Annotated in this window: 50 protein-coding genes and 3 tRNA genes; 29 read left to right on the top strand and 24 right to left on the bottom strand. The window is 57.1% G+C overall.

Features of this window, described 5'->3' with window-relative positions; translation table 11 throughout:
* Window positions 1-133: 133 nt before the first annotated feature.
* The 24 genes from Q1J43_RS12740 to Q1J43_RS12625 all read left to right on the top strand — a co-directional run bounded on the left by Q1J43_RS12740 (window position 134) and on the right by Q1J43_RS12625 (window position 23,529).
* The gene (locus Q1J43_RS12740; protein WP_301102868.1) at window positions 134-1,651 is read left to right on the top strand and encodes a CYTH and CHAD domain-containing protein; all 1,518 of its coding nucleotides are present in this window, start codon (window positions 134-136) and stop codon (window positions 1,649-1,651) included.
* Between the two features lie 87 nt (window positions 1,652-1,738).
* On the top strand, window positions 1,739-3,106 hold the full coding sequence (glmM, locus tag Q1J43_RS12735) for a phosphoglucosamine mutase (RefSeq protein ID WP_301102867.1): 1,368 nt from the start codon (window positions 1,739-1,741) through the stop codon (window positions 3,104-3,106).
* Window positions 3,107-3,187: 81 nt separating this feature from the next.
* Window positions 3,188-4,189: a PstS family phosphate ABC transporter substrate-binding protein gene (locus tag Q1J43_RS12730; protein WP_301102866.1), complete on the top strand. Its 1,002-nt coding sequence runs from the start codon at window positions 3,188-3,190 to the stop codon at window positions 4,187-4,189.
* A gap of 62 nt (window positions 4,190-4,251) precedes the next feature.
* The gene (gene pstC, locus Q1J43_RS12725) at window positions 4,252-5,163 is read left to right on the top strand and encodes a phosphate ABC transporter permease subunit PstC (protein WP_301102865.1); all 912 of its coding nucleotides are present in this window, start codon (window positions 4,252-4,254) and stop codon (window positions 5,161-5,163) included.
* A 1-nt stretch (window position 5,164) separates the two neighbouring features.
* Window positions 5,165-6,088, top strand: a complete 924-nt coding sequence (gene pstA, locus Q1J43_RS12720) for a phosphate ABC transporter permease PstA (RefSeq protein WP_301102864.1) — start codon at window positions 5,165-5,167, stop codon at window positions 6,086-6,088.
* Window positions 6,089-6,107: 19 nt separating this feature from the next.
* Entirely contained in the window at window positions 6,108-6,902 is a 795-nt protein-coding gene (pstB, locus tag Q1J43_RS12715; RefSeq protein WP_301102863.1) for a phosphate ABC transporter ATP-binding protein PstB, read from the top strand.
* A gap of 116 nt (window positions 6,903-7,018) precedes the next feature.
* Window positions 7,019-7,774 (top strand): triose-phosphate isomerase, encoded by a 756-nt coding sequence (tpiA, locus tag Q1J43_RS12710; protein ID WP_301102862.1) that lies wholly within the window; start codon window positions 7,019-7,021, stop codon window positions 7,772-7,774.
* Between the two features lie 9 nt (window positions 7,775-7,783).
* The gene (gene secG, locus Q1J43_RS12705) at window positions 7,784-8,155 is read left to right on the top strand and encodes a preprotein translocase subunit SecG (RefSeq protein ID WP_301102861.1); all 372 of its coding nucleotides are present in this window, start codon (window positions 7,784-7,786) and stop codon (window positions 8,153-8,155) included.
* Between the two features lie 69 nt (window positions 8,156-8,224).
* Window positions 8,225-8,309: transfer RNA gene (locus Q1J43_RS12700), tRNA-Leu, on the top strand.
* A gap of 59 nt (window positions 8,310-8,368) precedes the next feature.
* On the top strand, window positions 8,369-8,743 hold the full coding sequence (locus Q1J43_RS12695; protein ID WP_301102860.1) for an NADH-quinone oxidoreductase subunit A: 375 nt from the start codon (window positions 8,369-8,371) through the stop codon (window positions 8,741-8,743).
* A 3-nt stretch (window positions 8,744-8,746) separates the two neighbouring features.
* Window positions 8,747-9,223: an NADH-quinone oxidoreductase subunit B gene (locus Q1J43_RS12690; protein WP_301102859.1), complete on the top strand. Its 477-nt coding sequence runs from the start codon at window positions 8,747-8,749 to the stop codon at window positions 9,221-9,223.
* Window positions 9,224-9,249: 26 nt separating this feature from the next.
* Window positions 9,250-9,855, top strand: coding sequence for an NADH-quinone oxidoreductase subunit C (locus tag Q1J43_RS12685; RefSeq protein WP_301102858.1), 606 nt, complete (start codon window positions 9,250-9,252; stop codon window positions 9,853-9,855).
* Complete coding sequence (locus tag Q1J43_RS12680; protein WP_301102857.1) at window positions 9,848-11,101, top strand: NADH-quinone oxidoreductase subunit D; 1,254 nt, start codon at window positions 9,848-9,850, stop codon at window positions 11,099-11,101. Before Q1J43_RS12685 ends, Q1J43_RS12680 begins: the two co-directional genes overlap by 8 nt.
* On the top strand, window positions 11,101-11,574 hold the full coding sequence (gene nuoE / locus Q1J43_RS12675; RefSeq protein WP_301102856.1) for an NADH-quinone oxidoreductase subunit NuoE: 474 nt from the start codon (window positions 11,101-11,103) through the stop codon (window positions 11,572-11,574). Before Q1J43_RS12680 ends, nuoE begins: the two co-directional genes overlap by 1 nt.
* A gap of 26 nt (window positions 11,575-11,600) precedes the next feature.
* Complete coding sequence (gene nuoF / locus Q1J43_RS12670) at window positions 11,601-12,902, top strand: NADH-quinone oxidoreductase subunit NuoF (RefSeq protein ID WP_301102874.1); 1,302 nt, start codon at window positions 11,601-11,603, stop codon at window positions 12,900-12,902.
* 9 nt (window positions 12,903-12,911) lie between these two features.
* The gene (nuoG, locus tag Q1J43_RS12665) at window positions 12,912-15,242 is read left to right on the top strand and encodes an NADH-quinone oxidoreductase subunit NuoG (protein ID WP_301102855.1); all 2,331 of its coding nucleotides are present in this window, start codon (window positions 12,912-12,914) and stop codon (window positions 15,240-15,242) included.
* Between the two features lie 59 nt (window positions 15,243-15,301).
* Window positions 15,302-16,348 (top strand): NADH-quinone oxidoreductase subunit NuoH, encoded by a 1,047-nt coding sequence (gene nuoH, locus Q1J43_RS12660; protein ID WP_301102873.1) that lies wholly within the window; start codon window positions 15,302-15,304, stop codon window positions 16,346-16,348.
* A gap of 10 nt (window positions 16,349-16,358) precedes the next feature.
* Window positions 16,359-16,847 carry an NADH-quinone oxidoreductase subunit NuoI gene (gene nuoI, locus Q1J43_RS12655; RefSeq protein ID WP_301102854.1) on the top strand — a complete coding sequence of 163 codons (489 nt, stop codon included), beginning with the start codon at window positions 16,359-16,361 and terminating at the stop codon, window positions 16,845-16,847.
* Window positions 16,848-16,861: 14 nt separating this feature from the next.
* Window positions 16,862-17,464 carry an NADH-quinone oxidoreductase subunit J gene (locus tag Q1J43_RS12650; RefSeq protein WP_301102853.1) on the top strand — a complete coding sequence of 201 codons (603 nt, stop codon included), beginning with the start codon at window positions 16,862-16,864 and terminating at the stop codon, window positions 17,462-17,464.
* A 76-nt stretch (window positions 17,465-17,540) separates the two neighbouring features.
* Complete coding sequence (gene nuoK, locus Q1J43_RS12645) at window positions 17,541-17,849, top strand: NADH-quinone oxidoreductase subunit NuoK (protein WP_301102872.1); 309 nt, start codon at window positions 17,541-17,543, stop codon at window positions 17,847-17,849.
* 2 nt (window positions 17,850-17,851) lie between these two features.
* Entirely contained in the window at window positions 17,852-19,888 is a 2,037-nt protein-coding gene (gene nuoL / locus Q1J43_RS12640; protein ID WP_301102852.1) for an NADH-quinone oxidoreductase subunit L, read from the top strand.
* A gap of 25 nt (window positions 19,889-19,913) precedes the next feature.
* Window positions 19,914-21,398, top strand: coding sequence for an NADH-quinone oxidoreductase subunit M (locus Q1J43_RS12635; protein ID WP_301102851.1), 1,485 nt, complete (start codon window positions 19,914-19,916; stop codon window positions 21,396-21,398).
* 27 nt (window positions 21,399-21,425) lie between these two features.
* Window positions 21,426-22,901 (top strand): NADH-quinone oxidoreductase subunit NuoN, encoded by a 1,476-nt coding sequence (nuoN, locus tag Q1J43_RS12630; protein ID WP_301102871.1) that lies wholly within the window; start codon window positions 21,426-21,428, stop codon window positions 22,899-22,901.
* A gap of 61 nt (window positions 22,902-22,962) precedes the next feature.
* Window positions 22,963-23,529 (top strand): NUDIX hydrolase, encoded by a 567-nt coding sequence (locus tag Q1J43_RS12625; RefSeq protein WP_301102850.1) that lies wholly within the window; start codon window positions 22,963-22,965, stop codon window positions 23,527-23,529.
* Window positions 23,530-23,539: 10 nt separating this feature from the next.
* Here the strand turns inward: Q1J43_RS12625 and Q1J43_RS12620 are convergent, their stop codons facing one another.
* The 22 genes from Q1J43_RS12620 to glgA (Q1J43_RS12515) all read right to left on the bottom strand — a co-directional run bounded on the left by Q1J43_RS12620 (window position 23,540) and on the right by glgA (Q1J43_RS12515) (window position 44,889).
* A complete protein-coding gene (locus Q1J43_RS12620) occupies window positions 23,540-24,898 on the bottom strand; it encodes an APC family permease (RefSeq protein ID WP_301102849.1) in 1,359 nt (452 codons plus the stop codon).
* Window positions 24,899-25,071: 173 nt separating this feature from the next.
* Entirely contained in the window at window positions 25,072-25,281 is a 210-nt protein-coding gene (locus tag Q1J43_RS12615; protein ID WP_301102848.1) for a hypothetical protein, read from the bottom strand.
* Between the two features lie 273 nt (window positions 25,282-25,554).
* A tRNA-Pro gene (locus Q1J43_RS12610) sits at window positions 25,555-25,631 on the bottom strand.
* 38 nt (window positions 25,632-25,669) lie between these two features.
* Window positions 25,670-26,029 carry a MerR family transcriptional regulator gene (locus Q1J43_RS12605; RefSeq protein ID WP_301102847.1) on the bottom strand — a complete coding sequence of 120 codons (360 nt, stop codon included), beginning with the start codon at window positions 26,027-26,029 and terminating at the stop codon, window positions 25,670-25,672.
* Entirely contained in the window at window positions 26,013-26,315 is a 303-nt protein-coding gene (locus Q1J43_RS12600; RefSeq protein ID WP_301102846.1) for an integration host factor subunit alpha, read from the bottom strand. The genes Q1J43_RS12605 and Q1J43_RS12600 overlap by 17 nt, the downstream gene beginning before the upstream one ends.
* 12 nt (window positions 26,316-26,327) lie before the next feature.
* Entirely contained in the window at window positions 26,328-28,703 is a 2,376-nt protein-coding gene (gene pheT, locus Q1J43_RS12595) for a phenylalanine--tRNA ligase subunit beta (RefSeq protein ID WP_301102845.1), read from the bottom strand.
* Between the two features lie 10 nt (window positions 28,704-28,713).
* Window positions 28,714-29,760 carry a phenylalanine--tRNA ligase subunit alpha gene (pheS, locus tag Q1J43_RS12590; RefSeq protein WP_301102844.1) on the bottom strand — a complete coding sequence of 349 codons (1,047 nt, stop codon included), beginning with the start codon at window positions 29,758-29,760 and terminating at the stop codon, window positions 28,714-28,716.
* 64 nt (window positions 29,761-29,824) lie between these two features.
* The gene (gene rplT / locus Q1J43_RS12585) at window positions 29,825-30,184 is read right to left on the bottom strand and encodes a 50S ribosomal protein L20 (protein ID WP_301102843.1); all 360 of its coding nucleotides are present in this window, start codon (window positions 30,182-30,184) and stop codon (window positions 29,825-29,827) included.
* Window positions 30,185-30,195: 11 nt separating this feature from the next.
* The gene (gene rpmI, locus Q1J43_RS12580) at window positions 30,196-30,393 is read right to left on the bottom strand and encodes a 50S ribosomal protein L35 (protein ID WP_294248717.1); all 198 of its coding nucleotides are present in this window, start codon (window positions 30,391-30,393) and stop codon (window positions 30,196-30,198) included.
* A 90-nt stretch (window positions 30,394-30,483) separates the two neighbouring features.
* Window positions 30,484-31,005, bottom strand: a complete 522-nt coding sequence (infC, locus tag Q1J43_RS12575; protein ID WP_301102870.1) for a translation initiation factor IF-3 — start codon at window positions 31,003-31,005, stop codon at window positions 30,484-30,486.
* 26 nt (window positions 31,006-31,031) lie between these two features.
* The gene (thrS, locus tag Q1J43_RS12570; RefSeq protein ID WP_301102842.1) at window positions 31,032-32,948 is read right to left on the bottom strand and encodes a threonine--tRNA ligase; all 1,917 of its coding nucleotides are present in this window, start codon (window positions 32,946-32,948) and stop codon (window positions 31,032-31,034) included.
* A 56-nt stretch (window positions 32,949-33,004) separates the two neighbouring features.
* A tRNA-Val gene (locus Q1J43_RS12565) sits at window positions 33,005-33,081 on the bottom strand.
* Between the two features lie 206 nt (window positions 33,082-33,287).
* Window positions 33,288-34,070: a hypothetical protein gene (locus Q1J43_RS12560; protein ID WP_301102841.1), complete on the bottom strand. Its 783-nt coding sequence runs from the start codon at window positions 34,068-34,070 to the stop codon at window positions 33,288-33,290.
* Between the two features lie 125 nt (window positions 34,071-34,195).
* Window positions 34,196-35,401 carry a sodium ion-translocating decarboxylase subunit beta gene (locus Q1J43_RS12555; protein ID WP_301102840.1) on the bottom strand — a complete coding sequence of 402 codons (1,206 nt, stop codon included), beginning with the start codon at window positions 35,399-35,401 and terminating at the stop codon, window positions 34,196-34,198.
* A 69-nt stretch (window positions 35,402-35,470) separates the two neighbouring features.
* Window positions 35,471-35,839, bottom strand: coding sequence for a biotin/lipoyl-containing protein (locus Q1J43_RS12550; RefSeq protein ID WP_301102839.1), 369 nt, complete (start codon window positions 35,837-35,839; stop codon window positions 35,471-35,473).
* Window positions 35,840-35,855: 16 nt separating this feature from the next.
* Window positions 35,856-36,158 (bottom strand): hypothetical protein, encoded by a 303-nt coding sequence (locus Q1J43_RS12545; protein ID WP_301102838.1) that lies wholly within the window; start codon window positions 36,156-36,158, stop codon window positions 35,856-35,858.
* Window positions 36,159-36,173: 15 nt separating this feature from the next.
* Entirely contained in the window at window positions 36,174-37,727 is a 1,554-nt protein-coding gene (locus Q1J43_RS12540) for an acyl-CoA carboxylase subunit beta (protein WP_301102837.1), read from the bottom strand.
* An 86-nt stretch (window positions 37,728-37,813) separates the two neighbouring features.
* Entirely contained in the window at window positions 37,814-38,983 is a 1,170-nt protein-coding gene (locus Q1J43_RS12535) for a phosphoglycerate kinase (protein ID WP_301102836.1), read from the bottom strand.
* 67 nt (window positions 38,984-39,050) lie between these two features.
* Window positions 39,051-40,049: a type I glyceraldehyde-3-phosphate dehydrogenase gene (gene gap / locus Q1J43_RS12530; protein ID WP_301102835.1), complete on the bottom strand. Its 999-nt coding sequence runs from the start codon at window positions 40,047-40,049 to the stop codon at window positions 39,051-39,053.
* A 185-nt stretch (window positions 40,050-40,234) separates the two neighbouring features.
* The gene (locus tag Q1J43_RS12525; protein WP_301102834.1) at window positions 40,235-42,292 is read right to left on the bottom strand and encodes an alpha-1,4-glucan--maltose-1-phosphate maltosyltransferase; all 2,058 of its coding nucleotides are present in this window, start codon (window positions 42,290-42,292) and stop codon (window positions 40,235-40,237) included.
* Between the two features lie 13 nt (window positions 42,293-42,305).
* Complete coding sequence (locus Q1J43_RS12520; protein ID WP_301102833.1) at window positions 42,306-43,601, bottom strand: alpha-amylase family glycosyl hydrolase; 1,296 nt, start codon at window positions 43,599-43,601, stop codon at window positions 42,306-42,308.
* 28 nt (window positions 43,602-43,629) lie between these two features.
* Complete coding sequence (gene glgA / locus Q1J43_RS12515; protein WP_301102832.1) at window positions 43,630-44,889, bottom strand: glycogen synthase; 1,260 nt, start codon at window positions 44,887-44,889, stop codon at window positions 43,630-43,632.
* Window positions 44,890-45,173: 284 nt separating this feature from the next.
* On the opposite strand from glgA (Q1J43_RS12515), the gene pgi reads away from it, so the two are divergent.
* The 4 genes from pgi to glgA (Q1J43_RS12495) all read left to right on the top strand — a co-directional run bounded on the left by pgi (window position 45,174) and on the right by glgA (Q1J43_RS12495) (window position 51,370).
* Window positions 45,174-46,811 (top strand): glucose-6-phosphate isomerase, encoded by a 1,638-nt coding sequence (gene pgi, locus Q1J43_RS12510; RefSeq protein ID WP_301102831.1) that lies wholly within the window; start codon window positions 45,174-45,176, stop codon window positions 46,809-46,811.
* Window positions 46,812-46,847: 36 nt separating this feature from the next.
* Window positions 46,848-48,485, top strand: a complete 1,638-nt coding sequence (locus Q1J43_RS12505; RefSeq protein WP_301102830.1) for an alpha-D-glucose phosphate-specific phosphoglucomutase — start codon at window positions 46,848-46,850, stop codon at window positions 48,483-48,485.
* Between the two features lie 62 nt (window positions 48,486-48,547).
* Window positions 48,548-49,819 (top strand): glucose-1-phosphate adenylyltransferase, encoded by a 1,272-nt coding sequence (gene glgC, locus Q1J43_RS12500; RefSeq protein ID WP_301102829.1) that lies wholly within the window; start codon window positions 48,548-48,550, stop codon window positions 49,817-49,819.
* Window positions 49,820-49,930: 111 nt separating this feature from the next.
* Window positions 49,931-51,370 (top strand): glycogen synthase GlgA, encoded by a 1,440-nt coding sequence (gene glgA / locus Q1J43_RS12495; protein WP_301102828.1) that lies wholly within the window; start codon window positions 49,931-49,933, stop codon window positions 51,368-51,370.
* Window positions 51,371-51,434: 64 nt separating this feature from the next.
* Here the strand turns inward: glgA (Q1J43_RS12495) and Q1J43_RS12490 are convergent, their stop codons facing one another.
* On the bottom strand, window positions 51,435-51,791 hold the full coding sequence (locus Q1J43_RS12490; RefSeq protein ID WP_301102827.1) for a DUF2934 domain-containing protein: 357 nt from the start codon (window positions 51,789-51,791) through the stop codon (window positions 51,435-51,437).
* Window positions 51,792-51,916: 125 nt separating this feature from the next.
* Here Q1J43_RS12490 and Q1J43_RS12485 point away from each other — a divergent pair, with 125 nt between their 5' ends.
* Window positions 51,917-52,147: a hypothetical protein gene (locus Q1J43_RS12485; RefSeq protein ID WP_301102826.1), complete on the top strand. Its 231-nt coding sequence runs from the start codon at window positions 51,917-51,919 to the stop codon at window positions 52,145-52,147.
* Window positions 52,148-52,362: 215 nt separating this feature from the next.
* Here the strand turns inward: Q1J43_RS12485 and Q1J43_RS12480 are convergent, their stop codons facing one another.
* Window positions 52,363-52,971, bottom strand: coding sequence for a DUF4158 domain-containing protein (locus Q1J43_RS12480; RefSeq protein WP_301102869.1), 609 nt, complete (start codon window positions 52,969-52,971; stop codon window positions 52,363-52,365).
* Window positions 52,972-53,138: the final 167 nt, after the last annotated feature.

The raw sequence follows: 53,138 nt of genomic DNA, 5'->3' as shown, positions 1-53,138 counted from the left end.
TAAAGGGAATTTGATGCAATTGCCCTGCAGGCAGTTTTTCGAACATGACAAGCAGCTGACTTCTCTGCTACGCTTGATGGGTGCTTGTCGAGTGACCAGGGGCTCACGCGTACAGCAAGGGAATGAAAAGCGAATGTCCAAGGAAATCGAGCTCAAATTACGTTTGTCACCGGCACAAGCGCGTCGCCTGCAGAGTTGCAAGGTGTTGTCCGGACTTCAGCCGCAAAAATATCGGCTGCTCAACACCTACTACGACACTCCGGATTTTGATCTGCGCCAGCGCGGCGTCGCCGTCCGTTTTCGGCGCAAGGGCTGGGCGGTCTGGCTGATGACGGTCAAGGCTGGTGCCCCCAGTGCGGGAGGTCTGGCGCAGCGCAGCGAATGGGAGGCGCCAACGCAGGCCGGGGTCTTTGATTTTTCCATCGTCACTGACGCTAAGTTGCGGGCGTTTCTGGCGTCACATCAGGCGCAGTTGCAAGCCGTCTTTTCGACCGATTTTACACGCACAACATGGATGCTGAATCAGGCCGGCGCGATCGTCGAACTTGCGCTTGACCGTGGCCGGATCAATGTGCCTGGCGTTGGCAAGGCGCCGCGGAGCGAGGCGCTGTGCGAGTTGGAACTGGAATTGCTCGAAGGCGAGTCGCCTGATCCTCTCTTCAATCTAGCAATCGCCTTGGCGGCTGACTTGCAGTTGCACCCCGAGATCGTCAGCAAGGCCGAGCGCGGCTATGCGCTGGCCGACGACGCCGCGGCCAATCCGGTCAAAGCCCTGGCCTCGTCTGTTGAAAAGAGCATGACACCGGTCGAGGCTTTCCGCTCCATTGCGCTGTCCTGCCTGATGCAGTTGCAGGGTAATGAAGCGGGGGCCATCGCCGGAGACAATCCGGAGTACGTCCATCAAGCCCGAGTCGCCATCCGCCGTCTGCGTTCGGCATTTAATCTCTTTACGCCGGTATTGAACCAGCGCTTTGTCGAGATTTATTCGTCACGCTGGAAGCAACTGGCCGGGGGGCTCGGGAGCGCGCGCGACTGGGACGTGTTTCTGACCGAGACCCTGGCGCCGCTCGAAGAGGCTTTCCCCGGGGATGCCGATCTGGCGGTGTTGCGAGCCCGCGGCGAGGCGACCAAGGCCAAGGCCCAGGCGTCGGCCGGTGTGGCCTTGAAGCAAAAGGCGTACAGCCAGCTTCTGCTAGCTTTTTCCGCGGCACTATTCCGGGTTGAACCGCCAACGATTGATGCGCAGTGCAAGTCGTCGGCTTTGAGTCTACGCAAGTTTGCCGTGCGTCGCCTGTATAAACGGGCGCAGATGATTGAACGGCTGGTGAGCGAACACGGCAAGATGAATGCCGAGCGGCGGCATGATCTACGCATTGCCTTCAAAAAGTTGCGCTATGCACTCGAGTTTTTTGCGCCGATCCTGCCGCGCAAGCGTCTTGCCGCCTGTCAGGCTTCCCTGGCAATGATTCAGAACCTGCTCGGTACGCTCAACGATCAGGTCACGGCCTCGCGCCTGATCAAGCAAATGCATCCCAAGAGCGATCCGGATCCGCTGAGCCGGGGTTGGATTGCCGGTCGAACCCAGCTTCTGGTTGCGGCCCTGAATGACGAACTGCGTGGCTTCACGGCCAGCAGGAAACCCTGGCCTTGAGCGGGCACGACCGCAGTAGACTACATTTCCTTTCAGTACAATGACGAGCTATAGCGTCCTGCCATTTCTGCAGGGCGGGGAGAAAAAATGACAAAAAAATATTTCGGCACTGATGGTATTCGTGGCCGCGTCGGGCAGACCCCAATAACTCCGGATTTCGTGATGCGTTTGGGCTATTCGGCGGGCAAGGTACTCGTCGCCGACGAGTTGGCACGGGGTAATCACAAGGCCGGCGAGCGCCCGGCGGTGCTGATCGGCAAGGACACGCGAATCTCCGGCTATATGTTGGAGGCGGCTTTGGAAGCGGGCTTCTCGGCAGCCGGGGTGGATGTCTGCCTGGTCGGTCCGATGCCAACGCCCGCCGTGGCTTATCTGACCCGTGCCTTGCGCTTGCAGGCTGGAATTGTCATTTCGGCCTCGCACAATCCATTCTACGATAATGGCATCAAATTCTTTTCGGCGCATGGCACCAAGCTGGAGGATGCGCTGGAAGCCCGGATCGAGGCCGGAATCGATTTGCCACTGGCTTGCGTCCAATCGGCCGATCTTGGCCGTGCGCGTCGTATTGACGATGCGGCTGGACGCTACATTGAGTTCTGCAAGAGCACGTTTCCGAATGATCTGGACCTGCGCGGGCTGAGAATCGTCGTCGACTGCGCCCATGGCGCGGCCTACCATATTGCGCCGCACGTTTTTCACGAACTTGGTGCCGAGGTGATCGCCATTGGCGCCGAACCCAATGGACTTAACATCAACAAGGAGGTCGGCGCGACGGCGCCTGCCGCCTTGAGCCAGGCCGTCCTGGCACAACAGGCCGATCTTGGCATCGCGCTCGATGGCGACGCCGACCGGGTGATGATGGTCGATGCCAGCGGCCAGATTTATGACGGCGATCAACTGCTCCTGGCGGTCGTGCGCAGTCGTTTGCGACAAGCGCCGGTGGCCGGTGTGGTGGGAACGCTGATGACCAACCTGGCTTTTGAACACGCCCTGACGCAGTTGAAGATACCGTTTGCGCGGGCCGACGTCGGTGATCGCTATGTGCTGGAAATGTTGCGCGACAAGGGCTGGCTGTTCGGCGGCGAAAACTCGGGCCACATTCTCTGCCTCGACCGGCACACCACGGGTGATGGCATCGTCTCGGCCTTGCAGGTGCTTTCGGCACTGCGCGAAGCAGGTGGCGATCTGTCGTCACTGCTTGGTCAGATGGTGCTGTATCCGCAGCTATTGATCAATGTGCCGCTGGTCAAGGGCTTTGCCTGGAAAGATCATCCGCTGATTGCCTCCGTTCTGCAGCAGGTTGAAGTGGCATTGGCGGGTGAGGGCAGGGTGCTGTTACGCGCTTCGGGAACCGAGCCGCTGCTGCGCGTCATGGTCGAGGGATGTGATGCAAAAAAGGTTCGGGCGGCGGCAGAAAAACTCGCTTCGGCTGTGCGCGAAGCGGTTTCATCGTGATGTAACAGAGCCGTAACGTACGCTCGCTATACTCGCCTTGTTGCACCTATTGTGGTGAGACTATCTAAGGAGAGAATATTCATGAAAATCACGAAATTTTCCGCCGTTTCAGCGCTGATGCTGAGCGCTGTTGCTGCCTCCGGGCTAGTTTATGCCGATGTCGCACTGGTCAAGGTTGACGGCTCGTCGACGGTTTATCCGATTACCGAGGCGGTTGCCGAAGACTTCCAGAAGTCCAAGAAGAACAGCATTCGCGTAACGGTTGGAATTTCCGGTACTGGTGGCGGTTTCAAGAAGTTCTGCCGTGGCGAGACCGACGTTTCCGATGCCTCGCGCCCCATCCTCAAGAAGGAAATGGATGATTGCAAGGCTGCGGGAGTTGAATACATGGAGTTCCCGATTGCCTATGATGCGCTGACCGTCGTCATCAACCCAAAAAACGACTGGATCAAGTCGCTGACCGTCGCCGAACTCAAGACCATCTGGGAACCGGGCGCGCAAGGCAAGATCACTAACTGGAAGCAGGTCAACCCGGCGTGGCCCGATCGTCCGCTCAAGTTGTTCGGCGCCGGAGCTGACTCGGGAACTTTTGATTATTTCACCGAAGCGATCAACGGCAAGTCGAAGTCCAGCCGTGGCGACTTTACTGCCTCAGAAGATGACAACGTCCTGGTCCAGGGCGTTGCGCGCGATGTCGGCGCCCTCGGTTTCTTCGGATTTTCCTACTACGAGGAAAACCACGATAAGCTGAAGGCTGTGCCGATCATCGAGAAGGATGGCAAGCCTGCCGTTCTGCCCTCCCTAAAGACGGTGATCGACGGCACTTACCAACCCCTGGCACGGCCGATTTTCATCTACGTCAATGTCAAGTCGGCCGACAAGCCGGAAGTCCGCGAGTTTGTCGAGTATTACATGAAGAACGGCGAGAAATTGGTCAAGGAAGTGAAGATCGTTCCGCTGCCTGCCAAGGCCTACGGCTATAACCTTGAACATTTCAGCAAGCGCGTCAAGGGCACAAAGTTCGGCGGCGAAAACAAGGTGGGCGTAACGATCGAAGATTTGATGAAGATGGAAGCCAAGTAAGCGTTTAAACCTAGGGGTTGTTGGTGAATTCATACGCAGCGACTGCCGAAAGGCTTGATGTCATGTCCGAACCCAGTGCTCGACTAAAAAAAGATCTGACACGCCATGTCAAGGAAAGGGTGATCGAAGCAATCCTCTTTCTTGCGGCCTTTGTCTCGGTTTTTACGACGACAGCGATTGTTTATATTCTGGTCAGCGAATCCTGGGTTTTCTTCCAGCACGTCCCTCTAGGGGATTTTCTCTTCGATACCCAGTGGACCCCGCTTTTTGACGATGCACACTATGGCATTATGGTGCTGCTCTCCGGGACCATTACCAGTTCGCTGGTCGCGCTGCTGGTGGCGATTCCTTTAGGCACGATCATCGCCATCTATCTTTCCGAGTTTGCGCCCTTCGCTGTCCGGGAAATCGCCAAGCCGTTTTTGGAGTTGCTCGGGGGCATTCCGACAATTATTTACGGCTACTTTGCCTTGCTGTTCCTGACCCCTTTGCTGCAGAAAGTCTATCCCGACCTGCCCGGATTCAATCTGCTGTCGGCGGGAATCGTCATGGGCATCATGATCATTCCTTATGTTGCCTCGCTCTCCGAGGATGCCATGCGCGCCGTACCAATGGCGCTGCGCGAAGGGTCCTACGCCACGGGCGCTACCCGACTGCAGACAGCCTTGTGGGTGGTGGTGCCGTCGGCCATTTCAGGCATTGCCTCGGCCTATATTCTGGGTGTTTCGCGTGCCGTCGGTGAAACGATGATCCTGGCCGTGGCTGGAGGCATGCAGCCCAATCTGACCTTCAATCCGGCCGAGCCCGGCGCGACGATAACGTCATTCATTGTCCAGGTGGCGCTCGGCGATTTGCCGCACGGCAGCATCGGCTACCAGACGATCTTTGCGGCGGGCCTGACGCTGATGCTGCTGACGCTGGTATTCAATCTGATTGGTTATTACATGCGCAAGAAGTACCGCGAGGCATATTGAAATGAACCAACAGGAATTGCAGGCCCTGCGCGCCATGATTGTTGCGCACAAACGCTGGGACACCCTGTTTGGCGTGATCGGAATCCTTGCGCTGATGCTCGGCTTGATGACCTTCGCCGCATTGTTTGCCGATATGGCGATCAATGGGCTGGGGCGCATCAGCGTTGATTTTCTGACCTCCTTTCCATCGCGGCGCGCAGCCAACGCCGGGATACTCTCGGCCTGGGTCGGGTCGGTGCTGGTGATGCTGGTGACCGCATTTGCTGCCGTACCCCTGGGCGTCGCCGCCGGTGTTTATCTTGAGGAGTACGCACCCAAGAACTGGATTACCGATATCATCGAAATCAACGTCTCCAATCTGGCCGGCGTGCCGTCGATCATCTATGGCTTGCTGGCGCTCGGCCTGTTCGTGTATACCTTCGGTCTCGGGCAAAGCATCCTGACTGCCGGGCTGACACTGGCACTGTTGATTCTGCCGGTGGTCATCGTCGCCACCCGTGAGGCGATCCGCTCGATTCCCCAGATCATCCGAGAGGGAGCCTACGCCTGTGGAGCGACGACCTGGCAGGTCGTCAGCGACCATATCGTTCCTTACTCCAGCGCTGGCATTCTGACCGGTGTGATCATCGGCATGGCGCGGGCTATTGGTGAAACAGCGCCGATCATTACCGTCGGCGCACTGACTTTTATCGCCTTCCTGCCGACGATGCCTTTTACGGGGGAGCTGCCGGCCGGCCCGTTTGACTGGTTGTTTGCCCCCTTTACGGTAATGCCGATCCAGATGTTCAACTGGACTTCTCGCCCGGAGGCGGCGTTTCTCAGCAATGCGGCCGCGGCAGGTTTTATTCTCGTTCTGATGACCTTGGCCATGAATGGTCTGGCCATCTGGTTGCGCTACCGCCTGCGCAAGAACATCAAGTGGTAAGAAACCAGGGATCAATTTAATGAATGCCATGACAGACAGGTACGAAACGCTATTGCCGCTCAAGGCCGAAGCACGCAATCTGAGTTTCTATTACGGAAATTTCCAGGCGCTCAAGAATATCAACATGCCGATCTATGAGAAAAAGGTGACCTCGCTGATCGGCCCCTCGGGTTGCGGGAAATCGACCTATCTGCGCTGCTTCAACCGCATGCACGATCTGTATCCTGGGAATCGCTACGAGGGCGCCATCGATTTTCATCCGGACCATACCGATCTGCTTTCAAAAAAAGTGGATCCGATCGAGGTTCGCATGCGCATCAGCATGGTCTTCCAGAAACCCAACCCCTTCCCCAAGTCGATCTACGAAAACGTTGCCTACGGCCTGCGCGTGCGCGGTGAAAATGCGCGTTCGGTAATTGATGACAAGGTCGAAGCAGCGCTGCGTGGTGCGGCGCTCTGGGGGGAGGTCAAGGACCGTCTCAAGGAATTGGGCGCCAACCTGTCGGGCGGGCAGCAGCAGCGTCTGTGCATTGCGCGCGCCCTGGCCACTGACCCTGAACTGATGCTGTTCGACGAACCAACCTCGGCGCTCGATCCGATCGCCACCGCCAGCATCGAGGAGCTGATCACCGAACTGAAGGAAAGGGTGACGATTCTGATCGTGACGCACAATATGCAACAGGCCGCACGCATATCGGACTACACCGCCTACATGTATATCGGCGAGATGGTCGAGTTTGGCGTGACCGATCAGATATTCATCAAGCCCAAGAGAAAAGAGACCGAGGACTATATCACCGGTCGTTTTGGCTAGACGGAGCCGCTTTCCCACAGCCACTTTTTTATGCTTCCGGAAAGACAGACGCCGGCTTTTTATTGACCAGGGGGACTCTGTCTGACTATAATTCGCCCTTTTTCGCGGGGTGTGCCATGCGCCAAAAGCTGGTAGCGGGTAATTGGAAGATGCACGGTGGGCTGAGAAGCAACCTGCAATTGCTTCAGGATGTCCTTGCTGGCGTAGCGGAGTTGCGTGGTATGACGGCGGCGGTTTGCGTCCCTTTCCCTTATCTGGCCCAGGCGCAGTCCGCCTTGACCGGAACCTGTCTGGCTTGGGGCGCACAGAATGTGAGTGAGCAGGCCCAGGGCGCCTTTACCGGCGAAGTCAGCGCAGCGATGCTACAGGATTTTTCCTGTCGTTATGTTCTTGTCGGTCACTCCGAGCGGCGAGCGATCTACGGGGAGTCTGATGTTCTGGTCGCCGAGAAGTTTGCTGCTGCACTGGCTGCCGGTTTGCATCCGATTCTCTGTGTCGGTGAAACGCTGGCCCAGCGTGAAGCAGGCCAGACCGTCGATGTGGTTTCGGCACAAATCGATGCCGTTCTGCAGCGCGTTGGCGTCGCCGCGTTCACCGACGCCGTCGTAGCCTACGAGCCGGTTTGGGCCATTGGTACCGGTCGTACGGCGAGTTCCGCGCAGGCCCAGGAAGTGCATGCAGCGATTCGCGCGCAGATTGCACGGGCTGACGCCAACGTGGCCGAAGGTCTGCAAATTCTGTACGGCGGCAGTGTCAAGCCGTCCAATGCACTTGAGTTGTTCGGCATGCCGGATATCGATGGCGGCTTGATTGGCGGTGCGTCCCTGGTAGCTGCGGACTTTCTGGCGATTTGTCGCGCAGCGGTTCAATAAAGAGGCAATATGGAATATCTGTTTTCTACAGTTTTGCTGATTCACATTCTGGCCGCAATTGGCGTCATCGGTCTGGTCCTGGTACAACATGGCAAGGGCGCCGATATGGGCGCGGCTTTTGGTAGTGGCGCCTCGGGCAGCCTGTTTGGCGCGACCGGGTCCGCTAATTTCCTGAGCCGGACGACGGCCGTGCTGGCGGCCGTGTTTTTCGTGACCAGCCTCTCCTTGGCCTACATTGCCTCAAACAAGCCAAAAACGTCTGGCAGTGTGATGCAGGATGCGGTAAGATCGCAGCCTGTTTCAGAGCCTGCGGCAGTCGGCGCTGACAAGGCTGGAAGCACCGTGGATTCTGGCTCGAAAACGAAGGATATTCCAAAGTAGGTGGGCAGCAAAGAAAGCGGTGGGGATTTGTTTTTCCTCGTTTGAGTCCCCGCCGTCTGACGTAGTAGTGCCGACGTGGTGAAATTGGTAGACACGCTATCTTGAGGGGGTAGTGACTTCGGTCGTATGAGTTCGAGTCTCATCGTCGGCACCAAGTGGAGTTACCCACTAAAGGGGACTCTGATCTGAACCTGTGCGATAGCGTGGCGGATCATGCTGGAAAACTATTTCCCGGTATTTGTCTTCATCCTGATTGGTATCGTCTTTGGCATTGCACCGGTCATCACCGGTCTGGTCGTGGCGCCGCATCGCCCGGATAGCGAAAAACTTTCGCCCTACGAATGCGGTTTCGAGGCCTTCGAAGACGCCCGCATGAAATTCGATGTGCGTTATTACCTTATCGCCATCCTGTTCATTCTGTTTGACCTTGAAGTAGCCTTCCTTGTCCCCTGGGCGACGATCTTCGGCGAGGTCGTGCGCACCGATTCGCTCAAGTGGTTCGGCTTTATCGAGATGTTGGTTTTCATTGCCATTCTGGTTGTCGGCTATGTCTATGCCTGGGCCAAGGGCGCTCTGGATTGGGAGTGAACGATGGGTATTGAGGGCATTCTCCAGGAAGGCTTCATCACCACGACAGCGGACAAGCTGATCAACTATGTGCGCACCGGCTCGATGTGGCCGATGAGCTTTGGTCTGGCCTGCTGTGCGATTGAAATGATTCATGCCGGCTGCTCGCGTTACGACCTGGATCGTTTCGGCATCGTTTTTCGTCCGAGTCCGCGCCAGTCCGACGTGATGATCGTTGCCGGCACCCTGACCAATAAGATGGCGCCGGCCATGCGCAAGGTCTACGACCAGATGGCCGAACCGCGCTGGGTGATTTCCATGGGTTCCTGCGCCAATGGGGGGGGCTATTATCACTATTCCTATTCGGTTGTCCGTGGATGCGATCGCATTGTCCCTGTCGACATCTATGTTCCCGGGTGTCCGCCGACGGCAGAGGCACTGATTTATGGCCTGATCCAGTTGCAGAACAAAATTCGCCGTACCAGTACCATCGCCCGCTAATCCAACCGAGAGTTCGGAGTCTTGAAATGTCCGCCAAGCTTGAAGTGCTTAGCCTGAACCTGCAAAAACATCTCGGTAAGCAAATCCGTTCGCAGCAAGTCGCCCTTGGCGAGATCACCATCGATGTCGATGTGGGCGATTATGTTGCCGTGATGACTACCTTGCGCGATGAGCCAGACTTGTGTTTCGAGGAATTGATGGATCTGTGTGGCGTCGATTTTTCGACCTATGCCAATGGGCAGTGGGCTGGAAAACGCTTTGCTGCGGTCAGTCATCTGATCTCGGTTGCGCACAACTGGCGTGTCCGTGTGCGCTGTTTTGCCACGGATGATAACTTTCCATCGATTCCTTCTGTCGTTTCGATCTGGAATTCGGTTAACTGGTTCGAGCGTGAAGCTTTTGATCTGTACGGTATTGTCTTCCCAGGGCACAACGATTTGCGGCGGATACTGACCGACTACGGATTTATCGGCCATCCCTTCCGCAAGGATTTCCCGATTTCCGGTTATGTCGAAATGCGTTACGACCCCGATCAGCAGCGAGTCATTTACCAACCGGTGACCATCGAGCCGCGTGAAGTTACGCCGCGGATTGTTCGCGAAGAGCGCTACGGGGAGGCAGACAATGCCTGATATCCAGAATTACACGCTTAACTTTGGGCCGCAGCACCCGGCAGCACACGGTGTGTTGCGCATGGTTCTCGAACTCGACGGTGAAGTCGTGATGCGCGCTGATCCGCACATCGGATTGTTGCATCGGGCAACCGAAAAGCTGGCCGAAACAAAAACCTGGGTGCAGTCTGTTCCGTACATGGATCGCCTCGACTACATGTCGATGATGTGTAACGAGCATGCCTATTGCATGGCTATTGAAAGAATGCTCGGCATTGAGGTGCCGATTCGCGCCCAGTACATTCGCGTCATGTACGACGAAATAACCCGCATCCTCAACCACCTGTTGTGGATAGGCGCGCACGGGCTCGATGTCGGGGCGATGACCATGGTGCTCTACGCCTTCCGTGAGCGTGAGGATCTGGTCGACTGCTATGAAGCCGTTTCCGGCGCCCGCATGCACGCGGCGTATTACCGACCGGGCGGCGTTTACCGCGACCTGCCGGACAGCATGCCGCAGTACCGCGAGTCAAAATGGAAGAGCGCGGCCGAGGTCAGAAAAATCAACGAAGTGCGTAGCGGTTCTTTGCTTGACTTCCTTGAGGACTTCGTCAAACGTTTTCCAAAAATTCTCGACGAATACGAAACACTGCTCACCGACAATCGCATCTGGAAACAACGCCTGGTCAATGTCGGCATCGTTTCTCCCGAGCGTGCCATGCAACTGGGCTTTACCGGACCGATGCTGCGCGGCTCGGGCATCGCTTGGGACCTGCGCAAGAAGCAGCCCTATGAAGTCTATGACCGTCTCGATTTCGATATCCCGGTCGGCGTCACCGGCGACTGTTATGACCGTTATCTTGTTCGCGTCGAGGAAATGCGCCAGTCCAATCGCATCATCCAGCAATGTATCGACTGGCTGCGTGTCAATCCGGGTCCGGTCATTACCGACAACTACAAGGTTGCGTCGCCGCCGCGTGCGAACATGAAGTCGAACATGGAGGAGTTGATCCATCACTTCAAGTTGTGCACCGAGGGTATGCACGTGCCTGAAGGCCAGGTTTACTCGGCCGTTGAGCACCCCAAGGGCGAGTTTGGTATTTATGCGATTTCGGATGGCGCCAACAAGCCGTACCGCCTGAAGATCCGCTCGCCGGGTTACGTCCACCTGTCGGCCATGGATGAACTGACGCGTGGCCACATGATCGCCGACGTGGTAACGATGGTCGGCACAATCGACATTGTTTTTGGCGAGATTGACCGCTAATGCTGACTACAGAATCCCTTAAGAAAATCGATCGCGAGATTGCCAAGTACCCGCCTGAGCAGAAACAGTCGGCTGTCATGGCGGCTCTGGCGATTGCCCAGGAAGAACAGGGCTGGCTGTCCTCCGAGGCGATCGAGTTTGTCGCCAACCATCTTGGCATGGCACCGATGGCGGCCTACGAGGTAGCCAGCTTCTACAATATGTACGACCTGAAGCCGGTTGGTAAGTACAAGTTGACGGTGTGTACCAACCTGCCGTGCATGCTCTCTGGCGGCGTTGATGCCGGCGAGTATCTCAAGCAGAAACTGGGCATTGGTTTCAACGAGACGACTCCCGATGGCCGCATCACGCTCAAGGAGGGCGAGTGCATGGGTGCCTGCGGTGACGCACCGGTGATGCTGGTCAATAACCGTCGCATGTGCAGCACCATGCTACCGGAGCAAATCGACAAACTGCTGGCGGAGTTCGAATAATGGCGATCCTCGGTGCACTCAACCCGATGCTCACCGTCGGACTTAACGGCGACAAGGCCTGGCGACTGGACGACTACGTCAAGCGCGATGGTTATTCGGCGCTGAAGAAGATTCTAGCCGGGAAAATGCCGCAGGATCAGGTGATCAACGAGGTCAAGAAGTCCGTCTTGCGGGGTCGCGGCGGCGCCGGCTTCCCGACCGGCCTGAAGTGGAGCTTCATGCCACGCGCCTTTTCGGGCGACAAGTACCTTGTCTGCAATTCCGACGAAGGTGAGCCGGGAACTTTCAAGGATCGCGACATCCTGCTCTTCAACCCGCATTCGGTTATCGAAGGGATGATCATCGCCGCCTATGCCATGGGCGCCGCGCGTGGTTATAACTATATTCACGGTGAGGTCTGGGAGGTCTACACCCGCTTTGAAGAGGCGCTGGACGAAGCGCTGGCGGCGGGGCTGCTCGGCAAGAACATCCTTGGTTCCGGCTTCGATTTCGAGCTTTTTGCCCATCACGGTTACGGCGCCTACATTTGCGGCGAAGAAACCGCGCTGCTTGAGTCGATTGAAGGCAAAAAGGGCCAGCCGCGCTTCAAACCGCCGTTTCCGGCCAGCTTCGGCCTTTACGGCAAGCCGACAACGATCAACAACACCGAGACTTTCGCTGCCATCCCGCTGATTATGAACCTTGGCGGCGAGGCCTACCTCGAATCGGGCAAGGCCAACAACGGTGGCACCAAGCTCTTTTCGGTTTCGGGACATGTCAACCGGCCGGGTAACTACGAAATTCCGCTCGGTACGCCTTTTCCGATCTTGCTCGAAATGGCCGGTGGTATGCGCGGCGGGCGCGAGCTCAAGGGCTGTATCCCCGGCGGTTCGTCGTCGCCGGTCGTGCCGGCCAGCATCATGATGGATTGCACGATGGACTACGATTCGATCAGCAAGGCGGGTTCGATGCTCGGTTCCGGTGCGGTCATTGTCATGGACGAAACGACCTGCATGGTAAAGGCGCTTGAACGCCTTTCCTTCTTTTACTACGAAGAGTCCTGCGGACAATGTACGCCGTGCCGCGAGGGCACCAACTGGTTGTACAGGATTGTCCATCGCATCGAGAACGGGCAGGGACGTGCGGACGATCTGGATCTGCTCGGCAGCGTCACCACCAACATCATGGGGCGTACCATTTGCGCACTCGGCGATGCTGCATCAATGCCCGTGCAGAGCTTTGTCAAGCATTTTCGCGACGAATTCGCTTACCACATTGAACACAAGAAGTGCCTGGTTCCGCCCGATATTCAGCGCGCGGGTAGTGGCTTCTTCAAGGCAACGGTCTAAGGCGGCGATATGCTAGACATTGAAATCGACGGAAAACAGGCGCAGGTGCCAGCAGGCAGCACTATCATGGATGCCGCCCAACTCGTTGGCGCGTACATTCCTCATTTCTGTTATCACAAGAAACTCTCGATTGCCGCCAACTGCCGGATGTGTCTGGTGCAGGTCGAAAAAGCGCCCAAGCCGATGCCCGCGTGTGCGACGCCGGTCACTAGCGGCATGAAGGTGTTTACCCATTCCGAGCTTGCCGTCACCGCCCAGAAGGGCGTTATGGAGTTTCTGCTAATCAACCACCCACTTGATTGCCCGATCTGCGACCAGGGGGGTGAGTGTCAGTTGCAGGATCTGGCGGTCGGTTACGGCGGCAGCGCGTCGCGCTACCAAGAAGCCAAACGCGTGGTTTTCCACAAGGACGTTGGCCCGCTGGTTTCGATGCAGGAAATGTCGCGTTGCATCCATTGCACGCGCTGTGTTCGTTTTGGCCAGGAAATTGCCGGCGTCATGGAACTCGGCATGGCCAACCGCAATATGCATTCGGAGATTCAAACCTTTGTTGGGCGCACGGTCGACTCCGAGCTTTCCGGCAATATGATCGATCTGTGTCCGGTCGGCGCGCTCACCTCCAAGCCCTTCCGTTATTCCGCACGCAGTTGGGAGCTGTCGCGGCGCAAGTCGATCAGCCCGCACGACAGCCTTGGTTCGAACCTGACTGTGCAGGTCAAGGACAATCGTGTTATGCGCGTTCTGCCGCGCGAGAATGAAGAAATCAACGAGTGCTGGATATCTGACAAGGACCGCTTTTCCTACGCAGGACTCAATTCAGCCGAGCGTCTGCAAAAGCCGATGATCCGGGTTGACGGCGCACTGCGTGAAGTCGACTGGAATGTCGCGCTGGACTACGTTGCGCATGCACTCAAGGACATTACCAAAACGCACGGTGGCGAAGCCATCGCTGCGCTGGGTTCAGCGCACTCCACCCTTGAAGAACTTCACCTGCTGCAGAAACTGACTCGCGGTCTGGGCTCAGGCAGTGTTGATTTTCGTCCGCGTCGCCGCGATTTTTCGGCTGATGGCAAGTTGGCCGGAACACCCTGGCTAGGGCTCAAGCTCGCGCAGATTGGGCAGCTTGACGCCGCGCTAGTGGTTGGCAGTTTCCTGCGCAAGGATCATCCGCTGTTTGCCCAGCGCCTGCGCCAGTTGGCCAGGAAATCGGGCAAGGTCAGCCTGATCTCGGTCACTGGCGATGATCCGTTGATCAGTCTGCATGCCCAGCTTACGGTTTCACCAGAGGAGTTGACGCGGGCCCTGGCCGCTGTCGTCAAAGCCGCGGCGCAGTTGACGAATACAGCGCTTCCGGCCGGCCTGGAATCAATTGAGCCTTGTGCAACAAGCCAGTTGATCGCACAGAGCTTGCTGGCTGGCGAACAACGCGCCATCTTCCTCGGCAACGTTGCCGAGCAAAGCGCACAGGCTGCCCAGTTGCATGCTTTGGCAGCAGAACTGGCCAGGCTGACCGGCGCCAGTTTCGGCTTCATCGGCGAAGCGGCAAACAGCGTCGGCGGCTATGTCGCCAAGGCCTTGCCGACAGCGCTCAACGCCTACGAAATGTTCGCTCAGCCGCGCCAAGCCTATGTCCTGCTTGGCGTCGAACCTGAACTGGATTGCTATAACCCGCAACAGGCCGTGGCCGCGCTCAAACAGGCCGCGCTCGTCGTCATGCTGACGCCATTCAAGCCCAATGCCGCGCTTGATTATGCTGACGTGCTGTTGCCGACAACGCCCTTCACCGAAACCTCGGGAAGCTTCGTCAACTGCGAAGGTCGGGTACAAAGTTTCAACGGTGTGGCGCGCCCGCTTGGTGACGCCCGTCCGGGCTGGAAGGTGCTGCGTGTGTTGGGTAATGTCCTGGCCATTGACGGATTTGATTACGATTCCAGCGAACAGGTCCGTGACGAAATACTTGCCCCGGATAGTCTCTTTGTCGACGGTCTAGATAACGGCATCAACGGTCTGTCGTTTTCACTTGGCGCTGTGACTGCCGGCCTGCAGCGCATTGCCGAAGTGCCGATTTACTTTGCCGATCCGTTGGTGCGGCACAGCGACGCGCTGCAGCAGACGCGAGACGCCGCGGCACCGACCGCGCGCATGTGCGCGGCAACCCTGGCGCAGACGGGTATCACCGATGGTGCCCAGGTTCGCGTCAGGCAGGGGCAGGCTGAAGCATTGCTGACCGCCAGGGCAGATGAGTCCGTACCGCCTGCTTGTGTCCGCGTTGCGGCAGCACACGCATCGACGGCAACGCTCGGTGACATGTTCGGTGCGATTAACGTGGAGCGTGCATGATGGTCGAGACGCTGCAGCAACTGTTGCCGGGTTTCCTGATTCCGTATTTCAATGCGCTGATGCAATTGGGTCACAATTTCTTTGGCGCACTCTGGCCGGATATCCTGACTGTCGTGTGGACGGTGATCAAGGTCATGCTGATCATTGCCCCGCTGCTTTTGGTTGTCGCCTACGTGACCTTCTGGGAGCGCAAGGTTATCGGCTGGATGCAGGTGCGCATTGGTCCGAATCGCGTCGGTCCGTGGGGGCTGATTCAGCCGATTGCCGATGGTCTGAAGCTGATGCTCAAGGAGGTCGTGATACCGGCCGGCGCCGACAAGTCGGTCTTCCTGCTGGCGCCGGTCTTTGCCTTTGCCCCGGCGCTGGTCGCCTGGGCCGTTATCCCGTTCAACGATGTGCTGGTTGTCGCCAACGTCAATGCCAGCCTGCTCTATGTCATGGGCGTAACCTCGATCGGGGTTTACGGAATCATGCTTGCCGGTTGGGCGTCCAATTCCAAGTATGCGTTTCTCGGTGGCATGCGTTCTGCTGCGCAGCTCATTTCATATGAAGTTGCAATGGGCCTGGCGCTGGTTGTCGTGCTGATGGTTTCAAACAGTCTCAATCTCGGCGACATCGTCAAAAGCCAGGGCCAGGGTCGCTTTGCCGAGATGGGCCTCTCCTTCCTGTCGTGGAACTGGTTGTCGCTGTTGCCGATGTTCGGGGTTTACGTGGTTTCCTGCGTCGCTGAAACCAATCGCGCACCGTTTGATATGGCCGAAGGCGAATCCGAAATCGTCGGCTACCACGTCGAATATTCGGGGATGGCCTTTGCCGTCTTCCAGTTGGCGGAATACTCAGCCATGCTGATGTGCTCGACATTGATTTCGCTGCTGTTTCTCGGTGGCTGGCTGTCGCCGGTGAGATTTTTGCCGGACAGCATTTTCTGGTTGTTCGCAAAAATAGCCGCATTCGTATTTTTCTTCTTCTGGATTCGCGCTACTTTCCCGCGTTATCGCTACGACCAGATTATGCGGCTGGGCTGGAAGGTTTTCATCCCTCTTTGTCTGGTCTGGCTGGTCATTGTCGGTTGCTGGATGATGTCGCCGTGGAACATCTGGAAGTGAGAGGCTAGTCATGGGTTCGATGAAGAATGTTTTCAACAGCCTCCTGCTCAGGGAGCTGTTCAAGGGAATGTCGGTGACCGGACGTTATATGTTCGCGCGCAAGATCACCGTTCAGTATCCCGAGGAAAAGACGCCACAGAGCTTCCGGTTTCGCGGCTTGCATGCCTTGCGTCGCTATCCGAATGGCGAGGAACGCTGCATTGCCTGCAAGCTCTGTGAGGCCGTTTGCCCAGCGCTGGCCATCGTCATCGAATCCGCTGAACGCGATGACGGTTCGCGGCGCACGACGCGCTACGACATTGATCTGAGCAAGTGCATCTTCTGCGGCTTTTGTGAAGAAGCCTGTCCCGTTGATGCGATCGTCGAGACCCGGGTTTTCGAGTACCACGGTGAAAAGCGTGGCGATCTTTACTTTACCAAGCCGATGTTGCTGGCCAACGGCGATCGTTATGAAAATGAGATCGCCGAAGATCGCCAACTTGACGCGAAATACCGCTAACAGGCGCCGACACGATGGAATTCAAGACCTTCGTTTTTTATTTTCTTTCCACCATTTTGGTGTACGCCAGTTTGCGGGTTGTAACCTTGCGCAATCCAGTTCATGCGGCACTGCATCTCATTCTTGCTTTTTTCAGTGCGAGCGGCGTGTGGATCCTGTTGCAGGCTGAGTTTCTCGCTATTGCACTGGTGCTCGTCTACGTCGGTGCGGTGATGGTTTTGTTTCTGTTCGTCGTCATGATGCTCGATATCAACATCGATCGTCTGCGCGAAGGCTTCTGGAGTTACCTGCCCTTGGGCTCAATCATCGCATTGTTAATGCTTGCCGAAATGAGCCTGGTGCTTGGCGGCAGCTATTACGATCTGTTCGAGAGCAACGTCCCGCAGGCTGAGTCGGGTTACAGCAATGTCAAGGCGGTTGGCCGTCTGTTATTTACCGACTACGTTTATCCATTCGAACTGGCCTCGGTTATCCTGCTGGTCGGCATTGTCGCGGCAGCGGCGCTGACCCTTCGTGGCAAGCGCAAGACCAAATCGGTCAGTCCGGGACAGCAGGTGTTTGTCAAGGCGAAAGACCGCGTACGCGTACTGAAAATGCCTGCCGAGCAGCGTGACTAAAATCAGTGGATTGTGAATATTAAGAACACGACGTGGCGGCGCCTGTCGCTGCATTTGCAGAAAGAACCAGGGAGGCATCTTGCTTACACTGTCCCATTTTTTGATACTAGGCGCGATTCTTTTTGCGATCAGCATCGTCGGAATTTTCCTTAACCGGAAGAATCTGATCATCATTTTGATGTCGATTGAGCTGATGCTGCTTGCGGTGAACATGAACTTCATCGCTTTTTCGCATTACATGCAGGATTTGGCTGGACAGGTTTTCGTCTTCTTCATTCTGACCGTTGCTGCTGCCGAATCGGCGATTGGTCTGGCGATTCTCGTCGTGCTCTTCCGTAACTTGAAGACCATCCACGTGGATGATCTGGACAGCCTGAAGGGTTGAACATGGATATGCATTCGCTCTACCTTCTGGTTCCCCTGGCCCCCTTGGTTGGGGCGGCTATCGCCGGCCTTTTCTGCCGCGTGATCCCGCGCTGGATGGCGCACACCGCCGCCATTTCAGGCGTGGCGATTGCCTTTGTCGCGTCGCTGTTCATCTTCCTCAGTGTGCGTGCCGGGCACACCTTTAACGGCCCGGTATACCAGTGGCTGAGTTCGGGTGACTACACCTTTGAAGTCGGTTTCCTGATTGATCAACTGACGGTCACCATGATGCTGGTCGTCACCTTCGTCTCGTTGATGGTGCATATCTATACCATCGGTTATATGCAGGACGACCCGGGCTATAACCGCTTTTTCAGCTACATCGCCTTGTTCACCTTCTCTATGCTGATGCTGGTGATGAGTAACAACTTCATGCAGCTGTTCTTCGGCTGGGAAGCCGTCGGCCTGGTTTCCTACCTGCTGATCGGCTTCTGGTACACCCGGCCGACGGCGATCCTCGCCAACATGAAGGCTTTTCTGGTCAACCGGGTCGGTGACTTCGGTTTCATCCTCGGTATCGGCCTGGTGCTAGCCAACTTCGGATCGCTTGACTACAAGACGGTGTTTGACAATGCCCCGTCGCTGGCCGATGCAACGATCACGCTCTACGCCGGCTGCGCGGGGGGAACCGTTTCGCTGATGAGCGCCACCTGCATTCTGCTGTTCATCGGCGCCATGGGCAAGTCGGCACAGGTTCCGCTGCATGTCTGGCTGCCTGATTCGATGGAAGGCCCGACGCCGATTTCCGCGCTGATCCACGCGGCGACCATGGTCACCGCCGGTATCTTCATGGTCGCGCGCATGTCGCCGCTGTTCGAACTGTCCGATACGGCACTCTCCTTCGTCATCATCATCGGCTCGATCACCGCGCTGTTCATGGGTTTTCTCGGCATCATCCAGAACGACATCAAGCGCGTGGTGGCCTACTCGACACTCTCGCAACTCGGCTACATGACTGTTGCACTGGGCGTCTCGGCCTATTCGGTGGCGATTTTCCACCTGATGACCCACGCCTTCTTCAAAGCGCTGCTGTTCCTCGGCGCCGGCTCGGTGATCATCGGCATGCACCATGACCAGGACATCCGCAACATGGGCGGCCTGCGTAAATACATGCCGATTACCTGGTTGACCTCGCTGATCGGCTCACTGGCGCTGATCGGAACTCCCTTCTTCGCCGGGTTCTACTCAAAAGACTCGATCATCGAAGCGGTCTCGCTGTCGCACATCGCCGGTTCCGGGTTCGCCTACTTTGCGGTGATGGCCGGCGTCTTCATCACCGCCTTCTATTCATTCCGCATGTATTTCCTGGTCTTCCATGGCGAGGAGCGTTTCGGCAAGGCGCATGAGGATCATGCCGATGGTGACCTTGACGAGGAAGAAGTCTCGCCCGATCATCATCACGGCCTTGCGCCGGGTCAAAAACCGCACGAAACCCCGTGGGTCGTAACCCTGCCGCTCGTTCTGCTGGCCATTCCGTCGGTGATGATCGGTTACCTGACCATTGAGCCGATGCTTTACGGCAATTTCTTCAAGGATGCTATTTTCATCAACGCCGAAGCGCATCCGGTGATGGAGGAACTGGCGCATGAATTCCACGGCGCTTTTGCCATGACCATCCACGCTCTCAGTTCGCCGGTGTTCTGGCTGGCTTTTTCCGGCGTCGCCTTGTCGTGGTTCTTCTACCTGAAGCGTCCGACGATCCCGGTGGCGATCAAGGCGGCATGCGGCCCGATCTATGCCGTTCTCGAAAATAAATACTACTTCGACAAGTTCAACGAGGTGGTCTTTGCCGGTGGTGCACGCTTGCTCGGCAAGGGTTTGTGGAAGGGTGGCGATGAAGGCGTGATCGACGGCCTGTTCGTTGGTGGCACTGTGCGCGGGGTTGGCCTGGTCGCGATGATGGTGCGCCTCTTCCAGTCGGGACACATTTACCACTATGCCTTCACAATGATCTTTGGTGTTTGCGCGCTGCTTTCATTCTGGCTCTTGCGCGCCTGAACTGTATTAAGAGACTGGGAACGATATGTCAGGTACACCGCTTCTCTCCTACGCCATCTGGGTTCCGATTGTCGCTGGCTTTTTCGTGCTGGCTACCGGATCGGATCGCAATGCCCCCTTGGCGCGAATGCTCGCCCTGCTCGGTTCGGTTGCCGGCTTGCTGGTCACCATTCCGCTGTACACCGGTTTTGACATGACGACGCCGGACATGCAGTTCGTCGAGCTGTCGGAGTGGATTCCAGGCTACAACATCAATTACAACCTGGGCGTCGACGGCATTTCGATGCTATTCGTGATACTCAACAGCTTCATCACGGTCATTGTCGTGCTCGCCGGATGGCAGGTCATCACCACCAAGATTGCCCAGTACAACGCCGCTTTCCTGATCATGTCGGGCCTGCTCAACGGCATTTTCACCTCGCTCGACGGCATGCTGTTTTACATCTTTTTCGAGGCATCGCTGATTCCGCTCTATCTGATCATCGGTGTCTGGGGCGGGCCGAGGCGTGTTCATGCCGCGTTCAAGTTTTTCCTCTTTACGCTGATGGGCTCGCTGCTGTTCCTGATTTCGCTGATCTATCTTTATATCCAGTCGGGCGGCAGCTTCTCGATTCTCTTATGGCATAAGATGACAATCGCGATGGTTCCGCAGATGTGGATATTCTTCGCCTTCCTTGTCGCTTTCGCCGTCAAGGTGCCGATGTGGCCGGTGCATACCTGGCTGCCGGATGCCCACGTCGAAGCGCCGACCGGCGGCTCGATCGTGCTGGCGGCGATCGCGCTGAAACTCGGGGCCTACGGTTTCCTGCGTTTTTCGCTTCCGATCCTGCCCGATGCCTCACACGAACTTTCCGGGTTGATCGTTGGCCTATCGCTGATCGCCATCGTCTATATCGGCTTGGTTGCGCTGGTTCAGGAAGACATGAAAAAACTGGTCGCCTACTCGTCGATCGCGCACATGGGCTTTGTCACGCTCGGCTTCTTCATGTTCAGCGCACTTGGCCTTGAAGGCGCGCTGGTACAGATGGTCTCGCATGGCTTCATTGCTGGCGCCATGTTCTACTGCATTGGTGTGATGTATGACCGTGTTCATTCACGCAAGATTATCGATTATGGCGGCGTGGTCAATACCATGCCCAAGTTCGCCGCCTTTTTCATGCTGTTCGCCATGGCCAACGCCGGCCTGCCGGCGACCTCGGGTTTCGTCGGTGAATTCATGGTCATTCTGGCGGCGGTCAAGTTCAACTTCTGGGTCGCCTTCGCGGCGGCGACGACGATGATCGTTGGTGCTGCTTATACGCTCTGGATGTACAAGCGCGTGGTCTTCGGCACGGTCGCCAATCACCATGTAGCCGAGCTTTCCGACATCAATGCCCGCGAATTCCTGGTCCTGGCGCTGCTCGCCCTTGGCGCGCTGGGCATGGGCCTCTACCCGCTACCTTTCACTGAAGTCATGCACAGTTCGGTCACTGAGCTGCTGCGTCACATCGCCGTAAGCAAGATCCTATAATTGGTATCCGCTATGACGCTTGCCGAAATGCAATTTGTACCGCCTGATCTTCGCCTTGCCAGTGCGGAGATTTTCATGTTGGCGATGGCCTGTCTGATCATGATCGTTGACCTCTTCGTCAAGGACAAGAAGCGCACGCTGACCTTCGTGCTGACGCAACTGACGCTGGTCGGGGCAGCGGTGGCCACGGCGCTGACGAGTACCGGGCAGATCCTCTACACCTTCAACAATATGTTCGTCGGCGATCTGATGGGCGATCTGCTGAAACTCCTGCTCTACCTCACCGTGATCGTCGTTCTCTTCTATTCGCGCGGCTACATTCAGGCGCGTCCGGCGATGGCCAAGAGCGAGTTTTACACGCTGACCCTGTTCGCGACGCTGGGCATGATGGTCATGATTTCGGCCAATCACTTCCTGACCGTCTATATCGGTATTGAGTTGCTGTCGTTGTCGCTCTACGCCATGGTCGCGCTTAACCGCGATTCGGTAGCCTCGACCGAAGCGGCGATGAAATACTTTGTTCTTGGCGCGCTGGCCTCCGGCCTGCTGCTCTACGGCATGTCGATGATCTACGGCGCGACGGGTACGCTGGAGATCTCGGCCGTTGCCGAGCGCCTGATCAGCGGCCAGGCCAACAAGACCATTCTCGGCTTTGGCATCGTTTTCCTGGTTTCCGGAATTGCCTTCAAGCTCGGTGTTGTTCCCTTCCACATGTGGATTCCGGACGTCTATCATGGCGCTCCGACGGCGGTGACCTTGTTCATCGCCAGCGCGCCGAAGCTTGCTGCGTTTGCCATCGTCATTCGCATGCTGGTCAGCGGTCTATTCGTGGCTTGGCAAGACTGGCAGGCGATGCTACTCATTCTCTCGGTTCTGTCGATGGCCGTCGGCAACTTTGCTGCCATTGCGCAAACCAATCTCAAGCGTATGCTTGCCTATTCGGCGATCTCGCACATGGGTTTCATGCTGCTTGGTATCGTCACCGGCATCGTCGGCGGCAATGCGAGCTACGCGCTCAACGCCTATAGTTCGTCGATGTTCTACGTCATTACCTATGTGCTGACCAGCGCCGGAACCTTCGGCATGATCCTGCTGCTCGCCTGGGCCGGCTTCGAGTCGGACGAAATCAGCGACTTCGCCGGTCTGAACAAACGCAGCCCGTGGTTCGCCGCGCTGATGATGATGATGATGTTTTCGATGGCCGGTGTGCCGTTCTTTGTTGGCTTCTTCGCCAAATTCTCGGTGCTGACGGCTGTCGTCGCCGCCGGTAATCTGTGCTTGGCCATCGCCGCCGTCTTTTTCTCGCTGGTCGGCGCCTATTACTACCTGCGTGTGGTCAAGGTCATGTACTTTGAACCTCCGCCGGCCAACGCCGCGTGTATCGAAGCGCCGATGGACGTCAAGATACTGATCTCGGTCAACGGTCTGGCAGTCGCCGCGCTCGGGATCTTTCCGCAGACGCTGATGTCGCTGTGCGCGGTGTCGCTGTTGCGTTCGCTGTAATTTACGCACCTTGTTGCGCTGAACGCCCCGCTGGCCGGGGCGTTTTCATCAGGGCCTGAGAATGAAAAACCAGCATGAGCATGTCCATCTGCATGAGATTGAAATTGACAGCACGCAGGTCTTTCACGGCAAACTGCTCGACGTTCGCCTTGACCGTGTGCGCCTGCCGGATGGGCACGAAAGCACCCGCGAGTACGTCATTCACCAAGGGGCGGTGGTCATCATTGCGTTACTCGATAGCGGCGAATTGATCTTCGAAAGGCAGTTCCGCTACCCACTGCAGCAAGCCTTTCTTGAACTGCCAGCTGGCAAGATCGAACCGGGTGAAGAGGTTCTCCTGACTGCTACACGCGAATTGCTCGAGGAGACCGGGCATAGCGCGACTGAGTGGCGCTACCTGGGCGTGATGCACCCCTGCATTGGCTATTCCAATGAGCGCATCGAGATATTTCTCGCGCGCGGACTGCAACGCGAATCAGGCCAGCAACTCGATCACGGTGAGTTTCTTGACGTACTGAACCTGAGCCTCGACGCTGCCTTGCAGGCGATTCGTGATGGAAAAATTACCGACGGCAAGACTATCTGCGCGCTGTTCTGGGCAGAAAAAGTCTTGCGTTGCGGGTGGTAAGTGGGGCGCTTCAGGCGAAGCCGCGCAGGCGGTTAAGCACCATCGGAACTACCCCGAAGGCGATGCCGCCAATGCCGATCAGGACGGTAACCAGGTCGAAAGTCGGGATGCTGTACCCGGCTACGAAGACCAGAAAGGTGGCACTCGACGCAGGCCACAATAATAACAACAAGAAAGGCACAGGCCCGCGACAGGCTTCGGCACGGAAATGCCAGGCACAGGCGTAGCCGGTCAGCCCGTAATAAAACGCCACCTGAAAGCCAATGGCATTAACCGAGTCCTTGATGATCAGGTTGATGCTCGGGAAGTACGACGAGAAAAAGAGCAGCACCAAGCCGAAGCCGACGATCACGGCGGTAGCCACCCAGGGCGTGCGCCAGGACTTGTGCAGGATCGCGTAGCGGGGGTGCAGGGCGCCATCGCGCCCCTTGGCGTACATGGTTCGGGTGAATTGGAGAATCGAGGTTTCCAGAGTGCCGACCGAGCTGAGCATGACGGCGATCACCGCCAGATAACTCCAGGGCCGGGGAAAGAGCTTGTCGGCCAGTGCGAAAACCACGTTGGTGCTTGACTGCTCGACCTCGGCGTCGCTCAGCACAAACAGCACCGCCAGCGCGAAAGTCATGAATAGCAGGAGTACGATGATCATCGCCGCCACCGCGCCGCGTCCTGGGGCACTGGAGGCGTCACGGGTCTCCTCGTTCAGGTTGAGGGTTACGTCCCAGCCCCAAAAGAAAAACAGCGCGGTCAGGGCGCCGGTGGCGAACAAAGTCGGCGTGAACTCGCCGGGGGAAAACCAACGCCACGAGAAGTCATGAACTGGATTTTTGCCGAACTGGATCAGGGCGGCGATGATCACCACCACCAGTACGCCGACCTCAATGCCGGTCATCAGCACCTGGGTGTAACTGGTGGGCTTGATACCCTTGACGATGACCGCGCCGACCAGTACTAGCCAAACCGCAGCTACCAGCGCCACCTTGTCCGGGTCAGTGGCCAGATTGGGGTCGATCAGGATCAGGGTGGCCGTCGCCGCCGGGATGGTACCCGACACCATGAATACCGCTGATGCGACCAGCAAGGCCCAGCCGGCGAAGAAGCCCAGTACCGGATGAAAAACCTGTCCGACCCAGGCATAGGACGCCCCGGCATTGGTGATCACCCGGTTCAGATGCATGAAGGACAAGGTGATGCCAAACATGATCAACCCGCAATAGAGCAAACTGGCCGCAGAGAGCGTGCCGACGGCGGCGATCAGTGTTGCCGTGGTTGCTGCGACGCTAAAGGCCGGCGCCGTTCCGGCAACCCCCATGACGATCGATTCGGCTAGCCCCAGCGCACCTTTTTCCAGTTGCGTGTTTTGCGTCACATTGCTCTCCCTGTATTGGCGACAACCCACCCGCCTATCGGCGGCTGCGGTTGAAGATTAACCCAAGGAGATAAAAGTTGTCCATCACGTCGCCGAACCGGCAGGGTGATGTCACGAATGCCAAAGGCCGATCGCTTCAGGTCGTGCTCACTATCATTGCGGGGGCCGGAAATTCAGATAAGGACTACGTCTGAGACGTTGACGACGATTCGGAGGTTTGCTCCATAGCAGATCAATTTTTGCACCCCGCGACTGACCTCTGCGACCAGGAAACAGTTTTCCAATGCCTCACCTTTGCGTCTGGCCCGATTCTTAAACTCTTGAAAGACCTGTTTGTTCAGGCGGACAATTCGTCCCACGTATTGGTGTAGTTTCTTTTTCATCCTGTGCTCCTGGAATGGTAGCAACGGGCTCGTTTCGCATGCCTGACAAAGCCCTGAAGGAAATATGTGTTGGGGAATAAGGTATCGAAAGAGTTTTCGAGATGAAGCGCTTTTGAGTCTAGGTGGAGCTCACTTTGGCGTCTGTTGAGCTTGTGTAAGCGTTCTGTAACCGCACGTTGCCGAGCGGTTGGACGAAAAAGCCGAGGGAAGTTCAGTACGCTAGCTGCACAAAAGAAAAAGGACTCAGTGATTGGCTGAGTCCCTTGGTATTACTGGTCGGGGCGAAGTGATTCGAACACTCGACCCCTTGCACCCCATGCAAGTGCGCTACCAGGCTGCGCTACGCCCCGACAGCGCGGGATTATAACTCATGTGCTGCCGGTTTGGCTCAGATTCGGAGCATTTCTGCGATGTTTAGCAGTTCGCCGCGCAGCAACTCAGGGGTTAGCGCTGACGGCTTGGCATCGGCAATTGCGTCGTCCAGACGATTACGCGCGCCACTGATGGTAAAGCCCTGGCTGTAGAGTAGCTCACGGATACGACGCACTAGCAGCACTTCATGATGTTGGTAATAGCGCCGGTTGCCGCGACGCTTGACTGGCTTGAGCTGGGTGAATTCCTGTTCCCAATAGCGAAGGACGTGAGGTTTGACGCCACACAGTTCGCTGACCTCGCCGATGGTGAAGTAGCGCTTGGCCGGAATGGGTGGCAAAGGCTCCTTGGCGGTATCTTTAAGACTGGGTTCCATTGTAGGAGAGCTCCACTTCACCCTTCAGTTTCTGGCTGGCATGAAAAGTCACGACACGCCGTGCGGTGATCGGAATTTCCTCTCCGGTTTTCGGATTGCGTCCCGGACGCTGTGGCTTGTCACGCAACTGGAAATTGCCAAATCCGGAGAGCTTTACGCCGTCGCCGCGCTCAAGCGCGTTACGGATCTCTTCGAAGAAGGCTTCGACCATGTCCTTGGCCTCGCGTTTGTTGAGGCCGACTTTTTCAAACAGTAAATCTGCAAGTTCTGCTTTGGTAAGCGTCATGTTTTTCCCCTGTCAGACGCGAAGCTGAGCCGCGAAGGTCTGCTGCAAATAATGGATCAATTGTTGCACTGCGGCATCGACTTCCACGTCCTGCAAAGTTTTTTGAGTATCTTGCATAACTATACGGAATGCAAGACTTTTTTCCCCTGGGGTGATGCCTTTTCCGGTGTATACATCGAATAGTCGTATGTCCTGAATGATGGCTGGCCGATTGGCAGTCATGCCATCAAGGACGTGCTGCAATTCGAGTGCCTGATCAACCACAATGGCCAAGTCGCGGATGGCCGGTGGCTGGCGAGAAACCTCGTTATAGTTCGGCAGTTTTGAAATTTTCACTGCGCTGAGGTCAAGTTCGAAGAGCACCGGCGGCAGTGGAAGATCGTATTTGTGCAGCCATTGCGGATGTAGTTCGCCGACAAAGCCAATGTTCTTCCCGTCAACCATGACGTGCGCGCTACGCCCCGGATGCAGGGCAGGGTGCGTCGCCTTTTCAAAGCGGGCGACTGCCGGCGCGAGCAGCGTTTCGACCTCGCCCTTGATGTCGAAGAAATCGACAGTGCGCGAAACGGTTCCCCACTGTTCGGGAAGGGCGCTGCCGTAGGCCAGACCGGCAAGTTTCCACGGTTGCTTGAAACCGTTGACCGGCGTCCCCGGGGTGTCGCGGAAGAAGCAGCGGCCGGTCTCGAAAACGCGGACGCGATTCTGTTTACGCTTCAGATTGGTGACGACGTTGGCCAGCAGGCCGCCGATCAAGGTCGAGCGCATCACGCTCATCTGGCTGGCGATCGGGTTGGCTAGGCGAATAGGCGCGGCATTGGCCATGAAGTCCGATTCCCATGCCTCTTCGACAAAGGCAAAGTTGACGACTTCCTGGAATCCGCGATCGGCGAGGATCTGGCGAATCCGGCTCAGCGGGCGCGCATCCTCGCCCTGTGGAAGCATGGACAGCGTGGCGCGCGGGGCGGTGGCCGGGATATTGTCGTAGCCGTACAGGCGGGCGATTTCTTCAATCAGGTCTTCTTCGATCTCGATATCGAAGCGATAGCTCGGCGGCGTGACCATCAGGTCATCGCCGTCACGGTTGAAGACCAGATCGAGACGGGCCAGCAATTCACCGATTTGCTCAAGCGAAAAACAAACCCCGAGAACCTTGGCCACCCGCGCCGGACGCAGGCGTATGTGATGTCTTGCGGGCAGCGCGGCGGTGGCTTCGCACAGAGGACCGGCTTGTCCGCCGCAGATTTCAAGGATGAGTCGGGTGGCGCGTTCGAGCGCGCCGCGCGTACCGCCAAAATCAACGCCGCGTTCAAAACGGTGCGAAGCGTCGGACACGAAGCCGTAACGACGGGCGCGACCGGCAATGGCTTTGGGTGCAAAAAAGGCCGATTCGAGGAACATTTCGGTCGTATCGAGACTGATGCCGCTGCCCTTGCCACCCATGATTCCGGCCATTGCCAGCGGGCGCTTGTCGTCGGCGATGAGCAGAACGTCGTCTTCGAGGTCCAGCGTCTGGTCGTTGAGTAGCAGGATCTGTTCGCCTGCACGTGCCATGCGGGCGTGGATAGCGCCATCGAGCGTGCTGTTGTCAAAGGCATGCAACGGCTGACCGAGTTCGAGCATCACGTAGTTGGTGATGTCGACCAGCGCGGATATCGAGCGGATGCCGCTGCGCTCAAGGCGGCGCTTCATCCAGTCAGGGGTCGCGGCTTTGGCGTCGACGCCAGTGACCACACGGCCGCAATAGAGCGGACAGGCTCGCCCGGCGTCGAGGATGATCTGGCGTTGCTTGGTGCTGCCAACCGGAGCTTCTTTAACCACGGGATAGCGTACTGGCGTGTTGGTCAGCGCCGCGACTTCACGCGCCACTCCCGAGAGTGACAGGCAGTCGGCGCGATTCGGCGTGAGTTTGAGCGTCAGTAGACGGTCGTCAAGATCAAGGAAGGCGCGAATATCCTCGCCAACCGGGGCATCGGCGGGTAGCACGAGAAGGCCGGAAGCATCCTCGGCAATACCCAGTTCCTTGGCCGAGCACAGCATCCCTGAGGACTCGACGCCGCGAACCTTGGCGATCTTGATCGTGAAATTGCCGGGCAAGATGGCGCCAGGCAGGGCGCACGGCACCTTGAGGCCGGCGGCGACGTTGGGCGCGCCGCAGACGATCTGCTGCGGCGCGCCACTGCCGGTATCGACGCGGCAGACATTGAGGCGATCGGCGTCCGGGTGCTTGGCCACTTCGAGTACCTGAGCGACGACGACCTTGTCGAAGCTCGGCGCGACGCTTTCCTCTTCCTCGACTTCGAGGCCGGCCATGGTCAGAAGGTGCGAGAACGCGTCGCCCGAAATCGTCGGGTTAACAAAACTGCGAAGCCAGGATTCAGAGAATTTCATGGGTGATCCATCAGACGAACTGGCGCAGGAAGCGCAAGTCGCCATCGAAGAAAAGGCGCAGGTCATTGACCCCGTAACGCAGCATAGTCAGGCGATCCGGGCCCATGCCAAAAGCAAAACCGATGTATTTTTCCGGGTCAATGCCGACGTGGTGCAGCACGTTCGGATGCACCATGCCGCAGCCGGCGATCTCCAGCCAGCGGCCCTTTAGCGGGCCGCTGATGAACGCGACATCGATTTCTGCCGAGGGTTCGGTAAAGGGGAAGAAGGAGGGGCGGAAGCGCACCTGCAAGTCGTCGCTCTCGAAAAAACGGCGCAGGAAATCGGCAACGACGCCCTTGAGGTCGGCAAAGCTCACGCTTTCGCCGATCCACAGCCCTTCAACCTGGTGAAACATCGGCGAGTGGGTCGCGTCGGAGTCGACGCGATAGACGCGTCCCGGAGCGATGATGCGGATTTCCGGCATCGTATCGAGGTGGGCGTACTTCGCCACGTGTTCCTGCATGTAACGCACCTGGATCGGGCTGGTGTGCGTGCGCAGCAGGATGTCCTGCGCGACCTTGCCGTTGTCATCGAGCAGATAGAAGGTGTCGTGCATTGAACGTGCCGGGTGGTCTTCGGGCGTGTTCAAGGCCGTGAAATTCTGGAAGTCGGCCTCGATTTCCGGGCCGTCGGCAACTTCAAAGCCGATCGAGCGGAACAGTGCTTCGATGCGTTCGAGGGTGCGCGTCACCGGGTGCAGACCGCCGCGCGACTCGCTGCGGCCGGGCAGGGTGACATCAAGCGATTCCTCGCCCAGACGGGCTTCCAGGGCGCGGTGGCGGATGGCTTCACGGCGGGCGTTGAGCGCGGCTTCGATGGCTTCCTTGGCGCGGTTGATCAGGGCGCCGGTTGCCTTGCGTTCGTCGGGCGAGAGCTTGGCCATTCCCTTGAGCAGGTCGGTAATCTGACCGCTCTTGCCAAGAAAACGCGCCTTGATTTGCTCAAGCGCATCGGGGTCATCGGTCGCTGCGAACGCAGCAGCAGCGTCTTGTGCTAGTTGATCAAGGTTCTGCATGAATTTTTAACATTTCACCGAAAAAAAAGGAGGCGCGAGCCTCCCTTTTTTAACACTCGTCCAGTTAAACGCCGAGCTGGGCTTTGGCCTGCGTGGCCAGAGCGGCAAATGCCGGCTTGTCGAAAACGGCCAGATCAGCCAGCACTTTGCGGTCGACTTCGATCTGAGCCTTCTTCAGGCCGTTCATGAAGGTGCTGTACTTTAGGCCAAGTTCACGGGCGGCCGCGTTGATACGGGCAATCCACAGCGTGCGGAACTGGCGCTTCCTTTGCCGGCGGTCACGATAGGCGTACTGACCGGCTTTCATCACCGCCTGTTTGGCGATGCGATATACATTTTTGCGACGACCGCGGTAACCCTTGGCCAGTGCAATGATTTTCTTGTGGCGCGCGCGCGCCGTTACACCACGTTTAACTCGGGGCATCTTTAATCTCCTTAAGCGTAAGGCAGCATGGCGCGAACCATGGCCTTGTCGGAGTCATGCACTCCGGTCATACCGCGCAACTGACGCTTGGCTTTGGTGGTTTTCTTGGTCAGGATGTGGCGTTTGAACGCCTGTCCGCGCTTGATACGGCCACTCGCGCTGACCTTGAAGCGCTTTTTGGCGCCACTCTTGGTCTTCATTTTGGGCATTGAATGCTCCTGGTTATAAACATGACGGCAGGTGTCTCCCGGCGGGAGTCCTTTTGACCTGACACCACTTGTGGGTGCTGCAACTACCAACTACTTTTTCTTGTTCGGCGTCAGAATCATCACCATCTGGCGGCCTTCCATCTTGGGCATCTGCTCGACGGCGGCAAACTCCTGGAGATCGGTTCTAATCCGCTCGATCTGGCGCATGCCGATTTCCTGGTGCGCCATCTCGCGGCCACGGAAGCGCAAAGTAACCTTGACCTTGTCCTCTTCCTGCAGAAAGCGCGTCATGTTACGCAACTTGATCTGGTAGTCGTTTTCATCCGTACCGGGCCGGAACTTGACCTCCTTGACCTGAACCTGCTTCTGCTTGAGCTTCTGCTCATGCTGACGCTTCTGTTCCTGGTACTTGAATTTGCCGTAGTCCATGATCCGGCAAACCGGAGGTTGCGCCATCGGTGCAATCTCAACCAGATCAACCCCGGCCTCTTCGGCCAGTTGCAAAGCCTGTCTGACGCTCGTGATGCCGAGTGCCTCACCCTCTTCACCGACCAACCGGATTTCCGGTGCGTTGATCTCTTCGTTTATGCGTTGCGCCTTTTGCAGTGCGATGGTTCCGCTCCTTGTCCTGACAAAAATTAAGCCGTGCCACTTCGCGATACGACTTCATCCTGAAGTCGCTTGATCAGCACCTCGAGCGTCATTTGCCCCAGATCCTGAGCACCGCGTGTACGCACGGCAACCAGATGAGCTGCCATTTCCTTATCACCAACAACGATCTGGTAAGGCAGCTTGTTCAAGCTATGTTCGCGTATTTTATAGGTAATTTTCTCATTGCGCAAATCGCACTCGACTCTCAGGCCCGCGTTGCGTAGCGTTTTTGCAACATGTTCAGCATATTCGGTCTGCTTTTCCGAGATGTTGAGAATGACCGCCTGCACCGGCGCCAGCCAGAGGGGCAGGGCGCCCGACCAGTTTTCGATGAGAATGCCGATAAAACGCTCAAGCGAACCGAGGATCGCCCGGTGCAGCATCACCGGCGTGTGCCGGGCGTTATCAACGCCCACATATTCGGCGCCCAGACGCTGCGGCATCGAAAAGTCGACCTGAACCGTACCGCATTGCCAGGAACGGCCAATGGCGTCCTTGATGTGAAACTCGATTTTCGGGCCGTAAAAAGCGCCCTCGCCCGGCAACTCTTCCCAATCCAGCCCGGATGCCCTGAGCGCTTCGCGCAGTGCGCGCTCGGCCTTGTCCCAGACTTCATCTGAGCCGACACGCTTTTCCGGGCGTAGCGCCAGCTTGACAATGACATCATGAAAACCGAAATCGGCATAGACATCGCGCACCAGGTCGTTGAAGGCGGTGACTTCCGACTGTATCTGTTCCTCGGTGCAGAATATGTGACCGTCATCCTGCGTGAAGCCGCGCACGCGCATGATGCCGTGCAAGGCGCCGGAAGGCTCGTTGCGATGGCAGGAGCCGAATTCGCCATAACGCAGCGGCAGATCGCGGTAACTGCGCAAGCCGGTGTTGAAGATCTGGATGTGGCCCGGACAGTTCATCGGTTTGATCGCGTAGTCGTGTTTTTCCGACTCCGTGGTGAACATATTGTCCTTGTAGTTCTCCCAGTGACCGGACTTTTCCCACAGGGTACGGTCGAGAATCTGCGGACATTTCACTTCCTGATAGCCGTTGTCCTGATAAACGCGGCGCATGTACTGCTCGATCTGCTGCCACATCGCCCAGCCTTTGGGGTGCCAGAAGACCATGCCTGGCGCTTCATCCTGCAGGTGGAAGAGATCAAGATGCTTGCCGAGCCGGCGGTGGTCGCGTTTTTCGGCTTCTTCAAGCATGTGCAGATAAACGTCCTGATCTTCCTTTTTGGCCCAGGCGGTGCCGTAGATGCGTTGCAACTGCTCGTTGCGGTGGTCGCCGCGCCAGTAGGCGCCGGCCACCTTCATCAGTTTAAATATTTTGAGTTTGCCGGTCGACGGGGCGTGCGGACCACGGCAGAGGTCAACGAAATCGCCTTCGCGATAAAGCGAAACCTCCTGGCCTTCCGGAATGGCGGCGATCAGTTCAGCCTTGTAGTGTTCGCCGATTGACTTGAAGAAAGCGGTTGCGTCATCGCGTTTCCAGACTTCGCGGGTGATCGGGAGGTCCTGCTTGGCCAGTTCACCCATGCGTTTTTCAATGGCGGCGAGGTCTTCCGGAGTGAATGGGCGCTTGTAGGCGAAGTCGTAATAAAAACCGTTTTCGACAACTGGCCCGATCGTCACCTGGGCCTCCGGGAACAACTCCTTGACGGCGAAAGCCAGCAAATGAGCGGTCGAGTGGCGAATGATCTCAAGGCCCTCGCCATCCTTATCGGTGATGATGCCAAGTTGCGCATTATTTTCGATCAGGAAAGAGGTGTCGACCAAGCGGCCGTCGACCCTGCCGGCCAGTGCCGCCCGCGCTAGGCCGGCGCCGATGCTTTGCGCCACTTCGGCAACCGTAACCGGCTGCGCGAATTCCCGTTGAGAACCATCTGGCAAAGTGATGACCGGCATAATGCGACCCCAGAAATCAATAAAGCCAGAGGCATGCCCTGGCTTTAATTTTTTGTTGGTAGGCGCGATTGGACTCGAACCAACGACCCCCACCATGTCAAGGTGGTGCTCTAACCAGCTGAGCTACGCGCCTACTGCTGTGCTGCAACAACGAGGCCGCATTGTATAGAACCGGCCTAGGCGAGGCAAGCATTTTTTGCGCCGTGTGTGTCGCGGGTTTTTAGAACTGTCCGGTTCTGTAGCACATGAATTGTCCGCTTTTTCTATTGTGACGAGCGATTTTCCGTGGCGGACGCGGCTGATCGAGTAGTCGATAGTGTGCAACAGCGACCTCAAAGCTCAGAGGTTCGCTGAGCGCCACCACTGGTTGTGGTTTTCGCGTAGATCGCGGGCGCTAAGCATGGGATAAAACACCATGTCCGGACCATTGCCTACGTAGAATCCCTTTTTGATCATGCGGTACGGGAATTCCAGTGAGTGCACTCGATGCACCATCTTGCTGTCTTTGGTGCTTGGCTTCTCGTCGGTTCTTGGTTGCAGAACCATCAAAGCTTCGCGCAAGTGATGAATGTAGGGGTAGGGCAGGTCGTTGGCCTGGCCATTTTCAGGGTCTTTCGCCAATTCATCTAGTTCGAGTTCGACAAAAATGAGTCCCGGGAAACGAATGAACTTTGTCGGGTTGGAGGTGACGCTCTCGTAGAAGGAAACCGGCGCCAGGTTGCTGACGACCAGGCTGTTGACCGGCGCAAGATCCTGGTAGAGATGCAGGCACGACTCTTTTTCTGCCGACAGTTCGCCACGTTCCAGTCCTAGGGTGTGGCCGTAGGCGGTGGACAGGTACAGTTTGCCCAGAGCGCTGATCGGGAGATGTTCCAGTACCCGATAAACGGAAATATAGACCGAATGCTTGGGCGTTCCATCTGCCGCAGGAACGCAGCGCTCAATGGCCGCCTTGATGTCGAAATAATCACTTCGGTAGTTGGGATCAACTTCGAAGAAGATGCACTGCCCCTTGGACTTGTATCCACTACCGGTTGCGTAATATTGCCCGAATTTTTCTGGTGGGAGATTGGAGGCGATCAGTGCTTCTGGAATGAGAGAAAAATACAGATAAACGGTCATGGCAGCGTACCCTTCACACTATTGAGTTTTTAACATCCAAACCGATTGAACAAGCCGCGCCTCGCATTATAGTGCGAGGCTGCGCCAATGTCATTGGGCAAAAATTGCAATAAGCATGCGGCTGGCTAGCGCAATACAGCGACATAAACGCCGGCGATGATGGCGGTTGTGATGACGCCGCTGATGTTGGCGCCCAGGGCTTGTGGCAGGATGATGGCCGACGGGTTGGCGTCGGTGGCCATCTTTTGTACCACCTTGGCCGTGGTCGGCACACAGCTAACGCCGGCGATGCCGATCATCGGGTTGAATTTTCCGCCTGTGGCGAAATACAGGATGTAGCCGCCGATAATCCCGCCCAGTGCTGAAATCAACAATGCCAGCATGCCGAGCAGCAGCAGTTTGAGTACCGTTGGTTCGAGCAGGGTGCTCGCTTCGCACAGTACGCCCAGCGTCAGGCCAAGGAAGAATGTTGAACCATACAGGAAAGTCTCTCCGATCAGGTTGGAGAAGTTCTCCAGGCCGCTTTCGCGCACCGCTACACCGACAAAAAGAGAAAAGAACAGGGGCGCTGCGACCGGGAACAACAGACAGAGCAGGGTGCAGGTGACTACGGCAAAAATGAGTTTCTGTGCGCGACTGATGGTCGGGCCACGGTCATCTGACATATTTATTCCGCGAATTCTTTCCGGGATCAGCCACTTGATGAGGTAGGGGTAGCCGCCATAGGTCAGGCCGAGATAGAGGTAACCAACGACGGTAATCGGCACGAACAGGTGCTTGGCCAGGATCAGTGAGGTGAACAACACCATCGGTCCGTCAGCGCCGCCAATGGTTGCGACGGCTGCGGCTTCCTGCTGGGTGAGGCCGAGGGAAACGGCGATCGGGAACACGGCGATGGTGCCCAACTCGGCAAACAGGGCAATGAACATGCTCTGGAACGGCCGGGCCATGACGTAACCGACATCAAGCAGGACGCCGATGCCCATGAATACGAAACAGGCAATCAGGCCGTTGCTGAAGGTTAGCGTGTAGATCGGTTGCAGCCAGTTGATCTGCATGATGTTGACCAGATCCGTCGGGTCGGACATCAGCGGGTCGACGAACAGCGTGCCGATTTTTCCCCCTTCAAGAAACATTACGCCGGCATTGATCGACGACATGCCAAGACCCATCGGGATCATCAGCAGGGGCTCAAGGACGTTGCGGGAACCGAGATAAATCAGAAGAAAGCCGAGCAGCATCAGAAAGATGCGGCCAATCATGATCTTCGGTTCAGAGGCGATCAGGGTTGCGATGCCCTGGAAGAGGTCGAGAAAACTGATGCTTTCCATTGGATTCAGACCGGTTGGCAGGCGAGTTTAGCCGCCTGCTTATGTTGTTAATACCGAAGAGTGCCCGACTTATTCGATGCTTAGCAGTGCTTGTCCATTCTCGACGCCGTCACCGACGGCAACGAGAACACGCGTTACTTTTCCCGAACGATTGGCGACGACGGGAACCTTCATCTTCATGGCTTCAAGTTCGACGATTCGGTCGCCTTCATTGACGCTTTGTCCCTCTTTGACGTAGATGAGCACCACGACGCCGCCCATCTGGGCGCACTGGTCGCCGGTGCTGGCGACCGCTGGTGCCGGTGCCGTCGTGCTGACCGCCGAAACCGGCGCGCTGGCGGTGTATCTGGGCATGATTTGTGACGCACCATCGGTGAGTTCCTGGACGGCGACGTCGTAATCCTTGCCGTTAACGGAGATTTTGAAGAGTCTTTGCATGGTGAGTTTTCCCTTGTTAGTGTCTTGGCTGATGAGAGTGCTGGGCAATGCGACCTTCATTCGCCCAGGAGCGTTTGCTTTCGCCGATATGCAGAATGCGGTGTGGCCCGTTGAAGACGGCAAGCGCTGCAGAAATCGCAGCGATCACTTCATCGGGGATCACCGCTGTGGCCATTTCAATGGGTTTCTGTGGGGCGACGGCCGGTTTTACCCGGCTGGTGACGAGAACCAGAAGTTTGATCAGGACTGCGACAAACATTGAAACGGCGATGGCAATGCCGTAAATCTGAATTGCTTTGATTGTGGCTAAGCTGAACATGGGGTTCTCCGGGGTTTACATCGGCATGTTGCCGTGCTTCTTGCTTGGGCGCAGTTCGCGTTTGCCCAGAGTTTTGCGCAGCGCGAGCGAAATGGTTGCCCGGGTCTCGCAGGGTTCGATGACGTCGGTGATGTAAAAATTGGATGCCGCTTCGTACGGCGAGGCAAACTCATCACGATATTCCTGGGCCAGTTCAGCGGCGCGGGCGGTGCGATCCTCAGCCGCTTCCAGTTCCTTGCGATAGAGGATTTTTACCGCCGCTTCGGAACCCATGACGGCAATTTCCGCGGTGGGCCAGGCGAACACCATATCAGCACCCAGTTCCTGGCTGCACATGGCAAGGTAGGAGCCGCCGTAGGACTTGCGCAGGATGATGGTGATCTTGGGTGTGGTGCAGGAGGCGTAGGCGTGCAGCATTTTGGCGCCGTGCCGGATGATGCCGCCGCGTTCCTGTTCGACGCCGGGCAGGAAGCCGGGGACATCGACCAAGGTCACCAGGGGGACGTTGAAGACGTTGCAGGTGCGGACAAAGCGCGCCACCTTGTCGGCGGCGTTAAGGTCGAGCGCGCCGGCCATCACCATTGGCTGATTGGCGACAATGCCGACAATGATCCCTGAGAAGCGGGCAAAGCCGACAATGACATTGCGTGCAAAGCTGGCGTGCACTTCAAGAAGTTCGCCGTTGTCCACCAGGCGCCGGATGATTGCCTGCATGTCAAGGGGGTCGGAGGGGTTTTCCGGAATGAGTTCGTTCATCCCCCGGTCTGGTGTTTCATTGATCGGGGCGGAGAGGTCGTGTGGTGGATCTTCGGTGTTGTTCGATGGCAGATAGGACAAGATGTGCTTGACCAGGGCAATGGCGCTATGGTCGTCTTCGGCGATGAAGTGGACGTTGCCGCTGACCGAGGCATGCATTTCAGCGCTGCCGATTTCAGCCATGGTCGTCGTGCGGCCGGTCACCGCCTTGATGACTTCGGGGCCGGTCAGGAACATGTGCGAATTCTTGCGCGTCATGATCACGAAATCCATCAGCGCCGGTGAGTAGGCGGCGCCGCCGGCACAGGGGCCGCAAACAACGGCGATCTGGGGGACGACGCCAGAGAGCAGTACATTGGCGTAAAAAACGTCGCCGTAGCCGGATAGGGCATCGACGCCTTCTTGAATGCGTGCCCCGCCGGAATCCTTGAAGGCGACAACGGGAATGCCGGTCTTGATGGCATAGCGCATGATGCGGGTGATCTTGCGCGCCTGCATCTTGCCCAGGGTGCCGGCCAGTACGCTGAAGTCCTGGCAGTAGGCGGCTATCTGCGCGCTGCCCAGATAGCCCGAGCCGGTAATGACGCCGTCGGCCGGCAGTTCACGCCCTTCCATGCCGAAATACACCGCATGGTGCCGAGCGTGCATGCCTAGTTCCTGAAAGGTTCCTTCGTCAAAGAGCTCATCGATACGTTCGCGCGCCGACAGCAGCCCTTTGGCGTGCAATGCCTCGAGTTTTTCGGGGCTGATGTGCTGGGTGATCTGCTCGCGTTTCTTGCGCAGTGTTTTTATCAGTTCGGGTTTGATCGTCATGGGTGCGCCTTTATGGTCGAGAAGCGTGCTGCAATGGTGAAGGCCGTCTGGCGAGCAGGCTTCACCGCTTTTTAGTGCATTGCAGCTTAATCCTTGAAGCGCGATTCAAGGATGTCGACGGCTGGCAGGCGCTTGCCTTCGAGGAATTCAAGGAAGGCGCCACCTGCGGTTGAGATGTAGCCGACCTTGTCTTCGATCTTGAAAACGTTAATGGCCGAAACCGTATCGCCGCCACCGGCCAGGGTGAAAGCCTTGGAGCTGGCGATCGCGGCCGCAAGCATCTTGGTACCGTTGGCGAAGGGCTCCATTTCGAAAACACCGACCGGACCGTTCCAGACAACCGTGCCCGCCTTGGCGATGATGTCCGCCAGTGCCTTGGCCGATTCCGGTCCGATGTCGAGGATCATGTCGTCGTCAGCGACGTCGTCGACGCTCTTGACGGTGGCCACGGCACTTGCCGAAAACTCCTTGGCGCAGACCACATCGGTCGGCAACGGTACCTTGACCTTGGCCATGACGGCTTTTGCCTGATCAACGAGATCACGCTCGGCGAGCGACTTGCCGATTTTTTTGCCGGCGGCGAGCAGGAAAGTGTTTGCGATGCCGCCGCCGACGACCAGTTGGTCGACCTTGCTGGACAGGCTTTCAAGCACGGTCAATTTGGTTGAAACTTTGGAACCACCAACGATGGCGACCATCGGGCGGGCCGGATGCGCGAGCGCCTTGGTCAAAGCTTCGAGTTCAGAGGCGACGCAGGGGCCGGCGCAGGCGATCTTCGCATACTTGCCCATGCCATAGGTGGTCGCTTCGGCGCGGTGTGCCGTGCCAAACGCGTCCATCACCCAGACATCGCAAAGCGCCGCCATTTTCTGCGAAAGCTCTTCATTGCATTTTTTCTCGCCCTTGTTGCAGCGTGTATTTTCAAGCATCACTACTTCGCCGAGCTTGACTTCAACGCCGCCATCGACCCAGTTTTGGACCAGGCGAACTGGATTGCCGAGCAGTTCGGACATGCGTTGGGCAACCGGTGCGAGCGAGTCTTCAGGCTTGCATTCGCCCTCGGTGGGGCGGCCAAGGTGGGAGGTGACCATTACCGCAGCACCTTTGCCGAGGGCATACTGGATGCCCGGCAGTGCGGCACGTATGCGGGTGTCGTCGGTGATGGCGAAGGTGTCGTCCTGGGGGACGTTCAGGTCGGCGCGGATGAAAACACGCTTGCCGGAGACGTCAAGATCGGTGAGACGTTTGAAGGTCATGGCGGTACTCGATTCAAAACTTGCGTTGAAAAAAAGGGGCACTCGGAAGTGCCCCTTTGTTCGGGTATTACTTGGACATAACGCGGACCATCTCCAGAACCTTGCAGGAGTAGCCCCACTCGTTGTCGTACCAGGCGACGACCTTGACGAAGGTGCTGTCCAGCGCGATGCCAGCGTCGGCGTCAAAGGTGGAGGTACAACTCTCACCACGGAAGTCAGTGGCGACGACCTTGTCTTCGGTGTAGCCCAGAACGCCCTTCATGGCGCCCTCGGAGGCGGCCTTCATCGCCGCGCAGATTTCGGCGTAGCTGGCTTCCTTGTTCAGTTCGACGGTCAGGTCGACCACCGACACATCGGAAGTCGGGACGCGGAAGGCCATGCCGGTGAGTTTTTTATTGAGTTCGGGAATGACCACGCCAACCGCCTTGGCGGCACCGGTTGAACTCGGGATGATGTTTTCCAGGATGCCGCGGCCGCCGCGCCAGTCCTTGTTGGATGGGCCATCGACAGTCTTCTGCGTGGCGGTGGCGGCATGCACGGTGGTCATCAGGCCACGCTTGATGCCCCAGGTGTCATTCAGTACCTTGGCAATGGGCGCCAGGCAATTGGTGGTACAGGAGGCATTGGAAATAATGGTCTGGCCGGCGTAGGTCTTGTCGTTTACGCCGTACACGAACATCGGGGTGTCATCCTTCGACGGGGCGCTCTGAATGACCTTTTTGGCGCCGGCGGTAATGTGCTTCTGGCAGGTTTCCTTGGTCAGGAAGAGGCCGGTCGATTCGACGACGATGTCAGCGCCGACCTCATCCCACTTCAACTCGGCCGGATCCTTGACGGCAGTCAGACGGATTTTCTTGCCGTTGACGATCAAGGTGCTACCTTCGACCGAAACCGTGCCCTTGAAGCGGCCATGGACCGAGTCGTAACTGAGCATGTAGGCCAGATAATCGGGTTCGAGCAGATCGTTGATGCCAACGATCTCGATGTCGCTGAAGTTTTGAACCGCTGCCCGGAAAACCATACGCCCGATACGACCAAAACCGTTGATGCCTACTTTGATAGCCATTATTCACTTCCCTTATAAAAAATCGAACTTGGATAGTTGGTATATTTGCCTGCGGCCAACCGCTGGTCGAAGTGCAGCAAGAGACACTTCCTTGAACACCAAGGGTCTTGCCGGGCGCCAAGCGAAAAATAATTATCCGCTATATCAGAGTATTTTTCCAGTACAGACAGGCGAGTGTGTTTCAGTTAAAAACTTGGGCTTTCGAAATCGACATGATGCCACGGCAAAATGCGCAGGATCAGTGCCTGGTTGTTGTCGGGACCAATGTGCACATGATGTCGGGAGCCGCTCCATAGGTGCTTGGCCCCGCTGAGCAGGTTTTCGACGATATAGTTGTCGTGTTCAAACAGTCCCATGTCGTGCAGGGGAAGTTCAAGGTCGGTCGCGTGGGCGTCAAAGGGGTCCAGATTGACGGCAATGAGAATCATGTTGGATCGATCAGGCGTCATCTTGCCATAAAACAGGATATTGTCATCGCTGGCCTTGTAGAAGCGCAGGTTGGTCAACTCATGCAGGGCGGCATTCTCATGCCGAATGCGGTTAACTGCGGCGATCAGCGGCTTGATGTTGCCCGGACGATCCCAGTCCCAGACCTTGTAGTCATATTTTTCGGAGTGGAGATATTCTTCCTTGCCCGGGACGGCGGCGTTCTCACACAGCTCGTAACCGTTGTACAGGCCGTACACGCTGGACAAGGTGGCGGCAAGAACAAAACGGGTTTCGAAGGCATGCCGTCCGCCATTTTGCAAAAATTCAGGAAGGATGTCGGGCGTCGTCGGAAAGAAGTTGGGGCGCATGTACTCGGCAACCGGTGACTGCGTTAGTTCGGTCAGATACTCGGTGATTTCGTGCTTGAAATTGCGCCAGGTGAAATAGGTGTACGACTGGCTGTAGCCAACCTTGGCCAGCATGCGCATCATTGGTGGACGGGTAAAGGCTTCGGCTAGAAAAATCACGTCGGGGTGGCTGGTCCTGATTTCGCGGATCAGCCATTCCCAGAAGGGCACCGGCTTGGTGTGCGGGTTATCGACGCGAAAGATTTTCACGCCAAGATCAATCCAGAACAGGAGCGAGTGCAGAATCTCCTTCCACAGCCCTTCCTGATCGACGGTATAAAAGTCGACGTTCACGATGTCCTGGTATTTTTTCGGGGGGTTCTCGGCATATTTGATGGTGCCGTCCGGGCGGAATCTGAACCAGTCGGGATGGTCCTTGATCCACGGATGATCCGGCGAGCACTGAATGGCGAAATCAAGGGCCACTTCCATGCCGTGCGACGCCGCTGTTGCGACGAAATGCCGGAAGTCGTCGAGGGTGCCCAGGTCCTTGTGCAAAGCGGTATGCCCCCCCTCGTCCGAGCCGATGGCATAGGGACTGCCTGGATCGTTGGGGCCGGCGTTCAGGGTATTGTCAGGCCCCTTGCGATGCGAGCGGCCGATCGGGTGAACGGGAACGAAATAAATGACATCGAAGCCCAGGTCGCGGATTTCCGGCAGGCGGAGCTCGCAATCCTTGAGCGTCGCGGGCTGGCCCGGCACCTTACCTTGCGAGCGGTGGAACATCTCGTACCAGGCCGCATAACGGGCGGCGACACGATCAACGAAGACTTCCAATTCCAGGTCATAGCGACTGGCGGTACCACGATCCGGCCATTTTGCAATACGCTTGCTCAATTCGTCAGACATCAGCAGCGCAGAGCGCTGCGCATAGTCAATGACGGCAAAGCGCTCAAGGATTTCGTTGAAATACAACTTTCCTAGCGCATCGGCGCGGCCAGCCGCATCTTCGACCAGATCGCGGCCCTCGATCAATTCGAGCGTGACATCCACGTTGGCGGCCAATTTCTTCCCGACCTCGTCACGCCAGCTCTCGAAAACGTCGCTCCATGCCTCTATGGTGTAAACATACGCCGTATTCTCGGTCAACAGGGCTTGTCCCTGCCAGCGGTCGAGACCAGGGTTGATGCAGGTCATGGGAATTTCCTGCCACGCCTGCTCGTCGTGACGACGCAACATCAGCATCACGGAAAGCTTGTCATGACCATCCTTGAACACGTCGGCGCTGACTACGAGCACATCACCGACTTCGCGCTTGATGGCATAGCGACCACCATCGACTTCGGGAGAGACGTTGAGGATGACAATGGGGCGGCTCTTAAGATCGACGGTCAATGCCGACTCGACTGTTTCTGCCTTGTGGTGTGGCGCCATAGCGCTGGCTGTATTTAACACGGCCTTGTTCATGGGTTCTCCTGTTTCAAGTATTCACAAAAATGCGCGCCGCACCGGGCGCCAGTTGCAGGACATCACCCGCAGTGATGGTCTGTCCCTGACCGCCAGGGGTGACTTCGCGCGCCAATAGCGTGTCGGGATCAAGTCCTGAGATACAAACGTCATGCGAATTGTGCAGGTCGGTATTGAACAATGACAACACCCATGACCGCCCCGTTTGCGCCCGACGCAACAGGCAGGCTATTGCCGGATCGCCCATGCGTATCTGACGCTGCGCGCCTTCCTCGTTAAGCACCGGAATGTCCGCGCGCATGCGGTTGACGGCTGCGATATACGCGCTCAGGTCAAACAGCGGTTGTTCCCAATGCTCCGGACGGGTGTGCACGACATTGAGTCGGCCGCGAAAGCCGTATTCGAAGCCGACCGGAATCATTACTCCGGTCGAGAATACCGCGCTGAACATGTAGCGCATGCGGTAGGCACGTTCGATCAACAGCGGGTCGCCATAGCTCCCGTTTCCCAACTCGGTGGCCAGGCGATCGGTGTCGTGGCTTTCCGGAAACGCGATCGAGGGCGCAATTGTACGAAACGAGTTGTATTGGTCGAGAAGCCAGGGTGATCTGAAATCCCACCAGCGGGCGCTGTTGAATAAATAATCGAATCCGGCTGAGCGCAGCGTGCTGATTTGCTCCAGGCGACAGCCCAGGGTTTCGGCGAAGAAGGTGGCGTCATTGCCTTTTGAACGGGCACGTGCGATTAACTGCGACCAGACCTCCGGTGGCACCAGATAAGCCGCGTCACAGCGAAAGCCGCGAAAGCCGCAATCGACAAAGTGGGCCATCATGTCGCCGAAATAACTGATCAGGCCGGCGTGTTGGGCCGGGTCGTGGTAGTTGATCTCCGCCAGGTCGCCCCATACCGTGACCTTGCGCGCGTCGGCAGGATCAATAGCGCGTGGCGAGCGTAGTGAGCCGTCGGCCTCGTGCAGGAACCATTCGGGGTGCTGCCCGGCCAGCAGCGAGTCCTTCGAGGTGTGATTGATGACCAGGTCCATGATCACCGCCAAGCCATGTTCTCCAGCCCTCCAGCAGAAGGATTTGAGCAGATCCTCAAGGGAATTTTCGCCATCCCACATCAGGTCATGGATGCGGTAATAGTCCTTGACTGCATACAGGCTTCCGGAAAAACCCGGGTAGTGAAAGGGATTGAGATACACCCAGTTGAAGCCCATGGCGGCAATGTGTGGCAGTTGATCTTCCCACTGCCGGACAGATCCGCAAAGCAGTGGGAACAAATTGTAGATTCGTGGTCCCGCAGCCATCCTCAAATCTCCCCGCAACGCTACACGCTCACTGACCATGCAGCAGGCTCTTGTACAGTGACAGTGTTTGCTCGGCAACGCTGTGACCATGCAGCAGGCTCTTGTACAGTGACAGTGTTTGCTCGGCAACGCTGTGCCAGGAATAGTTGTCGAGAACCCGCTGGCGGCCTGCGGCGCCCATTTTTTTGCGTAATTCGGGATTGCGGATCAGTCGCTTGATGCCTTCGGCCAATGCGCTGGAAAAACCCTCGGGGTCCATCGGGTCGTGCGGCATGGCGGGTGAAATATTGGCGTCGATCAGGAGTCCGGTTTCGCCATCAACAACCACTTCGGCGATGCCGCCGACTCTGCTGCCAACCACCGCCGTGCCGCAGGCCATGGCCTCAAGATTGATGATGCCGAATGGTTCGTAGATGGACGGACAGCAGAACACCGCGGCTTGGGAATACAGGGCGATAGTCGTCTGACGACTGACCATTTCGGGAATCCAGACGATGCCTGGGCGGTGAGCCCGCAGTTCGGCAATGATGCTCTCCAGCTCCCTTTGCAATTCGGGCGTATCCGATTCGCCTGCACACAGCACAACCTGGGTATCGGCGTCGAGTTGCGTAATCGCCCGCAACAAATACAAGAGGCCTTTTTGCCGGGTCATGCGGCCGACGAACAGGACGTAGGGCTGGTCCGGATCGATCGAATATTTGGCCAGAACCGAGCGGTCCAGCGTTTGCGTGTATTCGTCAGTGTCGATACCGTTGGCTATGACCGGAACCCTGGCCGGATCGACGTCGAAAAGTCTGAGAATATCCTCACGGGTGCTGCTGGAAACAGCGACTATGGCATCCGCCATTTCGAGAGCGGTCTTCTCGACCCAGCTCGACAGATCGTAACCACGGCCAATCTGTTCGCGCTTCCAGGGGCGTAAGGGCTCCAGCGAATGGACGGTGATGACCAGCGGGATGCCGTACAGAAGTTTGGCCATGATGCCGCCAAAGTGGGCGTACCAGGTATGGCAGTGAACAATGTCGGCCTCAATGCCCTGGGTGTTGAAAGCCAGGCAGGTGGCGAGAGCCTTCAGCGGTGAAATCAGTTCCTTGGAGCAAGCGTAGCCGGAGACGTCAATCTTGGTGCCAAGAACCTTGAGCTGCCCCTGGCTGAAGGCTTGCTCCTGAAAGCTGCGTACCTCAACCGGTGTCAGCCGGGACAATTCACGAGACAAGTACTCCACATGCACACCTGCCCCGCCATAGATGTTCGGCGGGAATTCGTTGGTCATCAACAGAACGCGCATTTCAATTCATCCCTGTCGGCATTGCCGGAAATTGTTTATTTTGGTTTGTCGTTGGTCATGACGTTGAAATAAGCCCGCATGGCACGACAGGCAAAATTATATCGTGCAGGGTCGGAGCATAGGTAACTCAACGATGATAGCTTGCATAAAAATTTATGAATTGAGTATCGCGGAACGGTACATATTTCGCATAGAATAGCCCACCATAGACTTGATCACCTTAGGTGCTGCAAGTACCCGTTTGCACGAGGATGGCAATCAACAAAGAAAGGGGTATCAAGGAAATGACGATCACTGCCTCCCCCGCCTGGGCAGCCATTAATGCCCATCGCCAAACTTTCGCTGATACCCACCTGAAAGAACTGTTTGCCAGTGATCCCAAGCGGGTGGAATCACTCTCCCTGTCGTTTGACGGCATTCTCTACGATTTCTCCAAACAGCGCTTGACCTCCGAGACACTTGGCTTGCTGACCGCGCTGGCCAAGGCGGCACACGTCTCCGATTGGACTGAGCGCATGTTCGCTGGCGAACAGATCAACCGCAGCGAGGGGCGTTCGGTGTTGCATGTCGCCTTGCGGCGTTCCGCCGGACCGTTCCCGAACAGCCGGTTTGATGTGATGCCGGACGTTGTGGCAACGAGGCAGCGAATGGCCCGGTTTGCGGTGCGTTTGCGCGACGGTGAATGTCTTGGGCACCAGGGAATGCCGATTCGCGACGTCGTCAACATTGGCATTGGCGGCTCCGATCTGGGGCCCAAGATGATGGGCCAGGCCCTGCGCTCCATCAGCCACCCAGCGCTCGGGGTGCACTATGTTTCAAACCTTGATGGGGCGCAGATAGCGCCTTTGCTGCAGACGCTTGATCCGCGTACGACACTGTTCATTATCGTCAGCAAGACTTTTACCACGCAAGAAACCATGTTTAACGCGAATACTGCCCGCGACTGGCTGCGCGCGAATCTTGGTGATGAACTGATTTCAGAAAACCATTTCGCAGCGGTTTCGAGCAGGCCCGAACGGGCGGTCGACTTTGGCGTTTGTGCTGATCTGGTTTTTCCGATCTGGGATTGGGTCGGTGGCCGGTATTCCCTATGGTCTGCCGTAGGGCTGGCGCTGATGATCGCCATCGGCCCCCACGCTTTCGACGAAATGCTGCGTGGGGCGGAGCGCATGGACGAGCATTTCCGCAGCACGCCATTCGAGCGCAATCTGCCGGTGGTCATGGCGCTCATTGGTATCTGGAACGCCAATTTCCTGGGTGCGGCGACCAATGCCGTACTGCCCTACAACGAGTCGCTCAAGTACTTGCCGTCGTTCCTGCAGCAACTCGAGATGGAAAGTAATGGCAAGTCCGTCAGTGTTGCCGGGGAAACACTGGACTTTGCTACCTCGCCGATTGTCTGGGGAGAACTGGGCAACAACGGTCAGCATGCCTTTTTCCAACTTCTGCATCAGGGCGGGTGTCTGGTGCCCTGCGATTTCATTGCCGCCGTGCGTTCTGATTTTCCCTTGCCGGCGCATCAGGAGGCCCTGCTTTCCAACTGCTTTGCACAAAGTGCCGCGCTCGCCTTCGGCAGGAACAAAGACGAGGTGCGTGCCAGCATGGAGAAAGAACTCATCGGCCCGACGGTAATAGCCGATCTGTTGCCACACCGGGTTTTTGCCGGTAACCAGCCTTCGTCAACGCTGCTTTTAACTAGCCTGAACCCGGGTGCGCTCGGTTCGCTGATTGCACTTTACGAACACAAGGCGTTCGTGCAGGGAATCATCTGGGGGATCAACTCGTTTGATCAGTGGGGGGTCGAACTGGGCAAGGCGGTGGCAAGTCGGATCCTTCCCGCGCTGTACGATGCACAACTGGCAAAAACGCTCGATGCTTCCACGCAAGGGCTTTTATCCTTCAGCCGTGAACACCTTTTATAATTTTTCTTGTTGGCATCGGTCCTGATGAGGTATGGCATGAATATTGTTACCGTTGCTACGACTCCTTTCACCGGGCAAAAGCCCGGGACTTCCGGATTGCGCAAAAAGATCAAGGTTTTCAGCCACCCCGGCTATCTTGAAAACTTCGTTCAATCGATTTTTGACAGCTTGAACGGTCAGCAGGGGAAAACGCTTGTGCTTGGTGGTGACGGCCGCTATTTCAATGATGTGGCCATCCAGATCATCTTGCGCATGGCAGCGGCGGCAAGCTTCGGTCGCGTACTTGTCGGTTGCCAGGGGATATTGTCGACCCCGGCGGCCAGCGCGGTGATACGCAAACAGGGCGCCTTCGGCGGCATCATCCTGTCTGCCAGTCACAATCCGGGTGGTCCGGAGGGCGACTTTGGCATCAAGTACAACCTTGGCAATGGTGGGCCGGCCAATGAGAATTTCACCGATGCCGTTTATCAGCGAACCCAGGAAATCAGCAGCTATCGTCTCGTTGAGTCGGCTGACATCAACCTTAGCCGTCTTGGCGAAACGCGTATTGGCGAGATGGTCGTTTCAGTCATCGACCCGGTGGCCGACTACGCTGAGCTTCTCGAATCGCTATTTGATTTCGACCGGATCGCCAGGCTATTGGCCAGGCCAGATTTTCGCATGCGCTTTGACGCCATGCATGCGGTCAATGGACCCTATGGGCATGCAATTCTCGAGGGACGTCTGGGTGCTCCGCTGGGTACGGTGGTCAATGGTACGCCGCTGCCGGATTTTGGCGGCGGCCATCCTGATCCGAACCCGGTTTATGCTGCCGATCTGGTGGCGGCGTTGGCTGATCCTGACTCGGGCCTGTCTTTCGGTGCGGCGTCCGATGGCGATGGTGATCGCAACATGATTGTCGGTCGCAACTTCATTGTCAGCCCGAGCGACAGCCTCGCCGTGATCGCCGCCAACTACAAGCTGGTTCCTGCCTATGCCAAGGGACTGGCTGGTGTTGCACGGTCAATGCCGACCAGTTGCGCGGTAGACCGGGTGGCCGCAGAACTTGGCATTCCCTGCTACGAGACGCCGACGGGCTGGAAGTACTTTGGCACGCTGCTCGATGCCGGGATGGCTACGTTGTGCGGCGAAGAGAGCGCCGGCACCGGATCTAATCATGTGCGTGAAAAAGACGGGCTGTGGGCGGTTCTCTACTGGCTCAATATTCTTGCCGTGCGCAACGAGTCGGTCGCGCAGATCGTCCGCGGGCACTGGCAGCATTTCGGCCGCAATGTGTATTCGCGTCACGACTACGAGGGGATTGAAAGCGCAAGAGCCGAGACACTTTTCGCCGAACTTCGCCAGAAGTTGCCGACCCTGGCCGGCAGGGTATTCGACGGATTGCACGTCAAGGCGGCAGACGATTTCTGTTACACCGATCCGGTTGACGGATCGCGCAGCGACAAGCAGGGCGTCAGGATTCTGTTCGACGATGGATCGCGCGTTGTTTTCAGGTTGTCGGGAACCGGTACTGAAGGAGCAACCCTGCGGCTTTACCTTGAACGCTATGTTGCCGATCCGGCTGGTCACGAGATTCCTTTACAGGAAGCATTGGCGCCGCTGGTGGCGATCGCTGAAACGGTAGCCCACATTGCCGAAATTACTGGCAGAAAAGCCCCGGATGTAATTAGCTAGGTAAGGCCATAAATGCCAGTGCTTGCCGGAGGGAAAATCGGTTTTTTTAGGAGCATGCCAAAATGTTAGAGAGGCGAAGTTTTCAGTTGCCCGGCAGGGCCGTAGCCCTGGTGCTTGCCGGTGGTCGCGGCAGCCGCTTGTATGAGCTCACCGACAGTCGTGCAAAACCGGCCGTCTATTTCGGTGGCAAGTATCGGATCATCGATTTTGCCATGTCCAACTGTGTCAATTCGGGAATCCGGCGCATTGGCGTCGTCACCCAGTACAAGTCGCACAGCCTGCTGCGCCACCTTCAGCGCGGCTGGGGTTTCCTGCGTGGCGAGGTTAATGAGTTCGTCGATCTGATGCCGGCACAGCAACGCGTGGATGAGGAGTCCTGGTATCGCGGAACGGCGGACGCGGTCTACCAGAATATTGACATTCTTGAGAACTACAGCCCAGTACCGGAATACGTTGTGATTCTCGCCGGCGACCACGTCTATAAAATGAACTATGCGGCGATGCTGGTCGATCATGTTGAGAGCAATGCTGAATGTACGGTCGCCTGTATCGAGGTGTCGCGCAAGGATGCCAGCGGCTTCGGGGTGATGGCGGTCGATGAGAAACGGCGCATCACTGAGTTCGTCGAAAAACCAGCCGATCCTCCGTGTGTGCTCGGCAAGCCCGATCGTTCGCTGTGCAGCATGGGGATTTATATCTTCAATGCCAAGTATCTTTATAGCGAACTGCTGCGTGACATCGCCGACCCGACGTCCAGCCATGATTTTGGCAAAGACATTATTCCGCGTGCTGTAAAGAATGGTTGCGCGATGTCCCACTCCTTCGAGCGGAGTTGCGTCCACGCCCCCGAAGAAAAACCAGGCATAGAAGACTATTGGCGCGATGCGGGTACCGTTGATGCTTATTGGGAAGCCAACGTCGATCTAACTGCAACCGTCCCGGCATTGAATTTATACGATCGTAACTGGCCGATCTGGACCTATCAGCAACAACTGCCGCCGGCCAAGTTTGTGCACAACCAGATTGACCGCCACGGGATCGCCATCGAGTCCACGGTTTCAGGCGGTTGCATCATTTCTGGAGAAATGAACCGTTCGCTACTTTTCTCGTCGTGTCGTGTGCACTCGCACGCCAAGGTTAACTGGTCAGTGTTGTTGCCGGATGTCGAAATCGGTCGTGGGGCGAGGTTGAACCGCTGCATTATTGACCACGGCGTGAGTATTCCGGCCGGAATGGTGATTGGTGAAGATCAGGACGATGACGCTCGCCGCTTCCGGCGAACCGAGCACGGCATCACGCTGGTTACCAGGCAGATGCTCGAACGGCTGCCCTGAAATTCCAACAGGGGCAGGGATCAGGATGGTGGCATGAACGTTGCCTGCTCGGTCCCTGGCGGGTGAAGGATTGTTTCCGGGTCGTGCCGAGACCCACATCTGACTATGACGATGCGCATACTTCACGCCGCTGCTGAAATTTATCCCCTGGTTAAAACAGGCGGTCTGGCCGACGTTGTCGCGGCCTTACCCCCGGCGCTGGTCAGGCGCGGGCTTGATGTCCGCGTTCTGCTGCCTGGTTTGCCTGGCATACTCAATGGCATGACCCGGCTCAAGCCCGTCATGCGCATTGGTCCGGTTTTCGGCGCTGCGGTCGTGACACTGCTCATCGGTCGCCTGCCAGACAGTGGTTTGCTGGCCTACGTAATTGATGCCCCTTTCCTCTACCAGCGTGAAGGCAATACCTATGTCGGCCCCGATGGCCATGACTGGAGCGACAATCATCGTCGTTTCGGATTGCTAGGATGGGTTGCTGCGCATATTGCTTCGGGTGAACTCGATCCCGATTGGCGGCCTGACCTTGTTCATGCCCATGACTGGCATGCTGCTCTGGCGCCACTCTACATGGCCCAGAATCCCGGGTTGAAGACGGCAACCGTATTGACCATTCATAATCTGGCCTTCCAGGGAGATTTTCCCATGGATTGTCTTGCTGACCTGGCGTTGCCAGTGAGCAAACTGATGCCGCATGGCATCGAATATCATGGCCGGATATCCTTCATGAAGGCCGGTCTTGTGTATGCAAATAGAATAACAACGGTCAGCCCGTCCTACGCCCGCGAAATCCGAACGCCGGAATTCGGATGTGGCCTGGAGGGCGTGTTGCGTGACCGAGGTGGCGACCTGTCGGGCATTCTGAACGGGGTGGACTACACAGTCTGGAATCCGGATGACCCCGATATCGCCAAACCCTACCATGTTGACAATCTCAAGGGAAAGAAAGCCTGCAAATTTGCGCTGCAAAGTGAACTGAGCCTGCCCAGACAGGCAAGGTCACCGCTGTTCGTTGTTGTCAGCCGGCTTTTTTTGCAGAAAGGGATGGATCTGCTATTGGCCGCTTTGCCCGTTCTGCTCAGAGAAGGCGCCCAGTTGGCAGTTCTCGGAACGGGCGATTATGAACTGGAAGCAGGCTTCCGCGATGCGGCTGCGGCTAATCCTGAAAACGTCGCCGTGTTTATCGGCTACGACGAGGCAATGGCGCATCGTTTCATTGCCGGTGCCGATGTTCTTCTGGTTCCGTCACGCTTTGAACCGTGCGGGCTAACGCAGCTCTATGCCTTGCGCTACGGTACTTTGCCCCTGGTCCGCCGGGTGGGTGGCCTGGCCGACACGGTGGTTGATGCGACTCCAGAAAACCTTCAGTCAGACCGTGCAAGCGGATTTGTCTTTAGCGATGCATTGAGCCGGGCCATTGGCACATGTATTAGCGAGGCCTGCACCCTCTATCGCAACCCGGGCGCCTGGCAGCAAGTACAACGCCGTGCGATGGTGCAGAACTTCTCTTGGGATGATTCTGCGGCCCACTACGAGACGCTCTACCGCAGTCTGTGAGTGGGCGTCAGTGCACATGAAACCGGCATAAACCAGCGTTGTGCTGGTTTATGCCGATAGCAAATTACTTGCTGCTGTTGAGCAGCGCGGAGATATCGCTTTCTGCGTCAATCCAGTCACGTAGGGGATCGCTCTGGAACTGGTTTCTTTCAGCACGATAATAGGCGGCCTCGGCGACCATACGATAGCGTTGCTCATCGCTCAGTACCTTTGCCTTGCTAGGGCTTCTGGCCGCAGGTTTTGCTGCCGGCGCCTTGGTGGCAGCCGGTTTTGCCGCAGGTGCTTTGGTCGCGACAGGCTTTTTGACGACGACGGGTTTTTTCGTTGCGGCTACAGGCTTGGCAGCAGCTGCGGGTTTGACGCTGGCTGCCGCTTTGGTCGCGGCTTTTTTGGGACCTGTTTTAGCATTTGTCTCGGCCATGATTTTCTCCTTTGAGATGTGAAAAATATTTGTTACAAATAAGACCAACACCATGATTGTACTGCATTCGCATGTTTCTATTGCTTCTAAATCCTGTGTTTCACCATTGCCTGAAATCAGTGGTGATGACCGATGGAACGCGAGCCGATTATGTCCTTTGTGACCGGCACGGGCATTCGCTGGCCGTGCTCGAAGCCAAGCGCGATTCGATCAGCCCAGCCGATGCCGCCGAGCAGGCCAAGCAGTTGGGCATCAGTCTTCGATGCGCTGTTGGCTGGGGCGTTTTCGGGGTTTGGGGAGCAACGGAACGGAAACTGCATTTAGGCTTTCGTCATGCACTCGCATCGGGATTGTGAAACGGTCGCAGCTCGCCTTTGGCCACGGACTCCAGTACGGTGAATGAATAACGGCCTTGCATGTTGATGTGAGGATGCAACAACGGCGATAGCCGCGCTGCTTGTTCTCGTCGTCAATATAGGTCAGGGTGTGGATGGTCTTGTCGATGCGTCCGGTTTCGGCAGGGCTGGAAAAGTCGTGGAATGGATATCTGCTGAGCACAGTGGACACGGTATTAAATCGGGCTGAGAACTTCTTCTGGAAGAGAATGCGTACGGTTGTGCGGTTGCTGGATACCACTATGAGAAAGGCGTGAAGGCCCGTGGTAACGCAAAAACAGAACTTGAACAACGACTGCTACGCTCTCCCACCTTGCATTGGTGGGATATAACAATCCATCCAATACCGGTATATTTGTAAGTTCCGTCTCCCCGAGATCAAGTTCTCTGACCTTGTGTGTGACCAACCACGCCGTCGAGTGTTCGAAGAGCACACCTGGCCGGTCGGTTCCGGCCCAGCACAGCGAGTAGAGCCAGCGCGTCAGGCGAAAACCGACGCGCGGCTCGCTGATTTCGACATAGCCGTAGGCGGCGCGGATCTCGGCCGCATGCAACAACCGTTGTCGGCCAATACCGTAGTCATCAATGCCAGTCGCGGCATCGATGCCGAGTTGCGCGGCCACCATGCGAACAGCCGATGGCGGCGCCTCCATCCTCTCGTCCAGGAAGGCACCAGGGTAGCGCACGGTGCCCAGTTGGATGGCAAAGCCAAGGCGGTTGTGGTCGCCACGTTTCTCGGCTATTCGCGCCCGATCCCTATCATTCAGGTGGAAATAGCGCGCCAGGTCTTCCGGTGTGGGAGCGCCTCAATGTAACCGGTAACCCTACGGCGTTCTTCCCTTTGCGCGCGCGATGACGAGAATGGCTCCCGAGACAAATCACTCACGGGAGCAATTGCGATGGTGGAGCGCAAGAAGGGAAAGGGGTCACGGCGCAGCCGGCACGAGTGGCG

This window comes from Propionivibrio sp., assembly GCF_029255185.1.
Classification (GTDB): domain Bacteria; phylum Pseudomonadota; class Gammaproteobacteria; order Burkholderiales; family Rhodocyclaceae; genus Propionivibrio.
This window is presented reverse-complemented; position numbering and strand designations above follow the sequence as displayed.

Excerpts from the sequence above, each read along its gene's own strand:
- Q1J43_RS12690 (WP_301102859.1), top strand. The coding sequence starts at position 8,747 with ATGGGTATTGAGGGCATTCTCCAGGAAGGCTTCATCACCACGACAGCG.
- Q1J43_RS12730 (WP_301102866.1), top strand. The coding sequence starts at position 3,188 with ATGAAAATCACGAAATTTTCCGCCGTTTCAGCGCTGATGCTGAGCGCT.
- Q1J43_RS12535 (WP_301102836.1), bottom strand. The coding sequence starts at position 38,983 with ATGACCTTCAAACGTCTCACCGATCTTGACGTCTCCGGCAAGCGTGTT.
- glgC (WP_301102829.1), top strand. The coding sequence starts at position 48,548 with ATGTTAGAGAGGCGAAGTTTTCAGTTGCCCGGCAGGGCCGTAGCCCTG.
- pstA (WP_301102864.1), top strand. The coding sequence starts at position 5,165 with ATGAACCAACAGGAATTGCAGGCCCTGCGCGCCATGATTGTTGCGCAC.
- thrS (WP_301102842.1), bottom strand. The coding sequence starts at position 32,948 with ATGCCGGTCATCACTTTGCCAGATGGTTCTCAACGGGAATTCGCGCAG.
- nuoI (WP_301102854.1), top strand. The coding sequence starts at position 16,359 with ATGGGTTCGATGAAGAATGTTTTCAACAGCCTCCTGCTCAGGGAGCTG.
- Q1J43_RS12560 (WP_301102841.1), bottom strand. The coding sequence starts at position 34,070 with ATGACCGTTTATCTGTATTTTTCTCTCATTCCAGAAGCACTGATCGCC.
- Q1J43_RS12650 (WP_301102853.1), top strand. The coding sequence starts at position 16,862 with ATGGAATTCAAGACCTTCGTTTTTTATTTTCTTTCCACCATTTTGGTG.
- rpmI (WP_294248717.1), bottom strand. The coding sequence starts at position 30,393 with ATGCCCAAAATGAAGACCAAGAGTGGCGCCAAAAAGCGCTTCAAGGTC.
- Q1J43_RS12490 (WP_301102827.1), bottom strand. The coding sequence starts at position 51,791 with ATGGCCGAGACAAATGCTAAAACAGGTCCCAAAAAAGCCGCGACCAAA.
- Q1J43_RS12625 (WP_301102850.1), top strand. The coding sequence starts at position 22,963 with ATGAAAAACCAGCATGAGCATGTCCATCTGCATGAGATTGAAATTGAC.
- pstB (WP_301102863.1), top strand. The coding sequence starts at position 6,108 with ATGAATGCCATGACAGACAGGTACGAAACGCTATTGCCGCTCAAGGCC.
- glgA (WP_301102832.1), bottom strand. The coding sequence starts at position 44,889 with ATGCGCGTTCTGTTGATGACCAACGAATTCCCGCCGAACATCTATGGC.
- pheS (WP_301102844.1), bottom strand. The coding sequence starts at position 29,760 with ATGCAGAACCTTGATCAACTAGCACAAGACGCTGCTGCTGCGTTCGCA.
- Q1J43_RS12695 (WP_301102860.1), top strand. The coding sequence starts at position 8,369 with ATGCTGGAAAACTATTTCCCGGTATTTGTCTTCATCCTGATTGGTATC.
- pheT (WP_301102845.1), bottom strand. The coding sequence starts at position 28,703 with ATGAAATTCTCTGAATCCTGGCTTCGCAGTTTTGTTAACCCGACGATT.
- Q1J43_RS12605 (WP_301102847.1), bottom strand. The coding sequence starts at position 26,029 with ATGGAACCCAGTCTTAAAGATACCGCCAAGGAGCCTTTGCCACCCATT.
- pstC (WP_301102865.1), top strand. The coding sequence starts at position 4,252 with ATGTCCGAACCCAGTGCTCGACTAAAAAAAGATCTGACACGCCATGTC.
- Q1J43_RS12525 (WP_301102834.1), bottom strand. The coding sequence starts at position 42,292 with ATGAACAAGGCCGTGTTAAATACAGCCAGCGCTATGGCGCCACACCAC.
- tpiA (WP_301102862.1), top strand. The coding sequence starts at position 7,019 with ATGCGCCAAAAGCTGGTAGCGGGTAATTGGAAGATGCACGGTGGGCTG.
- Q1J43_RS12540 (WP_301102837.1), bottom strand. The coding sequence starts at position 37,727 with ATGACGATCAAACCCGAACTGATAAAAACACTGCGCAAGAAACGCGAG.
- Q1J43_RS12520 (WP_301102833.1), bottom strand. The coding sequence starts at position 43,601 with ATGGCTGCGGGACCACGAATCTACAATTTGTTCCCACTGCTTTGCGGA.
- secG (WP_301102861.1), top strand. The coding sequence starts at position 7,784 with ATGGAATATCTGTTTTCTACAGTTTTGCTGATTCACATTCTGGCCGCA.
- Q1J43_RS12485 (WP_301102826.1), top strand. The coding sequence starts at position 51,917 with ATGACCGATGGAACGCGAGCCGATTATGTCCTTTGTGACCGGCACGGG.
- nuoL (WP_301102852.1), top strand. The coding sequence starts at position 17,852 with ATGGATATGCATTCGCTCTACCTTCTGGTTCCCCTGGCCCCCTTGGTT.
- Q1J43_RS12600 (WP_301102846.1), bottom strand. The coding sequence starts at position 26,315 with ATGACGCTTACCAAAGCAGAACTTGCAGATTTACTGTTTGAAAAAGTC.
- Q1J43_RS12685 (WP_301102858.1), top strand. The coding sequence starts at position 9,250 with ATGTCCGCCAAGCTTGAAGTGCTTAGCCTGAACCTGCAAAAACATCTC.
- gap (WP_301102835.1), bottom strand. The coding sequence starts at position 40,049 with ATGGCTATCAAAGTAGGCATCAACGGTTTTGGTCGTATCGGGCGTATG.
- pgi (WP_301102831.1), top strand. The coding sequence starts at position 45,174 with ATGACGATCACTGCCTCCCCCGCCTGGGCAGCCATTAATGCCCATCGC.
- Q1J43_RS12740 (WP_301102868.1), top strand. The coding sequence starts at position 134 with ATGTCCAAGGAAATCGAGCTCAAATTACGTTTGTCACCGGCACAAGCG.
- nuoN (WP_301102871.1), top strand. The coding sequence starts at position 21,426 with ATGCAATTTGTACCGCCTGATCTTCGCCTTGCCAGTGCGGAGATTTTC.
- Q1J43_RS12555 (WP_301102840.1), bottom strand. The coding sequence starts at position 35,401 with ATGGAAAGCATCAGTTTTCTCGACCTCTTCCAGGGCATCGCAACCCTG.
- Q1J43_RS12505 (WP_301102830.1), top strand. The coding sequence starts at position 46,848 with ATGAATATTGTTACCGTTGCTACGACTCCTTTCACCGGGCAAAAGCCC.
- Q1J43_RS12545 (WP_301102838.1), bottom strand. The coding sequence starts at position 36,158 with ATGTTCAGCTTAGCCACAATCAAAGCAATTCAGATTTACGGCATTGCC.
- Q1J43_RS12635 (WP_301102851.1), top strand. The coding sequence starts at position 19,914 with ATGTCAGGTACACCGCTTCTCTCCTACGCCATCTGGGTTCCGATTGTC.
- nuoE (WP_301102856.1), top strand. The coding sequence starts at position 11,101 with ATGCTGACTACAGAATCCCTTAAGAAAATCGATCGCGAGATTGCCAAG.
- Q1J43_RS12615 (WP_301102848.1), bottom strand. The coding sequence starts at position 25,281 with ATGAAAAAGAAACTACACCAATACGTGGGACGAATTGTCCGCCTGAAC.
- glmM (WP_301102867.1), top strand. The coding sequence starts at position 1,739 with ATGACAAAAAAATATTTCGGCACTGATGGTATTCGTGGCCGCGTCGGG.
- Q1J43_RS12680 (WP_301102857.1), top strand. The coding sequence starts at position 9,848 with ATGCCTGATATCCAGAATTACACGCTTAACTTTGGGCCGCAGCACCCG.
- Q1J43_RS12550 (WP_301102839.1), bottom strand. The coding sequence starts at position 35,839 with ATGCAAAGACTCTTCAAAATCTCCGTTAACGGCAAGGATTACGACGTC.
- rplT (WP_301102843.1), bottom strand. The coding sequence starts at position 30,184 with ATGCCCCGAGTTAAACGTGGTGTAACGGCGCGCGCGCGCCACAAGAAA.
- glgA (WP_301102828.1), top strand. The coding sequence starts at position 49,931 with ATGCGCATACTTCACGCCGCTGCTGAAATTTATCCCCTGGTTAAAACA.
- nuoG (WP_301102855.1), top strand. The coding sequence starts at position 12,912 with ATGCTAGACATTGAAATCGACGGAAAACAGGCGCAGGTGCCAGCAGGC.
- nuoF (WP_301102874.1), top strand. The coding sequence starts at position 11,601 with ATGCTCACCGTCGGACTTAACGGCGACAAGGCCTGGCGACTGGACGAC.
- nuoH (WP_301102873.1), top strand. The coding sequence starts at position 15,302 with ATGCAATTGGGTCACAATTTCTTTGGCGCACTCTGGCCGGATATCCTG.